The sequence below is a fragment of the Streptomyces sp. NPDC043738 genome, from assembly GCF_056436545.1.
Map to the genome: position 1 here is coordinate 57,672 of NZ_JBWKCJ010000006.1, position 57,671 is coordinate 115,342.

Consider the following 57,671-nt stretch of genomic DNA (forward strand, 5'->3'; position numbering starts at 1 on the left):
CGCGGCCGTCGTCACGTCCACGCCGTGGTCGAGGTCCTCCTCGACGGCCCGGCGGGCGAGGTCCTCGACCCCTGAGGGGTCCAGCCCGGCCTGGGTGAGCAGCGCCGCGAGATCCGGGTCGAGCCCGCTCTCCGGCCGGCTCGGCGCACAGGGAAGGATCAAGGTGCTCATGGCAGCGGCTCCGGGGTGAGACTGGTGGCCGGCGCCGGCACAGGGGCGTCTTGGGCACATCCGGCGCCACGGGACGCCCCGACGCTATCAACTCACCTCTCTCGCCAGCGGAATCGGCGAAATTTCGCCGGGAGATCAGATCGGTTATCAAGCCGATAGCCCACGTTATTTGACGGCTCTGACGGCCGGTTGCCACAGTTACGCCATCCGAACATCGACTCCGAATGCCGTCGAATGCACCGGAGGTATGTGCGGCGAGTGCCGCGGCGACGTGTGATCACCCCTTGGGTACCCCTTAGGGCGCGCCGCGCGGGGGGGTACGTCTTGGACACCTCGTCGCATCGCCCCTTGCCCATGCTGGCGCAATCTTTTCCTCAGGAGAGTTCCGTGGACTTCGGTCTGAACTTTTTCCCGGTTTTCACTCCCGATCACAAGCCCGCGTGGCAGTTCTATCGCGAGGCCATCGCGTTGAGCCAGATCGCGGAGGAGTACGGGTTCGAGCATGTGCAGACGGTGGAGCACTACGGCACACCGTACGGCGGGTACAGCCCCGACCCGGTGACCCTGCTCTCCGCGATCGCCGCGCGCACCAAGACCATCCGGGTCGCCAGCGGCGCCGTCATCCCCGCGTTCACCCACCCGCTGCAGCTCGCGAGCAAGCTGGCGATGCTGGACAACATCTCGGGCGGGCGGCTGGACGTCGGCTTCGGCCGCGCCTGGCTGCCCCAGGAGTTCGAGTGGCTGGGCGTGTCGATCGACGAGAGCCGCCGCCGCTTCAGCGAGGGCATCGAGGCCTGCCGCAGGCTGTGGAGCGAGGAGGACGTCGTCTTCGAGGGCGAGTTCCACTCCTTCGGGCCGGTGACGCTGTCGCCCCGCCCGGTGCAGCAGCCCGGCCCGCCGGTGTTCGTCGCCTCCGCGTCGAGCCCCGAGTCCTGTGCCGCCGCCGGTACGGCCGGCTACCACCTGCAGGTCGTGCCGACGATCGTCAGCCACGAGACGGTGGTGGAGATGCTCGCCGCCTACCGCAAGGCGTGGGCGGAGGCTGGCCACGCCCAGGGCGCGGCCCGTATCCAGCTCAAGTACAACTGCTACCTGTCCGAGGACCGCGACGAGGCGCTGCGGCGGGGCGAGGAGATGGAGAGCAACCACGTCGTGCTGATGTCCGAGGCGGCCGCGGGATGGCTGCGGACCAGCTCGGACCAGTACAAGGGGTACGACAAGCTCGTCGACAAGGCGCGCGAGTACGACTTCGGCAAGGCCCTGGACGCGGGCAAGATCCTGGCCGGCACACCGGACGACGTGATCGGGCAGCTGGACGCCTCCCGGGAGAGCTTCGGCGACGACCTGTGCGTCAGCATCCAGGTCAACCCGGGCTACACGGACTACCGCGACGCCGAGCGGACGCTGCGGCTGTTCGCCGAGAAGGTGGCCCCGCGGTTCAGGCCCCACGAGCGGTGAACCGTTGAGTCAGGGCCTGCCCGATCGGTCAGGCCCTGGCCGGCGCCGTTTCGCGTACGGCCGCCGCTGCCGGGCGAGTCGGTTTCCCCGCCCGGCAGCGGCGGCCGTCGGCAGCGCCTTTCGGTGAACGTTCCTTTCGGCGAACTGAACGTGCCTTCCGGTGGACTCGTCCCGGTGCGGTCGCCCTTTTCCTCCGGCACACGAAGTGGCGCCGCATGGTTTTCCCGCCGACGAAATGCGTGGTGGAAAATGCTTGATTCCCAGATGTCCGCGGTGGCACCCGAGACATTCCTCGACGCGATGAGCAGCCTCGCGTCCGGCGTCGCCGCGGTCACCGCCGCCGACCGCTCGGGCGCACCGTGCGGACTGCTGGTGTCCTCGCTGTGCTCCTACAGCGCCGCCCCGCCGTCGGTCATGCTCGCCGTCGACCAGCGGGCCCGCTCCTACGCCTCGCTCCTGGCCGCACCGGAGTTCGCGGTCCACCTGCTGCACTCGGCGCAGGGCGAGACCGCCTCGGTGTTCGCGGGCCGTGGCGACCACAAGTTCGCCGGGCAGGACTGGTCGTGGGACGGGCCGGTGCCCCGCCTGGAGGGCGCGCTGGTGTATCTGCGGTGCGTACGGGCCAAGGTCGTCGAGCACGGTGATCACGCCATCCTGGTCGGGAACGTCGCCGGCTGCGACGTCGGGCCGGGGGAGCCGCTGGTCTACTTCCGGCGCGCCCTCGACTGGCGGCTGACCGCCCCGTGAGGTCAGTTCCAGCTGCGGCCGCAGGCGATCAGCTTGCTGTGCGCGGCGGAGACCTGCGGACGGGAGACGTCCCCTTCGCGGGTGGCCAGGTAGGTGGTGGTGATCGGCGGTATCTCGGGTTTCAGCAGCGGGACGAGCGTGCCGCGGGCGAAGTCGTCGGCGCACAGGTACGTCGGGATCACGGTGATGCCGACCGACGCCCGGACGGCGGAGAGCACCGCCCGGTGGTCGGGCACCACCACGTCGGGTGCGGTGGACCGCGGGGCGTGGAAGACCGACCACCAGTAGTGGTCGATGAGCGGCACGGACTCGGCGAAGGCGACCAGGGGGTAGGCGGACAGCACGTGCGGCGCCTCGCCGGCGGTGAGGATCGGCGCCAGGTCCCGCGCCGTCTCGGGGGAGGCGACCAGGCTGCACTCCTCGTCGTACAAGGGCAGTGCGGTGATCCCCTTCAGACGGGGGCGCACCCGGGCGATGACGATGTCCAGCTCTCCCGCGGCCAGTTGGGACAGCAGGGCGTCGGAGAGCGCCAGCGTGGTGTGCAGCTGCACGCTGTCCCTGAGCATGTCGGCGAGGGCCGGCAGGATCCGGTCGCTGATCAGGTCGCTGGGGGCGCCCAGCCGCAGCGGACGGGCCGGACCGTCGGTGCCGAAGTAGCGCTGTAACACGAAGTCGAGGGCGTCCACCGCGCCCTCGGCGTCGCGGGCGAGGGACTCGGCTGCCGGTGTGGGCCGCGATCCGGTGGCGTGCCGGACGAACAGCGGCTGCCCCACCCGCTCCTCGAGCATGCGGATCTGCTGGGTGACGGCGGGCTGCGAGATGTGCAGCCGGTGGGCGGCCTTGCCGAAGGAACCGGTGCGGTAGACCTCGACGAAGGTACGCAGCAGGGCGGGGTTGAGCGGCCCCGACTCCTCCTTGCACACCGCGCCCTGCGGTGTGCGCGAGGCGTGCGAGGTGCGGCGGTTCGGTCCCGAGACGCGTACGGAGGGCATGAGGGGCTCCCTGTGTTCAGTCGGGCAGATGGGGGTCGTGGGGGGTTGGGGTCGAAGGGCGCGGGACGCCTCGCACGGCCGGTGCGACAGGTCGCGTAGCGCCCTAGCGTGCTGCCGCCGGGCCGGTCTCCAGCGCGCCGTCCACCAGGACGGCGGCCGCACCGGTGTAGGCGGTCGGGTCGGTGAGCGCGGTGAGCTCCGCACGGTCCAGATGGCCGGCGACCTGCGGGTACGTCATCAAGGCCGTGGCGAGCGAACAGCCGCGTTCGGCGGCCAGCCGCGAGGCGTCGGTCAGCACCCGCTTGGCCTCGGCCTTTCCGAGGTGGGGCGCGAGGACCGCCGCGACGCGTTCGGAGACGATCCGGCTGCCGGTCAGGCCGAGGTTGTGCAGCATCCGCTCCGGCTTGGCGCGCAGGCCCTCGGCCAGTTCGACGGCGGTGTGCGTGGCACCGCCGGTCAGCCGCAGGCACTCGCGCAGCAGCTCCCATTCGGCGTGCCAGGCGCCCGCGGAGCGCTCGTCCTCCGACAGCAGACCCTGCGTCAGCCCCAGCGCCATCGGCGGGACCTGCAGGGCCGCGGACCGCAGCAGCGTGGCGAGGACCGGATTGTGCTTGTGCGGCATGGCGGAGGAGGCGCCGCGGCCCGCCACCGGCGCCTCCTCGACCTCGGCGATCTCGGTCCGGGCGAGGGTCTGCACGTCGACGGCGAGCTTGCCCAGGGCCGCCGCGGTGAACGCCAGCGCCGCGCCGAGATCCGCGAGGGGGGTGCGCAGCGCGTGCCAGGGCAGCGCCGGCCGGGCCAGACCGGTCTCCCGCGCGAAGGCCTCGGTCAGCTCACCGGCGTACGACCGGACTCCCGGGCGCGCGTCCGCCTCGGCGGTGTCGATCCGCGCGTACTCCAGGTATCCGGCCAGGGTGCCCGCCGCGCCGCCGAGCGACACCGGCAGGCCGCCGTCCTCCACGAGCCGCCGCAGGCGTTCGTCGGCGTCCAGCAGCAACTGCCGCCAGCCGGCGGCCTTCAGGCCGAAGGTCGTGGGCACCGCGTGCAGCGCGAGGGTGCGGCCGGCCACCGGGGTGGCGCGGTGGTGCAGCGCGAGGCGGGCGAGCGCCGCGGCCGCGCGCCGCAGGTCCGCGCGCATCAGGCCGAGGGACCGGCGCGCCACCAGCATGCACGCGGTGTCGAGGATGTCCTGGCTGGTCGAGCCGCGGTGTACGTACTCGGCCGCCCGCGGGTCCCGGGCGGCGACCTCGCCGGTGAAGGCGGCGACCAGACCCACCACCGGATTGGCGGTCTCGCGCGCCGCGAGGGCGATGGCACGCGGATCCAGCAGCTCCGCCCGCGCGGTGTCGGTGATCGTGGCGGCGGCGCCGGCCGGCACCACGCCGAGGCTCGCCTGGGCCCTGGCGAGCGCCGCCTCCGCGTCCAGCATCGCCTGCAGCCAGGCCCGGTCGCCGACCACCCGCTCGATGGGGGTGCCGGCCCGCACCGGCGAGAGCAGCCCCGCGTCGGTCTCGCCGGGCGCCACCGCGGCGGCGCCCGCGGTGACGGATGTGGTGTCGGTCATGCGCCGCCCTCCCTGGGATCTGTGCACCGGTAGATCCCACTGTGCGTGCCGTGCGCGGTGTGATCGCCGTGGGCGGCAGCTTGTTGCCGGTTTCCGGTCAAACGTGGCTACTTGCTGTTGCACACCTCTCGCATTAGTCGAAGATCGGGCCGGCCTCCCGGGTCCGCTTGATCTCGTAGAAGCCCGGCACCGAGGTGACCAGCAGCGTTCCGTCCCACAGCCTGGCCGCCGCCTCGCCCTTGGGTGCCGGAGTGACCACCGGTCCGAAGAAGGCGATGCGCCCGCCGTCCGAGCCCGGCACCGCGATCACCGGGGTGCCCACCTCCTGGCCCACCAGTTCGATCCCCTCCCGGTGGGAGGCGCGCAGCGCGCCGTCGAAGGCGTCGGTGTCCGCCGCGTCCGCCAAGTCGGCGGGCAGGCCCGCCTCCTCCAGCGCCGCGGCGAGTGTCGCCCGGTCGCGCGGCATCCCCCCGGGGTGGAGCCGGGTGCCCAGCACGGTGTACAGGGGCCCGAGGACCTCGGCGCCGTGCTTCTGCTCGGCGGCGGTGCACACCCGCACCGGGCCCCAGCCCGTCCGTACGATCTCGCGGTAGCGCTCCGGGAGATCGTCGAGCCGGTGCTCGTTGAGCACCGACAGGCTCATCACCCGCCAGCGGACCCGCACCGGCCGCAGCCGCTCCACCTCCCGCATCCAGCGTGAGGTCATCCACGCCCACGGGCAGATGGGATCGAACCAGAAGTCCACGGCGGTGGTGCCGCTGTCAGACATGGGGTGTCCTCTCTGAAGCTCGGGGTCCGGTCAGGTCACCGCCCTGGTCCGGGTCGCGACGGTGACCGTGATGCTGAGGGCGGCGAGCAGGCTGATGATGACGGCGAAGACCACGGCCGCGGTGAGCATCGGCAGCTCCGTGACCATCACGCCGATGCCGAGGACCGGAAGGGTCAGGCCCAGGTACGCGGCGGCGAAGTAGCTGGAGACGACCTGGCCCACCCGGTCGGGCGGCGCCTGGTGGGACACCAGGGCCAGGCCCGCGCGGAAGGCCAGACCGCTGCCCGCACCGCCGATCACCGACCCGGCAAGGAACAGGGCGAGGGAGGCCGCCGGCAGCGCGGCCACGAACAGCCCGAGCCCGACCGGGACCGCCACCATGCCGAGCACGGAACCCACCCGCGGCGCCAGCCGGGCGCCCAGCAACTGGGCGAGCCCCGCGGAGCCGAACGCGCTGAAGGCGACCACGCCCACCATCAGATGGCTGGTGATGTGCAGCCCGCTGGTGAGGAACTTGCCGGCCAGCGCCGCGAGCAGCCCCAGCAGGGCGAAGGCCCCGAAGACCGCGACCGCCATGGCGGTGAACACCGACCGCATCTCCGCCGGAACCCCGAGCCGCTGCGGCCGGAAGCGCGCCCTGCCCTCCCGCCGTACGGTCTCGGGGAGCAGCAGCAGCGCGAAGCCGGGCAGCAGCAGGCCGCCCAGCACCAGGTAGGAGACGGTCAGCGGCGCGGGGACGTACTCCACCAGCGCCCCGGACAGCAGCGCCCCCACGCCCAGGCCCAGCATGTTGGCGGCCGACGACGTCAGCGCGGCCCGCCCGCGGTCCTGGAGGAGTTCGCCGAGGTAGGCGGTGGCCGCGCCGTTGGCCAGGCCCACCGACAGGCCGCACAGCAGGCGCCCGGCGATGATCCCGGGAAGCGTGGGGGACAGGGCGAAGGTCGCACAGCTGCACAGGGCCAGGCACAGCGCCGGAGCGATCGTCGCCCGCCGTCCGATCTGGTCGGACAGCGAGCCGAACAGCACCAGGGAGGACAGCGCGCCGACCGCGAAGGCGGCGAAGACGGCCGAGACCGTGACCGGCGACAGCTCGAGCCGCTGCGCGTACAGCGAGTACATCGGGGTGGGCACGGTCCCCCCGAGCAGCAAGGTGAACACGATGTACGTGACCGTCCAGGCCGCCGCCGTCCGGGGCCCGGGCCTGGCGTGCGTGCTGCCCACCCGGGTGCGCAGCGTGGGTGTCGGCATAGTGCTTCGTTCCTTACCTGGCTTACGGAAATGGCCCGGGCGCGCCGTTGGGGGGTGGGCGGCGCGCCCGGGCGGGCGGAGGTGTCACACGTTCTGGTAGGCGTCCCGCATGGTGCGCTTGAGGGCCTTGCCGGTCAGGCCGACGTGGTCGTCCGACTCCTTGACCACGAGCCGGTCGACGACCGGGAACCGTGCCTGGGACAGCGCCGCGTTGATCCGGGTGCGCAGCGCCTCCAGATCGGTGCCGGCCGAGGACAGGTCGACGGTGAGGACCAGGTGCCGCGGTGCGTCGGCGGTCGCCGAGGTGTGCACCAGGGAGCAGTCGAAGACCTCCGGAATCTGACGCAAAATCAACTCTTCGATTTGGCAGCTGTAGATCGTGCCCCGAGGAGTGGTGATGCTGTCGGAGGTGCGGTCGACGTGGTAGAAGCGGCCCTCCTCGTCGCGGTAGGCGAGGTCACCGGTGAGCCAGTAGCCCCGCACCCGGTTCTTCTCGCTCAGCAGCGAGTTGTTCCAGTAACCCGCGGTGACGGTGGGGGACTTCAGCGCGAGCCGTCCCACGGTGCCGTGCGCCGTCGGGGTGTCGGTGTCGTCGAAGACCTGGGCGTCGATCCAGTCGAAGGGCCGCCCTATGCACCGGCCGTAGCGGTCGGTGGCCGGGGAGTGGACCTGCCGGAACATCGCGAAGCCGAACTCCGAGGAGCCGAAGTTGTCGATGAACAGGGAGCCGGGGGTCATGGTCCCGCTGCGGTCGCGGTGGTTGCCCAGCCGGACGAGCCTTCGGATGTGCCGTTCGTGGTTGGCGTCACCGGTGGACATCCAGCGGGCGATCGAACCGAAGTCGTAGGCGTCCAGGTCGAGTCGGCACAGGTCGACGAAGACCTTCGGGAAGGCGGCGACCAGTTCGGGCCGGAACTCCTCGATGCGTGCCGCCAGGCCCTCCGGCTCGCGCCCGGTGCTCAGCAGCACCCGGCAGCCGCGGGCCACGCAGGACATCAGCACCGAGATCGCCGACGCATGACTCTGCGGGAGCGCGGACAGCACGCGCGCTCCGAGCTCCGCGCCGATCTGCTGCCTGATGCCGAAGAAGAAGCCCTGGTGGTTGAACTGGACGGCCTTCGGTACGCCGGTGGTTCCGGAGGTGTGCGCGATCAGGACGGGGTCGTTGTCGGTGTGGGTGAACACCCGGAAGGGTTCGGCGGAATACGGGTCGGCGTCGTAGAAGGGGAGGTCCAGCGCGCCCTTGTCGAGCCTGCCGTCGCAGACCACCGCCACCGCGCCGACCCGGGAGATGAACGTGGCCGCGATGTCCGGCGGAAGCAGGCTGTTGAGGAATACCGGAATGGCGCCGATCTTGGTGAGGGCGATGTAGTGGATCAGATAGCGCACGCTCTCGTCCAGAAACAGCGCCACCGGGTCCTTGGGCCCGATGCCGTCGCGCTGGAATCCGGCGGCCACCCGGTCGGTCAGCGCGTCGAGTTCGGCGAGCGTGAACGCCCGGACGGTGTGGCCTTCGGGGTGGTGGTAGTCCTTGTCCAGCTCGATGACGCTCTTGCCGGCGATCGTGCCGGCGGCGGCCGCGGTGCGGAAGAAGTTGCCCGCTCCCATGCCCTCGGTGAGCACCAGTTCGTCTGCCATCTCTCGCTTACGTCCTTCCCCTGTCACGTGGTCGACGCGTCGGCCGCCGGGGCCAGCCAGTCCCGCATCGCGGTACGGATGTCGTCGGGAATCGGCACCGGCCGGTGGGAATCGAGCGACATACACACCAGGACGGCCTTGATCCGCACGCGTACGTCGGCCGGGTCGGCGCCGGTGCACGAGAACGCGAGGTGGAACGAGCTGGTCTTGATCTGGTTCACCGCGAGGGTGAACCGCACGGTGTCACCCAGCCGGCTCGGCCCGAGGAAGTCGCATTCCAGCCGCACGGTCGGAATACCGAGCCGCCGCTTTTGGAAGAGCCCCGCGTAGTCGGTCCGCAGTCCGGCTTCGAACCATTCCTGGAGAATCTCGTTCATCAGCAGCAGGTACTGCGGATAGAACACGATGCCGGCCGGGTCGCAGTGGTGGAACCAGATGGTCTTGTCCCGCGCGAACATCGGCGTCGCGTCGTCGGCAGCTGTGGTGTGCACGGTCCCGGATCACTTCCGTCGCGTCGTCTGCGCCCTGCCCCGCAGGGGAAACCCCTCGGGGGAACACCTGGAGGGAAGCGTAGGCCGGGCCCGCCCCGCCCCCGCCCGCAAGGCAGCAAGCTGCCATCGCGGCGGGCGGGGGCGGGGCGGGATCACCTCGGGCACCAGCGGGCGGCCCAGGGAGCCGTCGGGCTGCCACCACGACGGGGCAGCCGCAGTGCCAGGGGCGCGCTGGCGCAGCCGAGCTGTTCGTCGGCCGGGTCGCGCTCGCCTGCGACCTCCGGGGCGGCACCGGAGCCGAGGCCGCTGCGCTGGCTGGGGACCACCGGCACGGCCCCGCGCCCCGGCGGCGCGGCGGGACGGGGAGTGCCACCGCGGATGTCGACGTCGACGAGCCCGAGCACCGCCGCCTTCACCCCCGCCTCGAACCGGGACTCGGCACCCAGCATCTCCATCAGGCTCGCGACATGCCGGCGGTAGGTCCGCACCGAGACGCCGAGCTGGCGGGCGGCGACCTCGTCCTTGCGCCCCGATCCGAGCAGCCGCAGTATCTGCGGGGTCTTCTCGTCCAGGATGTTCTGGTGGTAGCGGACGAACGTCTCCAGGTCGCAGGCGCTGTCCCAGCTCGCGTCGAGCAGCGTCAGCAGCGGTTCGATGATGACGGGGGAGTGCACCAGGAGGGAGTTGCGGCCGTGTCTGGCCGGCCACATCAGGGCGCGCCTGCGGTCGATGACCAGCATCCCGTGCAGGTCCACGGTGCTGATCCGGGTCTGCGCCCCGTGCTCCCGGCCGATCCGCTGCAGGAACTCCTGCCGCCCGTGCCCGTCGAGTTCGTCGGGGTGGCAGATCACGGACACGGCGATCGAGCGCTCGCCCAGGGCGGCGATGCTGCCCCGGAAGCGATCGATGTCCTCCCGGGGGAACCCGTTCATCTGGCCGTTGACCAGCAGCACTTCCTTGCGGGCGGTCCGGAACAGGCTCTCGGCCAGCTCGAAGTACTCGACACCGGGGTGCTGGTCGGCCAGTTCTCCTCTGGTGGGCGGTCCGGAGATGCTTTCGATCGTCGGGCCGACGCGGCGGTCGGCTCGGCGCAGCAATTCCTCGACCTGCTGTCTGCCAGTCACTGGATACCTCTCTTCAACGTGCGCAGAGCGACAGTTCCGGACCGTCCGTCAGCCGGCGGACGGGGGCCCGGCGGTCCTGTTCAGTTGAGCGGAAAGCAGTGGCTCACACGGGCGCGGCGGTGGGGGTGCGGAAGCGGTTGATGGCACCCAGGTGACGCGCGCGCGTCTTTGGGTCCCGCACCCCCAGTCCCTCCCTGGGGGCGAGGGCCAGGACGCCGACCTTGCCGTGGTGGAGGTTGCGGTGGACGTCGTAGGCGGCCTGCCCGGCCTCCTCGAGCGGATAGACCCGCGACAGGGTCGGATGGATCCGGCCCTTGCAGACCAGGCGGTTGGCCTGCCACGCCTCGCGGTAGTTGGCGAAGTGGGAACCGATGATCCGCTTCACCGACATCCACAGGTAGCGGTTGTCGAACTGGTGCTGGTAGCCCGAGGTCGACGCGCAGGTGACGATGGTGCCGCCCTTGCGGGCCGCGTAGACGGAGGCGCCGAAGGTCTCCCGGCCCGGGTGCTCGAAGACGATGTCGACGTCCTCCCCGCCGGTCAACTCGCGGATCTTCGAACCGAACCGGCGCCACTCCTTGGGGTCCTGGGTGTGCTCGTCCTTCCAGAACCGGTACTTCTCGGCGCCGCGGTCGATGATCGCCTCGGCCCCCATCGACCGGCACAGCTCCGCCTTCCGCGGGCTGGAGACCACGCAGATCGGGTGGGCGCCGCCGACGAGCGCCAGCTGGGTCGCGTAACTGCCCAGCCCGCCGCTCGCCCCCCAGATCAGGATGTTGTCGCCCTGCTTCATGTCGGCACCGTTGCGGGAGACCAGCTGCCGGTAGGCGGTGGAGTTCACCAGCCCCGGAGCTGCGGCCTCCTCCCAGGTCAGATGCCGGGGCTTGGGCATCAGCTGGTTGGACTTGACCAGGGCGAGCTCGGCGAGCCCGCCGAAATTGGTCTCGAACCCCCAGATGCGCTGTTCGGGGTCGAGCAGCGTGTCGTCGTGCCCGTCCGGCGATTCCAGCTCCACGGACAGGCAGTGCGCGACGACCTCGTCGCCCGGCTTCCAGGCGTTGACCCCCGGCCCGGTGCGCAGCACCACGCCGGCCAGGTCCGAGCCGAGCACGTGATACGGCAGGTCGTGCCGGCGGCCGAGCGGCGAGCTGCGCCCGTACCGCTCCAGGAAGGTGAACGTCGGCACCGGTTCGAAGATCGACGACCATACGGTGTTGTAGTTGACGGAACTGGCCATGACGGCCACCAGCGCCTCGCCCGGGCCGATTTCCGGAGTGGGCACCTCCCGCACGTGCAGCGACTTGCGCGGGTCCTTGCTCTCGCTGCTCATCCCGGCGAACATCTGCGCGTCCGACTTCAGGAGCGTCGCCGCACGGTAGGAGCCGGGCACCGGCAGCGCCGCCACGTCCCGCGCGGACAGCTCGGGGCCACCGGGCTCGCCGGCCTCCAGGAGAGCCGCCGCCAGCTGTTCCATCACCTGCCCCCGTCCGCGGCGCGGAAGGCCTGCAGGCGGTCCTCACCGATCCGGGCACGGGTGTCCGGGTCAGTGATCCCCAGTCCGGGCTCGGGAGCCAGGCACAGCACGCCCACCTTGCCGATGTGGCGGTTGGTCTGGATGCTGCGGGCGGCCTCGGCCACCTCGTCCAGCGGGTAGACCGCCGACAGCGCCGGAGTGATCTTCCCGCTGCTGAGCAGCCGGTTGGTCTCCCACTGCTCCTGGAGGTTGGCGCCGTGGCTGCCGATGATGCGCTTGAGCTTCATCCACAGGTAGCGGTTGTCGAACTGGTGCTGGTAGCCGGTGCTGGAGCCGCAGGTGACGACGGTCCCGCCGCGGCGGGCGAGGAAGACCGACGCCGCGAAGGTCGCCTGGCCGACGTGCTCGAAGACGATGTGCGGGTCCTCGCCCACCGCCTTGCGGATCGCCTTGCCCAGGCGCTTCCAGCCTTCGGGCCGCTGCAGGATGCCGGGGTCGCCCTGCTCGATCTCGGTGCGGTCGATGACGACGTCGCAGCCCAGGCGGCCCAGGATCTCGGCCTTCTCCGGGGAGCTGACCACTCCGATGGCGGTGCCGCCGCCGTTGCGGACGAACTGCACGGCGTAGGAGCCCAGGCCGCCGCTCGCGCCCCAGACGAGCACCACGTCGCCCTGCTTCATCCGGGCGCCCCGGTCGCTGACCAGCATGCGGTAGGCGGTGGCCGCGCACAGCGGATTGCAGGCGGCCTCCTCCCAGCTCAGATGCCGGGGCTTGGGCAGCAGCTGACTGGCGCGCACCACCGAATAGTCGGCGAGCCCGCCGAAGTTGGTCTCGAACCCCCAGGCGCGCTGGTCCTCGCCGAGCATGCTGTCCGCGTGGCTGGCCGCCTCCTGGTCGTTGACGTGCGCCGTGGCGACGACGACGTGGTCGCCGACCTTCCAGTGGCGTACCGCCGACCCGGTCCGCACCACGACACCGGAGGCGTCCGATCCGACCACGTGGTACGGCTGGTCGTGCCGGCTGCTCCAGCCGCCCTGCGCGGCGAGCTGCTTGAGGAAGCCGAACGTCGGCAGTGGCTCGAACGTCGCCGTCCACACCGTGTTGTAGTTCATGGCGCTGGCCATGACCGCCACCAGCACCTCGTCCGGCGCCAGTTCGGGCATGGGCACGTCGCCGACGTGCAGCGACTTGCGGACGTCCTTGTCCTCGACGCCGGCGAACAGCTCGGTGTCCTCGGCGCGCACGAACGCGGCCCGGTACCGGTCGGGCACCGGATGCCGCTGCAGGTCCTCGCCGCCGCTTCCCGTCAGCACGGCTTCGGTAAGGCTTGTCATGATCATCCTTCGACGCTCGGAGGGGGGTGGGGGATTACGGGTGCAGCAGGTGGGAGGACCCGCCGTTCATCCAGGCCCGGGAGAGCCGCGCGTGAGCCGCCGGCGGCACCTTCGCCAGCCGCGCCCACTCCGGCGTGAGCCGGTCCTGGGCGCCGTCGCAGTAGACGGCCGCCAGGTCCTGGGTGTTCGGCTCCTCGTCCCCGGCGGCCCGCGCCAGCACCACGGCCATCGTGAACAGCTCGGTGACGATCCGGTTGACGGCGATCAGGGTCTGCTGCCGCTCGAGCAGCTCGGCGGCCGGATGCCTGCCGGTCAGCTCGCGGCAGCTGTCGGCCAGCCGCTCGACGCCCTCCCGCACCGCCTCCAGATGACCGCGGTTGACCGGCGACAGGGCGCCCGCGTCGAGCGCGTTGCCGGCAGCGCCCGGGCCGGGCCCGACCTCCTCGCCCTGGTAGTAGGCGCCCAGCAGGCGTGCCGCCAGGACCCGGTCGAGGTTGAAGTCGACACCGCCGGCGATCCGCATACCGCGGATGTCGCGCTGCGCCTGCTCCGCGGGGTAGACCGGGGCGCCGCGGTCCGCCTTGCTGCGCGCGGTCTCGTACCCCTGCGCGCCCAGCAGCGACACCGTCCGGTCCGCCACCCGCCAGGCCGCCATCGAGGTGAGGTTCTTCAGGGCGTCCCGCTCCCAGTTCAGGGCCGTCTCCCCGGTGTGGAGCAGGGCGAAGCGCACCGCGCTGTCCATGGCGAAGACGTCCGCCACCGACGCGGCCGTCATGTGCGAGACCGCCTCGTACGAGGCCAGGGGCCGCCCGTCGACGGTCCGCTGCCCGACGAAGGAGCGCGACCACTCAAGGCAGCGCCGGGCGAGGGCCACCGAGGGGGCGCTGGTCACATAGACCCGGGCCAGCGCGTGGATCTCCGCGTACGGCGAGGCCTTGCGCCACTCGGCCTGCGCGGGCAGCGTGTGCCCGGCCGGGACGAACACCTCCCGCAGCCTGAGCTGCGCGGTGGGGCTGGCGTGCAGGCCCATGAACTCGTGGCGGGCGACCACCTCCAGGCCGGCGGCCGGCAACTCCACGAAGAACAGGCCCACCTGGTCGCCGTCCCCGCCCTCGACGGTCGCGGTCACCGCGAGCAGGTCGGCCACGGAGCCGTTGGTGATGAACACCTTCTCCCCGCTGAGCAGGTACCCCGAGCCGTCGGCGGTGGGCCGCGCGGTGGCCGACCGGCCCGTGTTGGCCGCGCCCTCGGGCTCGGTGCTGGCCAGCCCGCACAGGGAGCCGGCGGCCAGGTGCTTGGCGAGCAGGTCGCGCAGCTCGCCGTCGGGCAGCGCGGGCAGGTAGGCGATCGGGCCGAGGGCGTTGTGCGCGGTCAGCATCATGCTCAGGGCCGGGGCGCGGCCGGCGGCCGTCTCCATGAGCCGGAACACGTTGTACTCCGACATCGCCAGGCCGCCGTCCTCGCGGGGCAGCAGCATCGCCAGGAAGCCGGCCTCGGCGAGCCCGCCGACCAGCCCGGCGGGCAGCTCACGACTGCCGTCCAGGCCGTCGGGGCCGACGTAGGCGTCCAGCACCCGCTCCATCGAGCGGATCGCCTCGTCCCCGGCCCGCCGGTCCTCGGCGGACTGGTGGGGGACGGCGCGCAACCGGTCCCAGGGGAGCCGGCCGCGGCTCATCTCCATCAGGACACTCAAGGGCATATCAACTTCCTCATCGCGTTCAGGAATTCCTGCGGTTGGTCGCGAAGGTAGAAATGTCCGCCGGGGAACAGCTCCGCGGTGAAGTCCGCCGCGGTGTGCTCCCGCCACTGGGGCAGGAACGGCGACGTCAGGTCGCTCTCCCCGCCCAGGACGTGGATCGGGATGTCCAGCGGATCCTGACGGACGTGCTGGTAGGTCTCGAAGATGGTGAAGTCGGCGCGGTAGGCGGGCAGGACCAGCCGCACCAGCTCGGGGTCCTCCAGCAGGGCCGCCGGCAGTCCGCCGTAGCGCTTGTTGACGGCCGCGAGCAGCTCGTCGTCGCTCAGCTTGTGCAGCGGGCTGCGGGGGTGCGGCAGGTGCGGCGCGGGGTACGCGGACAGCACCAGGCGCTCGGGCAGCGGCCGGCCCGCGGCGCGCAGCGCGCGGGCGGTCTCGAAGGCGGTCAGCCCGCCGAGGCTGTGCCCGAAGAACACGAAGGGACCGGTGAAGTCGACGGACGCGATGAGCCCGTCGACGAACTCGGTGATCGAGGCCGGCGGCGGCTCCATCACCCGCATCCCGCGCCCCGGGGACTGGATGCCCCAGACCTCTGCCTCCGGCAGGTCGTCGGCCCAGCGCACGTACTCGCCCGGCGAGCCGCCGCTGTGCGGGAAGCAGTACAGGCGCAGGTACGCCTCCGGGCGCCGTCGCCGGCACACCAGCCAGGGTGAGGTGTCAGCCATCAGTGCTCGCTCTCCTTCAGTCGGCGGTCGGTCAGTTCGGCCAGCCCCGCCACGGTCGGAGCGGTGAAGACCTCCCGGGCCTCCAGCGGGATCCGATAGGTCTCCCGCAGCCACGCGGCGAGCCTGGTGACCAGGACGGAGTCGCCGCCCAGGTCGAAGAGGTTGTCGTCGGGCCGGACCTCCTGGAGTCCGAGGAGCTGGCGGAAGGTCTCCGCGATCCGCGCCTCGGTCCCGGTGAGGGGCTGGGAGCCGGTCGCACCGCTGCCGTCCGGCTGCCCCGAGGCGCCCGCGTCCCCGCCGCCCGAGGCGGTGCCCGCGTCCGGCGCGCGGCCCAGCCACTCCTGCGGTGTCGCCTGCGCCGCGCCGTGCGATCCGGGATCCGCCGGCTCGACGAGGAAGTGGCGCCGGTCCAGCGGGTGTCCGGGCAGCTTCGCCCGCCGCCGTCCCCGTCCGTCCTGCACCCGGGTCCAGTCGACCGGGGCACCGGTCAGCCAGAGCCTGCCCAGCGCCTCCAGGGCGACGGACAGCGCGGAGGTCGGATCGGTGGGGTGCGGCTGGGACTGCAGGACGAGCCGGTCCGCGGTCACCTCGGGGTGCTGGCGCGACAGCGTGGTCAGCGTCATGCCCGGTCCGACCTCCAGCAGGATCCGGTCCGGGTCCTGGAGCAGGGTGGACACCGCGTCCCCGAACCGGACCGCGTTGCGCATGTGCGCGGTCCAGTACGAGGGGTCGGTCAGCGCTCCCGGCTCGGCCCAGGTGCCCGTCATGTCGGACACGATCGGCACGCCGGGCTCGTGCAGCTCGATGGCGGCCACGGCGGCCCGGAACTTCTCCAGGATCGGCTCCACCAGCGGGGAGTGGCCGGCACCCGAGATACGCAGCTTGCGGAAGTCGATCTCCTTGTCGGCCAGTTGCGCGGCCAGCAGGTCGATGTCGGCCTCCCGGCCCGAGACGGTCACCTGCCCGGGGCCGTTCACCGCCGCCACCGTGATGGAGTCGGGCAGCAGCGGCAGCACCTCGTGCTCCGGGCGCTTGACGGCGAGCATGGCGCCGGCCTCGACCGTCTGCAACAGCTGTCCGCGCAGGCCGACCAGGCCGATCCCGTCGGCGAGCGAGAACACCCCCGCGGCGCAGGCCGCGGCGTAGGCGCCGAGGCTGTGGCCGACCATGGCGGCGGGCGTGATGCCCCAGTGCTGCCAGAGCCGGGCCAGCGCGTACTCCATGATGAACACCGCGGGCTGGGCGACGGTGATGGCGTTGATCCGGCGCCCGGCCTCCGCCACCGCCTCCGGATCGCTCGGATCGGGATAGACGATGGCGCGCAGGTCCAGGCCGAGACGGCTCTGCGCCGCCGCGAACGCCTCGTCGACATGCCGGCGGAACTCGGTGTGGTGCTCGTACAGGTCCCGCGCCATACCGACGTGCTGGCCGCCCTGCCCGGGGAACATGAAGGCCACCGGGCGGTCGGCGGGTTCGCCGGTGGACGACGGCACCCGGCGGGGGTTGGCCGACACCAGGGCCCGGGCGACCTCCGCGGTGTCCTGACCGATGACGAACCTGCGGACGGGGTACTCCCGCCGTCCCCGCTGCAGGGTGAACGCCACGTCCTGCAGCGGGAGTTCGGCGTCGTCGGAGAGGCGCTCGGCGACGGCGGCGGTCAGCTGGTCCAGCGCGCCGGGGGACTTGGCCGAGAGCGGGAGCAGCTGGGGGGTGCCGGTCGGCCGGGCGGGCTCGCGCACGGGCGGCTGCTCGACGACGACATGGACGTTGGTGCCGCCGATGCCCAGCGCGCTGACCCCCGCCCGGCGCGGGCCCGCGGGCTCCTCCCAGTCCCGCAGCCGGGAGTTGACCCGAAACGGGCTCGTCTCGAAGTCGATCTGCGGGTTCGGGCGCTCGAAGTTGAGGCTCGGCGGGATGACGCCCTTCTCGACGGCCAGCACCGCCTTGATGAACCCGACGACTCCGGCGGCCGCGTCGGTGTGCCCGATGTTGGTCTTGACCGAGCCGATCGAGCAGAAGTCCCGGCGGTCGGTTCCCGCCCGGAAGGCCTTGGTGAGCGCCGCGACCTCGATGGGGTCGCCGAGCACGGTGCCGGTGCCGTGGGTCTCGACGTAGCCGATCGAGTCGGGCTCGACGCCGGCGGCCAGGTGCGCGGCGCGGATGACCCGCGCCTGGCCCTCGATGCTCGGCGCGGTGAAGCCGATCTTCTGCCCGGCGTCGTTGTTGATGGCCGACCCGCGCAGCACGGCGTGGATGTGGTCGCCGGCGGCGACCGCGTCCGACAGCCGCTTGAGCACCACCACGGCCGCGGCGCTGCCGCCCACGATGCCGTCGGCGTCGGCGTCGAACGCCCGGACATGGCCGTCCACCGCGAACGGGCCGCCCTCGGTGTAGCGCACCGGCAGCAGCGGCACCCGCACGCCCGCACCGCCGGCCAGCGCGATGTCGCAGTCGCCGCTCGCCAGCGCCTGTGCGGCCAGGTGGATCGCGGTCAGCGAGGTGGAGCAGGCGGTCGCGACGGTCACCGCCGGGCCGTTCAGGCCCAGCTTGTGGGCGGCGCGGCTGGTCAGGTAGTCGGGCGCGGTGGCGACCCGGAACTGCCAGTCGTCGGCGAACGGCAGCCGGGCGCGCTGCGATTGGAGCGTGGCGTAGTACGTCGTCATGCTGCCGCCGGCGAAGATCCCCACGGAGGGGCCGTCCGGGTCGGGTACCAGGCCGGCGTTCTCCAGCGCGCCGTGCGCGACTTCGAGGAAGACGCGCTGCTGGGGGTCGAGCAGCAGGGCCTCGCGCGGTGAGTAGCCGAAGAACTCCGCGTCGAACTCCCCGGGGGAGTCCAGCAGGCCGTACGCGGTGAGCCCTTCGCCGTCGGGGTCGACCGTGCCCAGCTGGGTGATGGACTCGACCCCGGCGCACAGGTTGTCCCAGAACTCCTCGACATCCAACGCTCCGGGGAACCGTCCGGACATGCCGACCACCGCGAGCGGTTCCGGACCGCCGCCGTTGTCCTGGCGGGGCGCGGGAGCGTCGAGCCGCGCGGCCGGTGACCCGGCGAGGTGTGCGGCCAGGGAGTGCACCGTGGGGAACTCGAAGAGCGTCATCAGCGGTGCGGTGATGCCCAGATCGGCTTCGAGCCGGTGCTGCACCCGGGTCAGCAGCAGCGAGTGACCGCCCAGGTCGAAGAAGCTCTGGTGCGATCCGATGCTGTCGATCCCGAGCACCTGCCGCCAGACGTCGGCGATCTGCCGTTCGAGGTCGCCCGCGGGCAGCCGGCCGGCCGCCGGAGCCGGCCGCACGGGCGCCGGCAGCTGTTTGGCGTCCACCTTGCCGTTCGGGTTGAGCGGGAGCCGCGGCAGCGCGACGAACGAGGCGGGGACCATGTAGTCGGGCACCAGGCGGGACAGATGCTCCCGCAGGGCGTCGTCGGCGGGGGCGGTGTCCGCCTCCACCGGGACGACGTAGGCCACGAGTTGCCGGTCGGCGGACTCCGCGGTCTCCGCGGCCTGCGACGTGCGCACCAGCACATGGGCGTCGCGCACCAGGGGGTGGGCGCGCAGGCCGGCCGTGATCTCGCCCAGCTCGATGCGGTACCCCCGCAGCTTGACCTGTTCGTCGACCCGCCCGATGAACTCGACCTCGCCGTCGGCGCGGAAGCGGGCCAGGTCTCCGGTGCGGTACATGCGGGCGTCGCCACCGGCGGCGAACGGGTCGCGGACGAAGCGTTCCTCGGTCAGCTCGGGGCGGTTGCGGTAGCCCCCGGCCACGCCCACCCCACCGATGAACAGCTCGCCGATCACACCGGGCGGTACCGGGTTCAGCGCGCGGTCCAGCACATAGACCGTCCAGCCCGGCAGCGGTCGGCCGATCGGCGGGTCGCCCTGCTCGTCCTCGCGGGTGCGGACCGTCCCGGCGGTGGTCAACACGGTGGCCTCGGTCGGGCCGTAGGCGTTGACGAAGCGGAAGGGGGTGCCCGGACGGGGCCGTGCGGTCAGGCGCTCGCCGGCGACCAGCATCATCCGCAGGGTGGTGTCCGCGTCCCACTCCCGGTCCAGGAGCGGTGCGGACAGCGCGGTCGGCAGGACGGTGAGCGTGATCGAGTGCGCCCGCAGCCAGGCCTGGTAGTCGGCCGGCACGAGCAGGGTGGCCCGGTCGGGGCAGTGCAGCGTGGCACCGGCTGCCAGCGCCGGCCAGATCTCCAGTTGGGAGACGTCGAACCCGGGGGAGATCAGCAGGGTGGCCGCGTCGTCGGCGGTGACGTCGTACTCCCGGACGTACCAGGAGGCCAGATGGCCCAGTCCGCGGTGCGGGACCTCGACGCCCTTGGGCCGCCCGGTGGAGCCGGAGGTGAAGATGAGGTACGCGATGTCGTCGGCGGTGACGTCGTCGGTGAGGTCTTCGGACGCGTCGGCGTCGGCCGGGGCCGCTGCCGTGTCGTCGTCCTGAACCGTGAGGCACGGTCGGCCGGGGAACCGGTCCCTCAGCTCCCGGCTCGTGATCACGGCCAGCGTGTCGGCGTCCTGGAGCATGCCGTCCATCCGCGCCTGCGGCTGCCCGGGGTCGAGAGGCAGGAAGGTGGCTCCCGCCTTGAGGACCGCCAGTTCCGCGAGGACCAGGTCGGCTCCGGTCGGCAGGCAGATCGCGATCACCGTGCCGCGGCCGGCGCCCGACTCCCGCAGCCGGCGGGCGAGGCGGTCGGCACCGCGGTCCAGCTGGCCGTAGGTCAGGGTCCGGCCCGCCTGCACCACGGCGGCCTTGCCGGGGTTGGCCCGGGCCTGCTCCCGCACCCGGCGGTGGACCGGCGGCTCCGCGTCCTGCGGGCCGGCGGCCCGCGGGGCGCTCCACCGGTCGAGGATCTCCCCGGCCCGGTCCTCGTCCAGCAGCCGCAGCTCGCCGACGGGGGTTTCGGGGGCGGCCAGCGCATGGTCCAAAAGGCGGTGGAACGACGAGGCGATCGCCTGCACCGTCGCGGCGTCGAAGAGGTCCGCGTTGTACTCCCAGATCAGCGTGATGCCCTCGTCGGCGCTCCGCTCCGCGGCGGCCCGCCGCTTCTCCTGGGGCACCACGATCAGGTGCAGGTCCATCTTCACCGTGCCGTTGAACGGTTCGGCGATGACCGCGTCGCAGTCGCCGAACCGCGGTGCGCGTTCCGCGTAGTCATGCGCGGTGATCATGGTCTGGAACAGCGGCGGGTGGGCCGGCGTCCGGGGGACGCCGAGGTCGTCGATGACGACCGGCAGCGGGCAGGACTGGTGCGCGGCGGCGTCCAGGACCGTGTCGCGCACCTGCTCCAGCAGCCGGCGAAACGGCGTCTCGGCCGAGAGCCTGGTGCGCAGCGCGGTGCTGTTCATCACCAGCCCGACCATCTCCTCCTCGGCCGGGCTCTGGCGGTTGGCCAGGGGGGTGCCGACGCAGATGTCGGTGTCACCGCTGTAGCGGTGCAGGACGGCGGCGAAGCACGCGAACAGCGCCATGAAGCGGCTGACCCCGCCGCTGCGGCGCAGCCGGTCGAGGCCGTCCATCAGCCCGGCGGGCACCTCGCTGTACAGCCGGCCGCCCCGGGTCGAGTGGACCGGCGGCCGGGGCCGGTCGGTGGGCAGGCTCAGCACACCGGACGTCGCGGTCAACTGCTCGCGCCAGTAGGCGAGATGGCGTTGCATCGCGGGGGAGTCCTGCTCCTGGCGCTGGCGCCGGGTGTACTCGCCGTGCTGCATCGCCGGTGCCGGCAGGTCGAGTCGCCGGCCGTCCAGCCGGGCGTTGTACAGGGCCTCGACCTCGCGCAGCTCGACGGCGAACGACCAGCCGTCGTGCATGATGTGGTGCGCCACGACGAGCAGTTCGTGCTCGTCGGGGGCGAGGCGCACCGCCAGCCAGCGTTCCAGGGGGAACTCCGAGAGCGTGAAGGGCCGGACGAGCTCGGCCGCCACCCGCCGTTCGCGCTCGCGCTCGCGTTCCGCTTCCGGGAGACCGGACAGGTCCACCCGCTCGACGCGGACCGGGCGTGGCGGATGGACGACCGGGGAGGGCTCGCCGCCCTGGTCGCGGTAGGTGGTGCGCAGGACCTCGTGGCGCCGGTAGACCTCGGTGAGGGCCCACTCCAGGGCGTCGAGGTCGAGTTCGCCGCGTACCCGGATGCTCCGGGAGCCGTTGTAGACGGGGTCCTGCGGGGTGAGCTTGTGCAGGAACCACATCTGTTCCTGGTTGGCCGACATCACGTGGTGCTGCGGGTCGCCGTCGGCCGGCCCGCGCCGCGCCGTCTCCTGGTCCGCGGCGGCCGGTGCCGGCGCGGCGGCGGCCGGCGGCGCCGACGCCGCGGCGCGGACCGCTTCGGCCAGTTCGTCCAGCGTGGGGTGGACGAAGAGGTCGCGTACCGGAATCTCGACGCCGAGCCGCTCCTTGACGCGGACGACGATCTGCGCGGCGAGCAGGGAGTCGCCACCCAGCTCGAAGAAGCTGTCGTGCGCTTCGATCTGCTCGATCTGGAGCACTTCCCGCCAGATCGCGCCCAGCGATTCCTGGTCGAAGGCCGTGTCGTGGGGGTGGGAGGGAACGGCGGGCGGGTCTTGCCGGTTTCCAGCGCTTTCTTCGGCGGGATGCACAGATGTCTCCGGGATTCACGGTCGAACGTCAACAACGGATAACGCGTGTCTGGGCGGTGCGGCGTGCCGCCGCGGGAGCCGCCGGCCGGGCCGGGAGGGCGGCGGTCAGTTCGTGGCGGACACGTCCGGCCGCGCCGTCCGCGGGTCCGTGACGGCGGTCCGCCCACGGGCGACCAACGCCGCGGCCACGGCGAGGACGACGAGTGCCAGCACCTCGATGCCGGTGCCGGTCAGCGTCAGCGCGGTCATCGATCCGCCGCCCATCGCCACTCCGCCCAGGGCACCGCCGGCGGCGATCCCCAGGTAGGTCGAGGAGCTGTTGAGGGAGAGCGCGATGGTGGGCGCCGGGATGTCCAGGCTCGCGATGCGGTGGTTCTGCGTGGTGGGCAGCGCCCAGCAGGAGACGCTGATGACGGCGAGGATCAGCCCGAACAGCCCGCGGCCGAGCCAGGAGTCGCCCGGTGCGGGCAGGGTGAACACGACCATGGCCAGCAGTCCGACGGTCAACGCCGCGGCGGAGCCGAAGTAGGCGCGGTCCCCGCCGAACTTGTCGGCGGCCCGGCCGCCGACCGCGCTGCCGCCGACCGCCGCGACGCCCCACACCAGCAGGAAGACGCTGACTCCGGTGGCGTCGACGCCCGTGGTCCTCATCGCGAGGGGGGCGATGTAGGTGAAGACGGTGAACACACCCGCGCAGGCGAGCGCGTTGGACAGCAGGGCGGCCAGCACCCGCGGATGCGCGCCCACGCTGAGCCGCTGCCGCAGGGTCACCGAGGGCGGGGTCGGCACCTTGGGCAGGGCCACGGCCAGCACGATCGTCGCCAGCAGGGCCATGGCCGCCACCAGTACCAGGGTCGTCCGCCAGCTGCCCATCGCGCCGACCAGCGTGCCGATCGGGACGCCCAGCGCGGTGGCGGCGGACATTCCGCCGGCCACCAGGGCGATCGCCCGGCCGCGCCACTCCTCGGAGGTGACGCTGACCGTGACCGCGATCCCGCAGGGGATGTACAGGGCGGCGCCCAGGGCCGCCAGTACGCGTGCCGCCATCAGCACGGAGTAGTCGGGGGCGACGGCGCCCAGCACGTTGGACACCACGAAGACGACCAGCGCCGCCACCAGCAGCTGTTTGCGGCCCACCCTGGCGGTGAGGGCGGCGAGGATCGGCGCGCTGAGCGCGTAGAGCAGCGCGAAGACCGTGACCAGCTGTCCGGCGACGGTCGTGCTGACCTCGAAATCGGCCGCGATGCGGTTCAGCAGACCGCTGATGACGAAACCGTCGGTGCCGATGCTGAACGCACCGAGACTCAGCGCCAACAGAAGAATCCGGTTCGGCATGGGGCTACTTCCCTTCTTCTGTTAACGGGCGGCTGTGCGGGCGCGCGCTGGACAGCGTTCTGGCGGGCATGGTTTTCGGATCCCATCGGGTGGTGGCGAGTGGGGTGCAGAGGCGGAGTGACATGCGGGGCGGTAGGGGTGACCATGCTGCGGGGCAGTTCGGTTACCTCGCAGGGCAGCGCTTCTCGCAGGTGTCAGCAGTCGGCCGAGTTCATTTCAAGTCCCCCGTCGAGTCTGTGTGATCAGGTGCGCCGGCCACCGGCGGCGCGGCCAGGTGCAGAAAATGCGGCGACGGTCGAAAAGGCGGCCGCATCGGAGGCGGAAAAGAAATGTGTAACGTGCGGAAATTCATTGAGCGGAAAGCGGTTTCCGTAGTGGCGGACCGTGCCCTGCGGCACACACGCCAGCGGGGTGTCCACCCCGTCCCGCACCCCCGTCACGCCTTCCCCCAGAACCCCGTTGCCACGGACTCGCCGCTCGGGCCGCGCGGGCCGGCCCGAGCGCACGGCCCGGGCCGGCTCCACGTCAGCCACCCCCATCGGCCGCGCCGCCCCACAAGATCGTGCGGCTTTGCGGCAGCCCCGAAGCTATCTTCGGCTCAGTAATGTCGTCAAGATTATTCCGGCCCGATGCATTGTGAGTCGGAACGCCGCAGGTGGGAGCCGTGGTGAAGCCGCTCACCTGCAGAGAATTGCACTCCGGATGCAGCTGCAGAAAATTTCACCTCGCCCCTGCGGTGTTTATCCGGCAGGCGATGTGCAAAAAATTGCAGTCAAGTTTTCGGAAAGTGCCGGAGGGCCCGCGGACACCCCGTGCGATGCCCGATGCGGTGGGGGCGTCCGGCCGCGGCTTGTGCGGTTTCGATAAACGCGGCGCGCCGCTCATGCACGGAACGTACACTCCACGGCGCGGCCTTGTACGCAGCTCACCACCGCCTTCCGGGATCCCCCTCTAGGGTTTGACCCGTCGGACACCCCCCAGGCGCCCGGCGCACACGAAGTCCGCCGTGCGTCCTGTCGGCACCTGGCTGACCCGAGCAGTCCGAGCGAGCGAAGAATCAAAGGAGTTGCGGTCGATGAACACCACCGAGGACAACGGCCTGTGGGTGCGGCGCTTCCACCCGGCACCGGGAGCCGGCGCCCGCCTGGTCTGCCTCCCGCACGCCGGCGGGGCGGCCAGCTTCTACTTCCCGGTCTCGGCGGCCCTGGCCCCCCGTGTCGACGTCCTGGCCGTCCAGTACCCCGGCCGCCAGGACCGCCGCAAGGAGCCGTGCATCGACTCCCTCCCCGAGCTGGCCCGTCAGGTCGTCCCCCGGCTGCTCCCGTGGACCGACCGTCCGCTGGCCCTGTTCGGGCACAGCATGGGCGCCTCGCTCGCCTTCGAGGTCGCCCGGAGGCTGGAGCACGAACACGGCGTCGTCCCGGTCGTGTTGTTCGCCTCCGCGCGGCGGGCGCCGTCCGCGCACCGGGACGAGTCCGTGCACCGGCAGAGCGACGACCAGCTGATCCACGATGTCGAGGAGCTCAGCGGCACCGACTCGCAGCTGCTGCGGGACCCCGAGATGCGCAGCTTGGTCCTGCCGGCCCTCCGCGGCGACTACAAGGCCGCCGAGACCTACCGCTATGCGCCCGGCCCCGGCCTCAGCTGCCCGGTGACCGCCCTGATCGGTGACGCCGACCCCCGGGTGACGGTCGAGGAGGCCCGTGCGTGGGCAACCCACACCACCGGGGCGTTCGACCTCAAGATCTACAGCGGCGGCCACTTCTACCTCAACGAGCACAGCGACGTGGTCGTCCGCGAGATATCCGGCCAACTGATGTCCGCCACAGGCGTGTAGAGCGCCCTACCGGCTGCGGAACCGGCCCGGGAGGCGGGCGCGTCCGGCGCGCGCTCGCCGAACGTGGCTGCCCCCAGCGGGACTTCACCGACACGCCCTGGGGCGCGCCCTTACGCCGCGCAGCCTCAGGGCGCGCTGATGCGGGCGGCCACGCAGGGGTCCTCGTTGCGGTATCCGAGGCGGGTGTAGAGGCGTTCGGCCGGGGCGTTGTCGGCGAGCTGCCACAGGGTGCAGAACCCGTGCCGGCGTACCGCGAGCCGGGTCAGCCAGGCGGTCAGCGCGGCGCCGAGTCCCTGGCCGCGCAGCGCGGCGTCGGTGGCGACCGACGCCATCAGCGGGGCGCCGCTGTCCCGCAGACTGCTCAGGGCGCCGCAGGCCACCAGCCGCCCGTCGGCGTCGTCGCGGATGCCGGCCCACAGGCTGACCCCCGAGGAGCCGGGGCCGGTGGAGTGGGCCGGGCTGTGCTCGGCGAGGAAGGCGAAGAGCTCCTCGTGGTGGGTCTCGTCGAGCGCGGACACCCGCTCCTCGCCCCGCTGGACCTCCGGCTCCTCCAGCGTCCAGCGGAAGACCCACTCGACGGCGTCGGCCACCGCCAGGTGGCGGCCGACCAGGGCTTCGGTCCCGCGCGGGCCGGTGAACTCCCGCACCCCGCCGGCGAGCCCGTGTGCGGCGCGCAGGACGAGTCCGGCGGCGGCGTCCGGTGAGCCGACGCTCCATACGTGGCCGCGGGGGCCGTCGAGCCAGGCGGCGGCGCCGTCGCCGGACCAGCTGATCCGGTCGGCCGGGCGCTGCCGCGCGGCGCCGAAACGCAGCAGGGCGGAGCCGGCCTGGCGCTCCAGGCCCTGGTCGAACAGGTCGGCGGTCCGGGGGACGAGGGTCGTTGCCTGCATCGCTCTCTGGGAAGGACGTAAGGGACAGGTACGGGAGCCGGCGGCCCCGCGCGCGAGGCGCGCCGGAGCCGTCGGTATGCGGCAGGGGAGCCCGGCAGCGGCTGCGCGCGCGGCGGGCCCGGCCGACCGGGCCGACCACTGTCGCACACCGCCCCAGGTCCGGGGCAAATGCGCCGCTCGCGGGCCGGACGGTCACACGGCGGCACGGGCGGCCCGGCCCGCACCGCCGTCGGCCCCGGGGGATCTCAACGTGCCCCGGCGCAGGGCGGGTTGCCGCCCCGCGGACCCGGCCCCGGTCTGCCGGACGTGCCCTGGTCCGGTGGTTCGGCGACGGTCACCTGGGCGGGGCGCAGGAGCTGCCCGCCGACCCGGTAGCCCTGCCGGACGACCACGGAGCAGGTGGGGCCCCCGACCCGGTCGGTGCGGGCGCAGGTGATCGCCTCGTGGACGTGGGGGTCGAAGGGGGCGCCGGGCCGGGCGACGGGCTGCAGGCCCAGTGCCGCCAGCTCGGCCTCCAGGGCGTCGGCGACGCGCCGGAAGCCGCCGGTCACCTCGCCCCGCTCGGCGGCCTCGGCGAGCGCGTCGAGCACGGGCAGCAGCCGGCCCAGCACATTGGCCACGGCGATCTCGGCGACGGCCTGGCGGTCGCGGCGGACCCGCTTGCGGTAGTTGTCGTACTCGGCCTTGAGCCGTTGCAGGTCGGCCGTGCGCTCGCGCAGTTCGGCGCTCGCCGCGGCCTCGGACGTCGCCGGCGGCCCGGTGGCCGTCCGCTCCTTGCCGGTGGCGGTGCGCGAGGGGAGCACGGCGGGACCGTCCTGCGGCCCGCGTTCGACCAGTGCCAGCCGCGGGCGGACAGGGCCGTGGACGGGGGGCGGGTGGTTCATCGGGAGCCTCCCTCCTTCTTGTCGTCGTCGATGATCTCGGCGTCCACGACGTCGTCCTCGGCCCCGGCCTGCTGCCCGCCGGCGGCAGCACCCCCGGTGCCGCCCGCGGCGGCCTGCGCGGCCTGGCTGTCGGCGTACATGGCCTGGCCGAGCTTCTGGGAGACGGTCGCGAGCCTCTCGGTGGCGGTGCGGATCTCCGCGGTGTCCTCGCCCTTGAGCTTCTCCTTCAGCTCGGCGACGGCGGTCTCGACCTCGGTCCTGATGTCGCCGGGGACCTTGTCCTCGTTGTCCTTGAGGAACTTCTCGGTCTGGTAGACCAGCTGCTCGGCCTGGTTGCGGGTCTCGGCGGCCTCCCGCCTGCGGCGGTCCTCCTCCGCGTACTGCTCGGCGTCGCGGACCATCCGGTCGATGTCGTCCTTCGGCAGCGAGGAGCCGCCGGTGACGGTCATCTTCTGCTCCTTGCCGGTGCCCAGGTCCTTCGCGGTCACGTGCATGATGCCGTTGGCGTCGATGTCGAAGGAGACCTCGATCTGCGGGACGCCGCGCGGGGCCGGCGGCAGGCCCGTCAGCTGGAACATCCCGAGCTTCTTGTTGTAGACCGCGATCTCGCGCTCACCTTGGAAGACCTGGATCTGCACGGAGGGCTGGTTGTCCTCGGCGGTGGTGAAGATCTCCGAGCGCTTGGTCGGGATCGTGGTGTTCCGCTCGATGAGCTTGGTCATGATGCCGCCCTTGGTCTCGATGCCGAGGGACAGCGGGGTGACGTCCAGCAGCAGGACGTCCTTGACCTCGCCCTTGAGGACACCGGCCTGGAGGGTGGCGCCGATGGCGACGACCTCGTCGGGGTTGACGCCCTTGTGCGGGTCCTTGCCGGTCAGCTCCTTGACCAGCTCGGTCACCGCCGGCATCCGCGTCGAGCCGCCGACCAGGATCACATGATGGACGTCGGAGACCTTGATCCCGGCATCGTCGACCGCGTTGTGGAACGGCGTCTTGCAGCGCTCCAGAAGGTCCGCGGTCAGCTGCTCGAACTGCGAGCGGGTGAGCTTCTCGTCCAGGTGCAGCGGGCCCTCGGCCGACGCGCTCAGGTACGGCAGGTTGATCGTCGTCTCGGTGGCGGCGGACAGCTCGATCTTGGCCTTCTCGGCCGCCTCCCGCAGCCGCTGGGTGGCCATCTTGTCCTGGGACAGATCGATGCCGTACGCGTTCTTGAACTGCTTGGTCAGGTGATCGACGATCCGCTGGTCCCAGTCGTCGCCCCCCAGATGCGTGTCACCGTTGGTGGCCTTCACCTCGACCACGCCCTCGCCGATCTCCAGCAGCGACACGTCGAAGGTGCCGCCGCCGAGGTCGAAGACCAGGATCGTCTGGTCGTTCTCCTTGTCCAGGCCGTAGGCCAGGGCGGCCGCGGTGGGCTCGTTGACGATCCGCAGCACCCTCAGCCCGGCGATCTCGCCCGCTTCCTTGGTGGCGGTGCGCTGCGCGTCGTTGAAGTACGCCGGAACCGTGACCACGGCGTCCGTCACGTCCTCGCCCAGGTACTGCTCGGCATCGCGCTTGAGCTTCTGCAGCACCCGTGCGGAGATCTCCTGGGCGGTGAAGCGCCGGCCGTCGATCTCCCCGCCTCCTTCGGGGAAGCGCCACTCGGCGTCGCCCATGTGGCGCTTGACCGACCGCGCGGTGCGCTCGATGTTGGTCACGGCCTGCCGCTTGGCGATCTCCCCCACGAGCACGTCGCCGCCCTTGGAGAACCCGACCACCGACGGGGTGGTGCGGGCTCCCTCGGCATTGGCGATGACCGTGGGCTCACCGCCCTCCAGCACGCTGACCACCGAGTTCGTCGTCCCGAGGTCGATACCCACTGCACGTGTCATGGTCCTCTCCTTACCTGGCCGCAGGCCCTCTCACCTGCTGGTATGGAGAGAGCACCGCCTCCACCCTCTGGATAGATCGCGCCGTGCCGCGTGTCAAGATGCCCTGGTTTGCGGCATCTGGACACGCGGCCGACGGCGGATTTCGCGGTGTGCGCGGTGACCGGCCGTGACGGTCACTCCGACGCTTCCGGAGTCGAGGTCCAGGTGCCCAGCGACATCTCCGCGGTGATACCGGGACCGAAGCCGGCCAGCAGGCCGCGGTGGCCCTCACGGGAGGACTCCTCGTCGAACATCCGGCCCAGGGCGTCGAGGATCACCGCGCTGGCGATGTTGCCGTACTCGGTCAGCGTCGCCCGGCTGAAGCGGAACGCCTCCGGCGGCACCTCCAGGAAGCGGCTGAGGTCGTCCAGGATGCGCGGGCCGCCGGCGTGGACGAGGTAGAAGTCCAGGTTGCCCGCGTCCCACTGCTGCTCCTGCGCGACCGCGCGCAGGGCCGGGGCGAGCGGCTCCATGGTGCCCGGCACCCGCTTGTCCAGCAGGAAGTGGAATCCGGTGGACCGCACCGCGTAGGAGATCCAGTCCTCGGTGTGCGGGATGAGGTACGAGCCGTTGCGCTCCAGGCGGACGCCCTTGCCGCCCTTGCCGCGGACCACGGTGGCGGCCACCGCGTCGCCGAAGAGACCGTTCGACAGCAGCGATCCCACGCCCAGGTCGGTGGGCTGGTAGCACAGCGAGCAGAACTCGCAGGCCACGATGAGCACATTGGCGTCCGGGTACGCCGTGCAGAAGTCGTGCGCCCGGTTGATCGCGGCGCCGCCCGCCGCGCAGCCGAGCTGCGCGATCGGCATCTGGCGGGTCTCCGACCTGAAGCCCAGCGTGTTGATGAGCCAGGCGGTCAGCGCCGGCATCATGAAGCCGGTGCAGGAGACGTAGACGATCAGGTCGATCTGCCGTGCTTCCAGCTCGGCCTGGTCCAGTGCCTGGCGCACCACGGCGGGGACGCGGGCCTTGGACTCCTCCTCGTAGACCTCGCTGCGGGCGTCGAGACCCGGGTGCTTGAGGACCTTGTCGATCGGCTGGATCAGATGCCGGGTGCGGACGCCGGTGTGCTCGATCAGTCGGAGCACCAGTTTCAGCTGCGTGTGGTCCTTGTGCAGCCGCCGCGCCAGTTCGAGGGTGTCTTCCTGGGTGATGACGTATTCGGGGACGGCTATCGCTGGTTTGCACAGAACTGCCATGGGATTCCACTCCTTGCAGACCGTGGTCCGCCAGTGCACATCCCTGTGCTCAATTCGATTCGGCGGGCCTGCCTTCGAAGAAGGAACTCTCCCCGAGGGATGAACTCTCCTTGTCCAGATGGGCCAACTGGTCGAACACCAACGGTAAGCCAGGCGGGCAAAAACCGCATGCCCGCCTGTGGCACACCGTCACCAGGTGACCGGCAGCTCCACCGGATAGCGCCAGATCGAGGTCTTGTTCCAGGGCACTTCGTCGGCCGGCTTGGCCAGCCGCAGCTCCGGAAAACGCTCCAGGAGGGCGCTGAGGGCGACTTCGAGCTCGGTGACGGCCAGCGGGGCACCCAGGCAGTGGTGCCCGCCCCAGCCGAACGTCATATGGGACGGTCCCTGGCGTTCCATATCCAGCTCGTCGGGCCGCTCGAATTTCGCGCCGTCCCGATTTGCCGTCAGATACGAAACGTGCACGATGTCCCCGGCCCGGATCGTCACCCCGCTCAATTCCACGTCCTCCAGGGCGACCCGGGGGATGCCGACGCCCTTGCGGAAGGGGATGAACCGCAGCATCTCCTCCATGGCCTGCGGGAGCGTCTCGGGGCGCGAGCGCACCATCTGCAGCTCCGCGGGCCGGGTGAGCAGCGTGTAGGCGAGGTTGCCGATCTCGTAGGTGGTGGTGTCCTGGCCGGTGATGAGCAGCACCATGGCCATCACGGTCAGTTCCCGCTCGTCGAGGAGCTCGTCGCCGTCCCGCGCCGTGGCCAGGGCGCTGATCAGGTCGTCACCCGGGTTCCGGCGCCGTTGCGCGGTCAGCTCCGCGAAGTACGCCCGCATCTCGGCCTTGGCCCGTACGGCGTTGTCCTTGTTGTCCAGGCCGACGTCCATCATCGTCCGGGCGTGGGCGCGCAGCTGGGCGCGGTCGGCCTCGGGGATGTCGAGGACCTCGCAGATCGTCGTCAGGGGCAGCGGGGAGGCCAGGGACTCCATCAGGTCGGCCGGCGACCCGTGCCGCTCCATCTCGTCCAGCAGCTCGTCCACGACCCGCTTCGTACGAGCCCGCATGCGCTCCACCTGGCGCGGGGCGAACGCCTTGGACACCAGGCTGCGCAGACGGCTGCTGGCGGGCGGGTCCATCACGTTGATCGCCTCGTCCTGGACGATCGGCTCGGGCGTCATGCGGGGGAAGTCGTGGCCGATGATGGCGTGGCGGCTGAAGCGCCGGTCGGTCGTCACGGTGCGGACGTCGTCGTACCGCGTGACGAGCCAGGCCTCGCCCTCCCCGTACGGCAGCTTGATGCGTGCGACGGGTTCTTCGGTCAGCAGACGCTTGAGCGTCGGATCGAATTCAAGGGCCTCGGCGTAGTCGAAGGGACAGTTCCAGACCTTGGATCCGGATTCCATGATGAACTCCCGACGTCAGAGGTTTTGACACCAGTTTTTTTTGACACCACTTGCGATCTCATTATCGTGAAGCGTGAGATGCCGGGGCGGCCCGGCGTCGGTTCCGTTGCGCCGAACGGGTGGTGGGCCCTTTTTCCCGTCGGCACCGGGTCCCGGCCGAAAACGAAACCCGCCGCGCTCCCCTTTTTCGCATTCTTTGCCGAGTTGCCGGCCGCGCTGATTTCTGCATTGCCGGGCCGCCGGTTACCGAGAGGCGCCGATGCGCTCTGGGCGCCCAGGGACCCGATACCTGGAGAGAGGTTCCGATACGGCCTCCCGACGCAGGTGCTCCACTAATGTGGAGCGACTTCACGTCGCAGCGGGACAGGACACATGACCACCACCCCCACCGCCGAGTTCGCCGTCATCGGCGGCAGCGGCTTCTACGAGCTGCTCGCGGACGCCGAACGCGTCACCGTCGACACCCCCTACGGCGCGCCGTCCGACGCGATCACCGTGAGCCCGGCCGGCGGCCGCCGGGTCGCCTTCCTGCCCCGCCACGGAAGCGGTCACGCCCTGCCCCCGCACCGCATCAACTACCGCGCGAACCTGTGGGCGCTGCGCTCGCTGGGCGTCCGCCAGATCCTCGCCCCGTGCGCGGTCGGCTCGCTCCGTCCCGAACTGGGCTGCGGCTGCGTCGTCGTCCCCGACCAACTGGTGGACCGCACGAGCGGCCGCGCGCAGACCTTCTACGAGCAGGGCGCGGTGCACGTCTCGTTCGCCGACCCCTACTGCGCGCACGGCCGGCGGGCGGTGCTGGCGGCGGCCGCCGCGACCGGCACCGAGGCGACCGACGGCGGCACCATGGTCGTGGTCCAGGGGCCGCGGTTCTCCACCCGGGCCGAGTCGCAGTGGTACGCCGCCGCGGGGTGGTCGCTGGTCAACATGACGGGGCACCCCGAAGCCGTGCTCGCCCGTGAACTCGCGCTCTGCTACACCGCGGTGGCCCTGGTCACCGACCTCGACGCGGGCATCGACGCCCGCCAGAGCGTCTCCCAGGAGGAGGTCTTCACCGTCTTCGCCCAGAACACCGGGCGCCTGCGCGGCCTCGTCCTCGAAGCCCTGGGCCGCCTCCCCGAGGAGCGCTCCTGCGCCTGCCCCGGCACGCTCACCGACATGACCCTGCCCTTCCCGCTGCCCTGACGGGACCCGCCGCAGGACATGCCGCCGACGGCGTAATGGCCGGGCGGGGCCGTTCGGGCGCGCGAGGCTGTGGCCCTTGTGCACGGTCGTACCGGGAGTCCGTGAGTGAACAGATCGGGTGAGACGGTCTTCGAACGGATACACCGCGACCGCCGGCCGGACCGCGACCGGCCGGCCGACAGTTGCGCGCGGACGGTGGAGAACAGCGGCTTCGAGGTGCCCCGCCCGCCCGCGTGGATGCGCTGGCTGCCGCTCGCCTACGTCGTGTTCGTCATGCTCCTCGAAACGGTGACCCCCACGCCGTGGGCGGTGAGCTTCCTGCTGATCGCGCTGCCGGTGGTCGCCGCCTACACCCTCGGTCCCCTCGGCGTCGGCCTGGTCACGGTCTTCGCCGTCGTGCTGCTGGGCGTGGTGGCCGGCACCCCGTGCTGCACGGGCCACAACCTCCACCAGCTGTGGGAGAACCACCACGTCGCCGCGTATGTCGCCACCGGCCTGGTCGGCGCCCTCGGCATGGCGCTGGCCGCCCACCGCCAACGACAGGAGCGGTATCTGGTCCGCGCCAACTCGGTGGCCGAAGCCCTGATGCGCACCCTGCTGCGGCCGGTGCCGCACCGGGTGGGCAACGTCCTCGCGGCCGGTCTCTACCGGTCCGGTGAGGTCGGCACCATGGTCGGCGGCGACCTCTACGACATCCTCGCCACCGAGGCCGGCGAGCGCGCGATCATCGGGGACGTCCGCGGCAAGGGGCTCAAGGCCGTACGCACCGTCGCCGACACCCTCGGCAGCTTCCGCGAGGCCGCCTACGACCAGGGGGACCTGCTGTCCGTAGCGGCCTGTCTGGAACGGCGACTCGCCCGCGAGGCCCAGGAGATCCGCGACGACGAACTCTTCGTCACCGCCGCCCTGGTCGAGTACGACGCGCCCGCCGGCCTGGTGACGATCGTCAACCACGGGCACATCGAACCGGTCCTGATCTCCGGCGGCGAGGTGACGGCCCTCACCGGACCGCCCGCCCTGCCACTGGGACTGGCCACCCTCGCCGACGAAGCCCCCGTCGCCTACACCCATCCCTTCGTCCCCGGTGACGTCCTTCTGCTGTGCACCGACGGCCTGATCGAGGCCCGCGACCACACCGGCGCCTTCTACCCCCTCCTCGACCGCCTCCGCCACGGCTTCGCCGACCGGCCCGCGCCCGGCCCGGGCGACGTGGTCGACTTCCTCAACACCGATCTGCCGCTGCACACCCGCGTGTTCCACGACGACGTCGCCATCCTGGCGATCGCACCGCACGCCACCGGGAGCGAGGGCCCACCGCACTGATTTCGTACGCCACGTAGTTTGGCGGCGAAACGGCGATCAGTCCGACATCTGGGAGGGGCACTCATGCGCGCCATGCGGTTCGAGCGGTTCGGCGGTCCGGAGGTGCTGGCGCAGGCCGAGGTACCGGACCCGGTGGCGGGTCCGGGCCAGACACTGGTCGAAGTGGCCGCCGCGGGCGTCAACTTCGGAGACATCAAGCAGATCGCGGGCGAGCACACCGACGGCCCGTACGCGCCGAAGGGGCCGCTCCCGCGCATTCCCGGTCTGGAGGTCGTCGGCCGGACCCCGGACGGCCGGCGGGTGCTGGGCTATCTGCCGCAGGGGGGATACGCCGAGAAGGCGGTGGTCGCCGACCGCGACCTGGTCGAGGTGCCGGAGGGGGTGCCCGCGGGCGAGGCGCTGGCCCTGCTCGTACAGGGTCTGACGGCATGGCACCTGCTGCGGTCGGCCGCCCGTATGACGCCCGGCGAGAGCGTGGTGGTCCACGCCGCCGCGGGCGGGACGGGCAGCCTCGCCGTCCAACTGGCCCGGGAGTTCGGGGCGGGGCGGATCATCGCCACGGCGTCGTCCGAGGACAAGCGCGCCTTCGCCCTGGAGCTCGGCGCGGACGTGGCGATCGACGGCGCGGCGGAGGGCTACCGCGAGCGGGTCCTGGACGCCAATCGCGGCCGCCCGGTCGACGTCGTCCTCGACGCCGTCGGCGGCCCGGTCCTCGACTCCGCCCTGGGCGCGCTCGGGTACCTCGGACGGCTGGTCACCTACGGCTCCTCGTCGCGGCGGGCCGCCTCCGCCATCGCGCCGGGCCGCCTCGCGCTGGAGAGCCTCACCGTCGCCGGCTTCTGGCTCATCCCGCTCATCGCCCGCGACGGGGCCGGCGGCCCGGCACTCGAGGAACTGCTCGACCTCACGGCGCGGGGTCGGCTGCGGCCGCTGGTCGGCGCGGAGTACGACCTCGCGAGGGCCCGTGACGCGCATGAGGACCTGCTCGCCCGCCGGACGAAGGGGAAGTCGGTCCTCCGTCCTCGCAGCTGAGTCGCGGCCGTGCGGGGGTGAGGAACGGCACACGATCAAGAAAGAGGTGTATCGCTTATGCTTCTGTCGAGACGATGAGTTGCCGCACCTGAGGAGCGCGCCATGGCGATGACGACGTACGAGGACTCGCGAGCCGCACGGCTGCTGGGACGGCCGTTCACCATCGGGAGCCTCACCCTCCGAAACCGGATCGCCATGGCGCCCGTCACCCGGTGCTTCTCACCGGGCGGGGTGCCCGGCGAGAACGTGGCGGCCTACTACGCGCGCCGGGCGGCCGGCGGGGCGGGGCTGATCATCACCGAGGGCACCTTCATCGGCCGCGACGCCGCGGCCGCCTACCACGACGTACCGCACTTCTACGGCGAGGAGGCGCTGGCGGGCTGGGCCCGGGTGGTCGACGAGGTCCACCGCGCGGGCGGCCGCATCATGCCGCAGCTGTGGCACACGGGGGTGTCGCGCGGCCCCGGGAGCCTGCCGGCCGGCGTCCCCGCCGAGGGCCCGTCCGCGGTGGGCCTCGACGGCCGTCCCCACGGCACCGCGATGACGCCGCGGGACATCGACGCGGTGATCCGGGCCTTCGCCGGGGCGGCCGCGGCCGCCGAGCGCACCGGCTTCGACGGCATCGAACTCCACGGCGCCCACGGCTACTTGATAGACAACTTCCTGTGGCCGCGCACCAACCGCCGTACCGACGGCTACGGCGGCGCCCCGGCCTCCCGCGCCCGCTTCGCCGCCGAGGTCGTCGCCGCGGTGCGCGCGGCCGTTACGCCCGGCTTCCCGGTGGTCCTCCGGCTCTCCCAGTGGAAGACCGGCCACTATCAGGCCCGGATCGCCGAGACCCCCGAAGAGCTGGAGCAGTTGGTCGCCCCGCTCGCCGCGGCCGGGGTGGACGCCTTCCACGCCTCCACCCGCCGCTACTGGCTGCCGGAGTTCGCCGGCAGCGAGCTGAACCTGGCGGGGTGGGTCAAGAAGCTGACCGGCCGGGCCGTGCTGACCGTGGGATCCGTCGGCCTCGACAAGGAGTTCTCCGACCCGCGGAGCCGGACCCAGCGGTCCGGGGCCACCGGGATCGACCTCCTGCTGGACCGTCTGGAGCGCGACGAGTTCGACCTGGTCGCCGTCGCCCGCGCCCTGGTCGCCGACCCCGACTGGCCGGCCAAGGCCCTCGGCGGCCGGCTCGACGAGGCGATTCCGTACGACGCGGCCCTGCTCGACACGCTGCGGTGAGTCGCGCGGCGGCGGCCGGGAGCCGGTAGCCGGGGGAGGCCTCCACGGGCACGGACGGGCCCGTCCCACCTGGGGCGGTGATGTAATGGGCGCTCGGCTTACGGCTATGTTCTCAGCGGAGGGGCGCGCGCCCGCCGCCCCTGTGAAAAGATGGACCGCCCGTCCGACGTCCAGCCAGGAGGTGTGACGCGATGACCTGGCCCGCAACCACCCGCTACCGCCTGGACCCCGCGCCCGGTGGGCTGGGCCTCGTCCAGGACCTGCTCAACACCGTCGCCGCGGGCGCCCCGCGCAAGCCGGACTTCCTCGCCACCGCGCAGGACGCGCAGGCCTGGGCGGACCAGGCGATCGCCCAGTGGTCGGCGGTCACGGGGCAGCCCGCTCCCCATGTGGCACTGGACGCCGACGGTCTCGACGGGCTCCGGGCCTTCCGGGACGACCTGCACGAACTGACCGCCACGGCGCAGGACACCGGAGCCGGGGCGGCCGCCGCCGTCGCACCCGTGCTGCACAGTGCCAGTGCCGCGCTCCAGATCGGGGAGGACGGACTGGTCCGCCTCGAGCCGCGCGGCAGCGGCTGGCGCCGGCTGGTCTCGCTGATCCTGACCGCCGCCTTCGAGGCGCAGCAGGCCGACACCCGCCGTCGCCTCAAGACCTGCCGCAACCCCCGCTGCCGGGTGGCCTTCTACGACCGTTCCCGCAACAACAGCGGCGTCTGGCACGACGTCAGGATCTGCGGCAACGCCGCCAATCTGCGCGCCTACCGTGCCCGCCGGAAGGCCGAGAACGGCTGACGGCCGTGCGGGCGGCGCACTCAGTCCGTCTGATGTGCGTCCCGAGCCGCGTCCACGAAGCGCTCCAGCGCTGCCCAGAAGGGGCGGTAGGCGGCGTCGAACGCACCGCGGTGGTCGGTGTCACCGCCCAGTTCGGCCTTGACGGCCGAGTAGAAGGGGCCGGTCGCCTTTTGGAGGGCGAGCGCCGCGGCCGCGGCCGACGGCGGGCCCTCCAGTTCGACGACGCGTGCGCAGCGGCGGATCTTCGCGTACTCGGCGACCTCCCGGTCGTGCAGCTCGCCGAGTGAAGCCGTACGGGCAGCCGAGCCGGGCAGCCGCAGCGCAGCGGAGATCTCCCAGTACAACTCGCCCATCCGGTGGGTCTGTTCGATCAGATCCAGATAGGCGGTGCGCCGGCTCTCCCGCAGTCGCTCGGCGCGCTGCGAGCGCGCGGCGATCTCGGCCTGGATCCTTGCGGCCTGCGTGCTGCCGCGGCTGGTGACCCAACTGGCGAGCACGGCCGTGCCACCGGTCACCGCCGCGATCGCCAGAGTCCACCATGTGCTGTCACCCACGTGGCGCCACGATACCGAGCCGCTGCGGTGTACCCGACGCCGAGCCGGGGCGGTCCGCCCACGCACCCCACGGCCCCCGCTACGACGGGAACTCGCCCGGCGGCACCGTGCTCGTGCTCGCATTGCCGCCGAGCACCCTGTTCAGCGTGAACGTCAGCACGGTGTACTGCGTCCCACCGGCCACCCGGACGGTCCGGAAGTTCGCCTTGTCGTCGAACTTCTCGAAGCTGCACTCCCGGGTGAAGGAACTCCTCGCGCCGTTCCAGTCCTCTCCCGTCGTGAAGTACACCGTGTACGCACCGCTGTCGACGCTGCGTATGGTGGTGTTCGAGCCGTGGCGCACATACACGGAGAACGCCGTCCGCCGGCCGCGGGTCAGCGTCACCACCGCATCCGTGCCGGTGCCGTTGTCGACCGTCAGCCGCCCCAGCCCGCCCCGGCCGCCGTCGCGGACGAATGCGCCGTTGGCGAGCCTGCGGTGCCTGGCCTGCTCCGTGCGCGGCAGCCGCAGCGCGGCGTCATAGCCGATGGCGCGGAGCGCGCGAGCGGCCGCTTCGATGCTCTTCGGGCTCTGGGCCGTGCCGAGTTCGACCCGCGGTGAGGTGGCGCAGCGGCCGCCGTCGCTGCGGGCGCTCCTGAGATCCTGCCCCAACGCCCGCAGGGCGGTGGCGAGTTGCCCGTTGCCCGAGCCGGCGTTGTCCGGTGTGCGGGTGGTCTGCAGCGCGTCCGCGGCGGCGTCGGCCTTGGTGGCGGCGGCGCCCAGCGCCTTGTCCAGCGAGCCGCCCTCGTGCGCCCGGTCCACCGCGCGCAGCGCTTCGTCGAGCGGCGCGAGGGCGTTGGCGAGAGCGTGGCGGTAGGCGTCGGGGGCGACGGAGGGCGTCGGGGGCGGCGTCGACGACGTCGCGGTGCCCGGCGAGCTGCCGGGTCCGCCCGCCCGGTCCGCGCCACCGCCTTGCGACGCACAGGCCGCCAGCGCGCAGCAGAGCGCGAGGGCCGTCGCGCCCAGGCCGGCGGTCCGGCGCGCCCGCCGCCCCGGCCTCCGCCCTGTGCCCGCGGCGCGCGTCCCGTCCTCGTACGTCGATGTCCCGTCCTCGTGCGTCGTCGTCCCGCCCGTCGGGCGCACAGACGTGTATCCCGGCATGAGCCCCCCGATTCCCCCGATACCTCAGGTACTCCCGCTACCTTCGGATTCCACCCGACTTCCGGCAATCGTCGGAACAACCAGACTTCTGCGCATCCAACATGACTGTCAAGGCCGGCGGTTGGGGCTGTGGACAACGTGCGGCCGCCCGGTCTCCGGCTCCGACACCAGCGCGTCGCCGACACCGGCCGGGCCCCGGGAGCCCGCCGCGACGCCCTCCCGTCGTCTGCGCCCGGCGCGACGCAGTCCGACGGCGCGGCCACTGCCACGGCCACGGCTGCGGTGGGCAGGGGCCGGGGCCACGCGGAGATCGCGCCGCCACCGGGGGCCCCGGCGCCACCGCCGCCCCCGGAAGCGGGGGAGCGGGGCGAACCCCCTGGCCGGGCCATGGGCGTGCTGCTCGTCCGTGCTCCCGCGCGCTTCCTGGCCGCCGCCTCGCAGCCAGAACTAAAATCGGGGCATGGCTGCAGGGGAGTGCCCCGACTCGCTCGCCGACGTCCTGGCCGATGGCCCGGCCGGCGCCCGGCGGCCGATCCGGTGCCGGTCGCGGCCCGGTCACCTGCTGCGCGAGGAGCTGGCGGGCACATGACCACCGACGACGGGCGCAGTCCGGGACCGGCCGCCGCAGCGGCGCCCGCCACCCCCACTCCCGACGCCGTGACCTGCCGCGCCCTGCACTACGCCTTCGGCGAGACCAGGGCCGTGGACGGGGTGGACCTCTCCGTACGCGCCGGTGAGGTCTTCGGCCTGCTCGGGCCGAACGGCGCGGGCAAGACCACCACCATCCGCTGCATCACCACGCTCCTGCCCGTCCCGGCCGGCATGGTGCGGGTATTCGGTCACGACGCGGCGAGGGAGCGGATGGCGGTCCGCCGGCTGCTGGGCTACGTACCGCAGCAGCTCTCCGCCGACGCCGGACTGACCGGCCGCGAGAACGTCGCCCTGTTCGCCCGCGTCTTCGACATCCCCCGCCGCGAACGCGCCGCACGCGTCACCCAGGCGCTCGCGGCGGTCGGCCTCACCGACGCCGCCGGCCGGCTCGCCAAGACGTACTCCGGCGGCATGATCCGCCGCCTCGAACTGGCCCAGGCGCTGGTCAGCGCGCCGCGTCTGCTGATGCTCGACGAGCCGACGGTCGGCCTGGACCCGGTCGCCCGCACCAGCGTCTGGGAGCACATCAACGCGGTACGCGCGGCCACCGGCATGACCGTGCTGGTGACCACGCACTACATGGACGAGGCCGACCAGTACTGCGACCGCGTGGCTCTGATGCACCACGGCCGCATCCGCGCCCTCGGCACACCGGACGCCCTCAAGTGCGCCCTGCGCGCCCGCCGCCGCACGGCCCGCGCCGCGCGCACCTCCACCGCACCCGGCCCTCCCACCGCATCGCGCTCGTCGGACGCCGCGCCGACGCTGGAGGACGTCTTCCGGGACGTCGCCGGCAGCGGCCTGGACGAGCAGTCAGGAGACTTCCGCGATGTCCGAAGCACCCGCCGCACGGCCAACCGAGTCGGCTGACACCGCCACCGGCGCCGACGGGCTGGATCTGCTGCTGGTCCCGCCGCGCTCCCGCACCGGCTGGCGGGTGCTGCCCGCCCGGGTGGTCGCCATGTGCGTGGTCGAGGTGCAGAAGCTGCGCCACGACCGCACCGAGCTGTACACCCGCGCCGTCCAGCCGGCCCTGTGGCTGCTGGTCTTCGGTGAGACCTTCACCCGCATCAACGCCATCCCCACCGGCGGCACCCCGTACATCGACTATCTGGCGCCCGGCATCATCGCGCAGTCGGCCATGTTCATCGCGATCTTCTACGGCATCATGATCATCTGGGAGCGGGACGCCGGCATCCTCACCAAGCTGCTGGTCACGCCCACCCCACGCGCCGCCCTGATCGCCGGCAAGGCCTTCGCCGCCGGGGTGAAGGCGCTGATCCAGGCCGTGGTGGTGATCGTCATCGCGGCGCTGCTCGGCGTGGCCATGACCGGGAACCCGCTGCGGCTGATCGGTGTGGCCGTCGCCGTGGTCCTCGGTTCGGCCTTCTTCTCCTGCCTGTCCATGACGATCGCCGGGATCGTGCTCACCCGCGACCGTCTGATGGGCATCGGCCAGGCCATCACCATGCCGCTCTTCTTCGCCTCCAACGCCCTGTATCCGGTGGCGGTCATGCCCGGCTGGCTCCAGACGGTCAGCAAGGTCAATCCCCTGAGCTACCAGATCGACGCCCTGCGCGGTCTCCTGCTCGGCACCCACGCCCATCTGGCCCTGGATTACGCCGTCCTCGTGGTGGCCGCGGCCCTCGGCATCGCCGCCGCGTCCTCCCTCCTGGGCCGGCTGGCCCGCTGACCGCGTCGGCCCGCCCCGGCCGCTCGCACCGGGTGGTCCACGGGTACCGCTTCCACGGCAGCGCCCGGTTCTGGCCGACGACGCCCCGGAGTTGGCGGTGCCGGCGGCCCGGAGAATTCCCGTCCTCACAGGTCACAAGGCACGTCTTCGGCGTCACGGCCCCCATGGGTGTCACCGGTCGATGAATCCGGCCTCAAAGCTTGGGCACAAGTTGCACACATCCCCTCTACATACTGGTCTCGATGGTCTAGATTGACCGTGCTTCGGCCGGTCGGTCACGTGGCGACCAAAATGATCTATAGGTCCGCCGCCACGGACAGCCGTCAGTCGCGTCCCGGCGTCAGACGTGGGGGTGATCAGTTCTTGGGGCCCGCGAGGGGGCCTCGGGTGCGGGGAGCGCCCGAGGTTTTCGACGGGTTCCCGTGTACCTCGAAGGTCTGGCAGGACAGCAAGTCCGCTGCCGCCAGGGTGGGTTGTTCACGTAGCGCTGCGGTTGGCCGGGATGTCATGCGCGGGAGGCGGGGCCTCCCGAGGGGAGGAACGGCGCGGCGCGGGGGGCGGGGGCCTCCCGAGGGGTGGAACAGTGCGGGGGGCGGGGGCCTCCCGGGGGGAGGAACCGTGTTGAGCGAACACGTCGAGCCCGCTGGAGACCTGGGGGGGTCTGTACAGCAGGGGGAATTAACCAGCCCGTTTCCATCGGCGCGCGGGCGTCTGGAGAACGGGCCGATCAGCCCGCCCGCGATCGACTGGGAGCAGCGGTACCGCCGTACCGTGATCACCAGCGACACGGTGGCCACCGCCTTCGTGGTGGCGGCGATCGGCGGCTTCTTCGGGGTCCGGGACGCAGCCAACTGGCATGAGAAATGGAGAATTCTGGCCTTCGGCACCGAGCTGCTGGTGCTGGGGGCGCTCGCGGTGAGCCGGGCGTGGGCTCCGGCCGTGCTCGGCCAGGGCGCCGAGGAATTCCGCCGGCTGGGACGCTCACTGTTCACGGCGGTCGTCGTACTGGCGCTCGGCGGGATCGCCCTCACCTCGCGCAACATCAAGCTCTGGATCTTCGTCGCGATCCCGGCGATCGCGCTCATCACCATGACCGAGAGGTATCTGCTGCGCCTCTGGCTGCACAAACAGCGGAAGGAAGGACGGTGCCTGCGCCCGGTGGTCGCTGCCGGGAGCCTGGCGACCGTACGCGACCTGATCACCCGAACCCGCAAGTTCCCGCATCTGGGCTGGCGGGTGGAGGCGGTGTGCACGCCGGACGGTCTCGGGCCCGACGGTGACCGACTGGACGGAGTGCCGGTCGTCGGCCGACTGGCGGACGTCGCGGGCCACGTCCACCGCGACGGCTACCGTGTCGTCGCGGTCACACCGGACCCGCACTGGTCACCGGACCGGCTGCAGCGGCTGGCCTGGAACCTCGAAGGCAGCGATGCCGAGATGGTCGTGGCCCCCGTGCTGATGGAGGTGGCCGGCCCGCGGCTGCACGTCGACGCGGTGCTCGGGATACCGCTGCTGAGGGTCAGCATGCCGATCTTCACCGGGGGCCGCCGGGCGGTCAAAGAGGTCGTCGACCGGACGGGCGCGGCGATCCTGCTGATGCTGTTCGCGCCGCTGATGGTGGTCGTCGGGCTGCTGGTGCTGGTGGACAGCCGGGGCGGGGCGTTCTACTGCCAGCGCAGGGTCGGCAAGGACGGCCGCGAGTTCACCATTTTCAAGTTCCGCACCATGGTCGCCGGGGCGGACACGGCACGTGCCGGGCTGGCCGAGCGCAACGAGGGCGCCGGCCTGCTGTTCAAGCTCCGCCGGGATCCGCGGGTGACCCGGGTGGGAGCGGTGCTGCGCCGGTACTCGATCGACGAGCTCCCGCAGCTCTTCAACGTGCTCACCGGCTCGATGTCGCTCGTCGGCCCGCGGCCTCCGCTGCCGGAGGAGTCCGCCGCGTACGGCCCGGACATCCGGCGGCGGCTGCTCGTCAAGCCCGGGCTCACCGGCCTGTGGCAGATCAGCGGACGCAGCGACCTGCCGTGGGAGGAGGCGGTCCGCCTGGACCTGCGGTACGTGGAGGACTGGTCGCTCGCGCTGGACACGGTGATCTTGTGGAAGACGCTGCGTGCGGTGCTCCACGGGCAGGGGGCCTACTGATGCGCGGGAGTCGTCGTACGGCCGGGGTGCGGAGCGCAGGCCACAAGGGCCTGCCTGGGGGGAGGGACGGGTCATGAGGATCAGCGTCTTAGGGCTCGGCTACGTGGGCTGCGTGTCGGCCGCGTGCCTGGCCAGCATGGGCCACGAGGTCATCGGGGTGGATGTGAACCAGGTGAAGGTCGACCTGGTCAACGACGGCAAGGCCCCGGTGGTCGAGGAGCGGATCGGCGAGCTCATCGCCGAGGTCGTGCGGACCGGAGCGTTGCGCGCCACCGGCGACGTCCGCGAGGCGGTCATGGCCAGCGAGGTGTCGCTGGTCTGCGTGGGCACGCCGTCGGAGCCCAACGGCAGTCTGTGCACCACGTACCTGGAGCGGGTCACCGAGCAGATCGGCGCCGCGGTGGCCGAGCGGGGCGGGCGGCAGACCGTCGTCTTCCGCAGCACCATGCTCCCGGGCACCTGCCTGAACCTGCTGGTACCGATCCTGGAGAAGTACGCCGGCGGTACGGCCGGGGTGGACTTCGGGGTCGCGGTCAACCCGGAGTTCCTGCGCGAGGGCACGAGCGTGCGGGACTTCTTCGACCCGCCCAAGACCGTCATCGGCGAGCTCGACCCGGCGAGCGGCGACGTGGTGGCGGCGCTGTACGACGGCCTGCCCGGCGAGGTGTTCCGGGTGCCGGTCCCGACGGCCGAGGCGATCAAGTACGCGGACAACGCGTTCCACGGCCTCAAGATCGGCTTCGCGAACGAGCTGGGCGCGGTGTGCCGGGCGCTCGGGGTGGACTCCCACCAGGTCATCGACGTGTTCCTGGCCGACCGCAAGCTGAACATCAGCCCCGCCTACCTGCGGCCCGGCTTCGCCTTCGGCGGCTCCTGCCTGCCCAAGGACCTGCGCAGCCTGGTCCATGCGGCACGGCGGGCCGACGTCTCGGTGCCCATCCTGTCCCATGTCCTGCCCTCCAACGCCGACCATCTGCAGCGCGCCGTGGAGCTGGTCGAGCGCACCGGCAGGCGCCGGGTGGGCCTGTTCGGGTTGTCCTTCAAACCCGGCACCGACGACCTCCGCGAGAGCCCGCTCGTCGAGCTGGCGGAGAGGCTCTTCGGCAAGGGCTACGACCTGCGGATCTACGACGCCAACGTGAGCCTCTCCCGGCTGATGGGCGCGAACCGCGAGTACATCGAGACCCGGCTGCCGCACCTCGCGCAGCTGCTCGCGGAGTCCGTCGACGACGTGCTCGAGCATGCCGAGGTGTGCCTGGTCGGGACCAGGGATCCGGCCGTGCTGTCGGCGCTGCCCCATGGCGACGGCCCGGTGATCGTCGACCTCATCCACCTTCCCGACGCCGACGTGCGCCGGGCCGAACCTGGGTACGTGGGCCTTGCTTGGTGACACATCGTTTGGTGAGACGGTCAGCGGCGACGGGCCGGCCCGTCGCGCGCTGATTCTGGTGGAGAACCTGTCGGTGCCGTTCGACCGGCGGGTGTGGCAGGAGTGCACGACGCTGCGCGACGCGGGCTGGACGGTGCACGTCATCTGCCCGCAGGGGAGCAAGCGCGACACGGAGCCGGAGGCGGTGATCGACGGGGTGCGGATCCACCGCTACCCGTTGCGCGCGGCCACCGGAGGGCCGGCCGGCTACCTGCGGGAGTACGGGTCGGCGTTGTGGCACACCGTCCGGCTGGCCCGCAAGGTCGGCCCGGTCGACGTGGTCCACGCCTGCAACCCGCCCGACCTGCTGTTCCTGCCGGCACTGTGGCTGAAGCGGCGCGGCGCGCGGTTCGTCTTCGACCAGCACGACCTGGTGCCCGAGCTGTACCTCTCCCGGTTCGACCGCGGCAAGGACCTGCTCTACCGGGCCGTGTGCGCGCTGGAACGGCGGACCTACCGGGCCGCGGACATCGTGCTCGCCACGAACGAGAGCTACCGGGACGTCGCGATACGCCGTGGCGGCAAGCGGCCGGAGGACGTCTTCGTGGTGCGCAGCGCCCCCCAGACCGACCGGTTCCAACCGGTGCCACCTGAGGCGGAGTTGAAGCACGGCAAGCCTCATCTGCTGTGCTACCTGGGCGTCATGGGCCCGCAGGACGGCGTCGACTACGCCTTGCGGGCCCTTGCGAGACTGCGCGACGAGCTCGGGCGGACCGACTGGCACGCGGTGTTCGTCGGCTCCGGCGACGCCTTCGAGGCGATGGTGGAACTGTCCCGGCAGCTCGGGCTCACGGAGCAGGTGCAGTTCACCGGGCGCATACCGGACGCCGACCTGGTGCGCTACCTGTCCACCGCGGACGTGTGCCTGTCCCCCGACCCGCGCAATCCGCTCAACGACGTGTCGACGATGAACAAGGTCCTGGAGTACATGGCGATGGGCCGGCCGATCGTCTCGTTCGACCTGACGGAGGCGCGCGTCTCCGCCGGTGACGCCGCCCGCTACGCGCCCGCCAACGACGAAGCCGAGTTCGCCGGGCTCATCGCGCGGTTACTGGACGATCCGGAGCAGCGGGCCCGGATGGGCAAGATCGGCCAGGAGCGGATCAGCGGGCAGCTCTCCTGGCGGAACTCGCAAGCGTCGCTGCTCGCCGCCTACGCCGCCGCCTGCCGTGACCGCGCTCCGGTGTCGCCGAGCGCCCCGGTCCGGGCACAGAGGAGGCAGCGGCGTTGAGCGATGATGCGATACGCCTGGTCACGATCGGGCGGATCTTCCGTCGGCGCTGGCGGCTGCTCGCCGTCGTCGCCGTGCTGGGCGCGCTCGTCGGCTACGGCGCCTCCCTGCTGTTCCCGCCGAGCTACACGACGTCGACATCGGTACTGCTGGCGGGGCAGTGGGAGGAGCGCGAGCTGCTGACCCAGGCGGAGATCGCGGCCAGTTCGGCGGTGGTCGACCGCGCGGCCGCCACGCTCGGCCGGACCGGCGTCAGCGGCAGCGAGCTGCGGGATCGGGTGAGCGCCAAGGCCGCCGACGGGAACATCATCAAGATCTCGGGTACGGCCGACACCCCGGAGCAGGCGCAGCGGCTCTCCGACCAGGTGGCCCAGCAGTTCGTCGCCTTCGCCGCGCGGATCGCGGGCGACGACACCGACCCCGACGCGGCGGCGGAGCCCGAGGCGCTGCGGCAGAAAGTGGTGCAGACCAACCGCCGCATCACCGACCTGGCCAATGCGGCCGATCCGGGGCGGACCGTGGAGGGCGTGCAGGCCCGCACCGAGCTCGAGAAGCTGCGCACCGCGCTGCAGGCGGCCATGAAGAAGCTGGACGAGGCCGACCCGGCGACCAACAAGGCCAACATGGTCGTCATGGGGCCGGCGGCCCGGCCGACCGGCGAGGCACCGCCGACGAGGGTGCAACTCATCGCCACCGGGGCGCTGTTGTTCTTCCTGCTCGCGGTCATCGGCCATCTCACCGCCGCACGGATGAGCCGCCGTCTGCGCACCGAACCGGAGATCGCCGCGGCGCTGGGGTCGGCGCTGCTGGGTACCGTCGACGTGCCGGGAGAACGGCCCGCGCACCGGCCCGAAGGCCGCGGCCCGCGGGCCTGGATCCGCCGGCTGCTGGGCGTCGACACCCGCTGGGACGTGCCGGCCCCGCGGATGTCCGGCGACGAGGCCAGCCGGCGGACCCGCTACCGGCGGGTGTGCGCCCGCCTCCGGGAGAACCTACCCGCCCCCCGGCGGCTGCTGGTCGTCGTACCGGACGGCGACGAGATCGCCCGCCGGGCCGCCGGGCAGCTCGTCGCCGAGGCCGAGCGCGATCCTTCCCCGAGCTCTTCGAGCGGGGCAGACCCCGTTCTGCGCGTGGTGGGGGTCTCGGTGTCCCAGCCGATGGTGCCGGACCGCGACGCCGAGTCCGGTGCCCTGGTCGTGCTCAGCGCGGGCAGCTGGACCGCAGCGGAACTCGCCGGCATCGCCGAGGCGTGTGCGGACGGCGGACACGAGGTCGTCGGCGTCGTCGTCGCGGGCACGGACCGGGCCCGTCCGGAGCGCTCTGCCGGCCGTCCCGCGAACGACGCCCCTTTGGTGCTCGCGGTTCGCGGCCACGCGACGGGAGGTTCGGTGTGACGACGAGCACGAACGCGGAGTCGCCGGCCGCCGCTCCGCTGCTGGACCTGCAGGCGCTGGTGGTGGCGGTGCGCAGGCGCCGCCGCCTGTGGTGCTCCGTGGCGCTGCTGGGGCTGCTGGTCGGCGCGGCGATGGCGGTCGTGCTGCTGCCGCCGCCGACCGCCGCGACCAAGGTGCTGGTCGCGCATCAGGAGGACCAGCCGAACGACACCGGAACGCTGATCCGCACCGACGTCGAGCTGCTGGGGACCACACGGATCGCCGCGCGGGCCCTCGAGTCCCTCAAGTCCCCGGAGAAACCGGAAGACTTCATGCGGGAATACCGGGGTACCGGCTTGACCAACAACCTGCTGCAGATCGATGTGACAGGTGACAGCGAAGCGCAAGCGGTGGCCCGGGCCCAGGCGCTGGCCGACGCGTTCGTCGCGGACCATGTGAAGCGGATGCGGGAGGCCGCGAACGCCGAGGCCAAGGCCCTGCTCGACCAGCGTGACCGCATGCGGAAGGAACTCACCGAGGTCAACAAGGCCATCGGAGACCGATCGCCGGAGCGCGACCCGAAGGCGTCGGCGGGCATCGAGTCGCTCTTCGCCCGCCGGGCCGAGCTCAACTCGCGGATCGCCGACTTCGCCCAGCGCGCCGAGGAGGCGCGCATCGGCACGCCCCAGCTCATCGCCGGCACGCAGATCGTGGACGCCCCGCGCCTGGTGCGGCACTCCCTGCCCAAGGCCGCTGTCACCAACGCCGGGATCGGGCTCCTCCTCGGGCTCGTCCTCGGGCTCGCGGTGGCCGCGGTCGGCGCGGTGGTGGCGGACCGCCCCGTGCTGCGCCGGGAGATCGCGGCGAACCTGGGCGCCTCGGTCATCGCCGAGCTGCGCGGTGCGTCCCGCCGGCCGTCCGGGCTGTGGCAGCGCCGGCGCAACCGCGCGGCACGCGAACGGCTCACCACGACCCTGGCCCGCACCGTGCGCGGCTCCACGGAACCGGTGTCGCTGCTCGAACTGGGCTGTGCGCGCAGCACGAGCGCGATCGCCCTGAACGTCGCCAGGGCACTGGCGGCGGTGGGGCCGGTGGTCGTCGTCGACGGACTGCCCGGCCCACAGCTCGCCAACAGCGGCCGGAAGCCGGGGGACCCGGACGTGGTCAGCGGCGAGCGTGCCGCGGCCGTGCCCCATCAGGTGCGCCGGCTCGGCGTCGGCTCGGTCGCGCCCGGCACGGCGTGGACCGACCTGCGGTACCTCGGCAGCCGGACCGTGCTCGTCGTGCGTGCCGGGCACGGCAGCGCCACATGGCTGCACACCGTGGCGCGGCAGCTCGCGGACCAGCGCATCGTGGTGATCGGTGTGGTGCTGATCGACCCCGATCCGCGTGACCGGACCGACGGCACGCTGTGGGACGGGCTGCACATCGCGCTGCGGGGCCGCAGCGAGCTCCTTGCCCGGAAGAACGATGGGGGTACCTCCCACGCCGTTGAGGCAGTGGGGGAGGGCCAGCTGAGGACGGAGCGGCCGACCTGGGCCGTTCGGGTCCCGGACACCGACCAGGAGGCGCGGTAAGACGTGTGTGGCATCGCAGGCAGCTACCGGTGGCCGGACGGGAAGGCCGTGACCGACCGGCTCACCGATACCCTCGCCCACCGCGGTCCCGACGGGGCCGGCCGGTACAGCCACCCCGCCGGTGACGGCGAAGTGCACCTCGGGCACCGGCGGCTGGCCATCATCGACCTGTCCGGGACCGGCGCCCAGCCGATGGTCTCGGGCGGCCTCGCCCTGACCTACAACGGCGAGCTGTACAACGCGCCCGAACTGCGCGCCGAGCTGGCGGCCGCCGGGGTGCGCTTCCGCGGCACCTCCGACACCGAGGTGCTGCTGGAGGCCTGGCGGCGCTGGGGCACCGACTGCCTGCCCCGGCTGCGCGGCATGTTCGCGTTCGGGATCTTCGACGAGCGGACCGGTGAACTGGTCCTGGCCCGCGACCAGTTGGGCATCAAGCCGCTGTTCCTGCTCCGGCGCGGCGAGGGCCTGGTGTTCGCCTCCGAGCTCAAGGCGCTCGCCGCCGCCACCGGCGGGTCGCTGGAGGTGGACCATGCGGCGCTGGTGGCCTCGCTCCTCTACTACTGGGTGCCGGACTCGCGCTGCGCGTTCCGCGAGGCGGAGAAGCTGCCGCCGGGCAGCTGGCTGCGGATCCGGCCCGACGGCCGGGTGGAGCACGGCAGTTACTGGAACCTGAAGGACGTCGCCGCCGAAGGCCGGGAGCGGGCCCGAAGCGGCGAGCGGCCGGACCTGGCCGCCGTCGTCGAGGAGTCGACCCGGCGGCACCTGCTCTCCGACGTACCCGTGGCGACCTTCCTCTCCGGCGGACTGGACTCCAGCTACCTGACCGCGCTCGCGGCTCGCCACCAGCCCGGTATCTCCGCGTACACGATCGGATTCCGCGCCGAGGACGCGAAGTTCGAGGCGATGCCGGACGACCTGCGCTACGCCCGGCAGGTGGCCGAGCGGTTCGGCGTCGACCTGCACGAGATCGAGATCGCCCCGAACGTGCTCGACCTGCTGCCCCAGATGACGTACCACCTGGACGAGCCGATCGGCGACCCCGCCGCCATCAACACCTTCCTGATCTGCTCGGCCGCCCGGGAGGCCGGGGTCAAGGTGATGCTCTCGGGCATGGGCGCCGACGAGCTGTTCGCCGGGTACCGCAAGCACCTGGCCAACCTGCTCGCGCTGCGCTACCAGCGCGTCCCGCGGCCCCTGCGGCGCGGGGTGTCCGGGGTCGTGGACCGGCTGCCGGTCGCCACGGCCCGCCGGGGGTACCGGTCGGTGCGCTTCGCGAAGCGGTTCTTGTCCTTCGCCGATCTGCCGGAGGAGACCGCGTTCCGGCGCAGCTACACCATGTACGACCGGGACGAGCTGCTCGCCCTGGTCGATCCGGACCTGGCCCAGGCGGTCGAGGACGTGCTGACCGAGCACGCCGACGTCTACCAGGACAACGACCTCGACGACTTCGTCAACCGGATGTGCCTGGGCGACGCCCGGATGTTCCTGCCGGGCCTGAACCTCGCGTACACGGACCGCTCCAGCATGGCCGCGTCGACCGAGGTGCGGGTGCCGTACGTGGACGTCGAGGTGGTCGAGGCGGCGTTCGCCGTGCCCGGTGACCGCAAGATCGTCGGACGGCAGGGCAAGGCCGTCCTCAAGGAGGCGGCCACCTCGATCCTGCCGAAGGAGATCGTCTACCGGCCCAAGGGCCTGTTCAGCGCCCCGCTGCGGGCCTGGATGAGCCGGGACCTGGCACCGCTGGTGCGCGAGGTGGTCAACGACGGCGTGCTCGTCGGCTCCGGGCTGCTGCGCCGCGACGCGCTGGCGCGCATGGTCGCCGAGGACGCCGCCGGACAGCGGGACTTCTCCAAGCATCTGTGGCATGTGCTGACCCTCGAGTACTGGTATCGCGGCGCGACCTCCGGGTCCGGCCAGAACGCTCACGTGACGGCTTAGAAACAAGGGGACTTCGGTGAAACAGGTTGTGCAGAACTACAAGAGCGGTGAGCTGGCGGTGCTCGACGTGCCGGTGCCGGGGTGCAAGCCGGGCGGTGTGCTGGTCCGCAGCGCCTACTCGCTGATCTCCACCGGGACCGAGCTCATGAAGGTCTCCGAGGCCGGTATGTCGATGCTGGGCAAGGCCCGCTCCCGGCCCGACCAGGTGGCCAAGGTCATGCAGAGCGTGGCCACCAACGGGGTGCCCGCCACCTACCGCAAGGTGATGGGCAAGCTGGACTCCTACACGCCGCTGGGCTACTCGCTGTGCGGGGTGGTCGAGCAGGTCGGCGCCGGCATCGACGACGTGAAGGTCGGCGACCTCGTGGCCTGTGCCGGCAACGAGCACGCGCTGCACGCCGAGCTGAACTGGGTGCCGAAGAACCTCTACGCCCCGGTCCCCGACGGCCTCGCGCCGCGGCACGCGGCCTTCGGCACCGTCGGGTCGATCGCGATGCAGGGCGTCCGCCGCGGCGAGCCGCAACTCGGCGACGTGGCGCTGGTCATCGGCCTCGGGCTGATCGGGCAGCTGGTGGTGCAGCTCCTCGCCGCCTCGGGGGTCCGCGTCGTCGGGGCCGACCCCGACCCGGTGCGCTGCGAGCTCGCCGAGCGGCTGGGCGCCGCGGCCTGCGGCGATCCCGCGTCCGCGGCCGTGGAGGCCGCCGTCGCCGAACTCACCGGCGGTCACGGCGTGGACCAGGTGTACCTGGCCGCGGGCGGCGGCAGCAATCAGCCCGTCGAGCTGGCCGCCCGGCTCTGCCGGGACCGCGGCCGGGTCGTCGACATCGGCAAGTGCCGCCTGGACCTGCCGTGGAACGCGTACTACGAGAAGGAACTCGACGTCCGGTTCTCCCGCTCCTACGGTCCCGGCCGCTACGACCCGGAGTACGAGATCGAGGGGCGGGACTACCCGATCGGCTATGTGCGCTGGACCGAGCGCCGCAACCTGGCGTGCTTCCTCGACCTCGTCGCCCGCGGCCGCGTCGACGTGGAGCCCTTGGTGTCCCACATCGCCGACTTCGACGACGCCGTCGAGACCTACCGGCGCCTGAAGGACGGCGAACTCAAGGCCGTGGCCGTGCTGTTCCGGTACCCCGAGCACGCTGAGGAAGGGGAAGCGAAGGCCCCGGCGGTGGCCGTGCCCGCGGTGCAGCGATCCGGCGGCAAAGCGCCCACGCCGGCCCGGGCCGCCAAGACGCCGGTGCGCCTCGCGTTCGTCGGCGCGGGGAACTACGCGACGTCGATGCTGCTGCCGCATCTGGCACGGCGCGACGGCGTCGAGTTGTCGACCGTCGTCACCACGACGGCGCTGTCCGCGGCCAACGCGCAGCGGAAGTTCGGCTTCGCCGAGGCGACCACCGATCTCGACGCCGTGCTCGGCGACGAGTCCATCGACGCGGTGTTCGTCGTCACCCGGCACAGCTCGCACGCCGACCTGACCCGGAAGGCGCTGCTCGCCGGCAAGACGGTGTTCGTGGAGAAGCCCCTGGCCCTCACCGAGGACGAGCTGGCCGGCGTGCTCGCGGCGGTGGAGGAGTCCGGCAACGACCGGCTGCAGGTGGGCTTCAACCGCCGGTTCGCGCCGCTGCTGCAGGAGGCCAGGAAGCGGTTCGGCGCCCGGACCGGTCCGGCGAGCCTGCGCTACCTGGTCAACGCGGGCCGCCTCGCGCACGGCAGCTGGTACCTCCAGCAGGGCGCCGAGGGCTCGCGGTTCGCCGGCGAGGGCGGACACTTCATCGACACGGCGAGCTGGCTGCTCGACGCCGACCCGGTGTCGGTGTACGCGGTCGCCACGTCCGGCAACGAGGACCTCCAGGTCGTCATGCGCTATCCGGACGGGTCCACCGCCACCATCAGCTATGTGACGACCGGCGCGCCCGGTTTCCCCAAGGAGACGCTGGACCTCGTCGCGGACGGCAAGGTGCTGCGGCTCGACGACTTCGTCCGTGCCTCGGTGTACAGCAGCAAGCGGTGGGTCAGTTCGCGGCTGCCCAAGGCCCGGGACAAGGGCCAGGAGGCCGAACTGGCCGCGTTCGTCAAGGCCGTGCGGACCGGCGGGCCGATGCCGGTGCCGCTTCAGTCGCTGGTCGCCACCACGGCGGCCACCCTCGCCGTGCAGGTCGGCCTGGCCGGCGGCGCGCCGGTGACGTTGGCGAGGACGCGATGACCATGAGCGCGGGCTGGTACTTGCGGCGGCTGTCCCGGATGGGGCCGCGGGAGGTCGGCGGCCGGCTGGGCGACGCGGTGCGCAGGCGGCGGTGGCGGTCGGCGCTGCCGGACTGCCCGAGCGTGACCGGCGCCCGGTTCACCGCGGTACTGCCCGCCGGGACGATCGACGCGGTGCCACCGGACGCCGCGAAGCGCCTCATCGCCGAGGCGGACCGGCTGATGGCCGGGCACGCCGAGTTCTTCGGGGTGGTCCGAGACGACCTGGCCGACCCGGACTGGTGGTACGACCCGAAGACCGGGCGCCGGGCTCCGTGGGGCTACGCCTTCGACGTGCCGTACCGCGAGGAGGACGCGGTCGGGGACATCAAGCAGATCTGGGAGCCGTCCCGGCATCAGTACCTCACCGTGCTCGCCGCCGCCTACGCGATCACCGGGGACGAGCGGTACGCCGAGCGCGTGGCCGAGCACCTGCGGACGTGGTGGGCGGCCAACGCGCCGCTGCGCGGAGTGCACTGGATCAGCGGCATCGAGCTGGGGATCCGGCTGCTGTCCTGGGTGTGGATCCGCCGGCTGCTCGACGGCTGGCCGGGCGTGGCCGGGCTGTTCGAGGACAACCCGGTGGCGCACAACCAGATCTGGCACCACCAGCGCTGGCTGGTCGCCTTCCCCAGCCGGGGGTCCTCGGCGAACAACCACGTCATCGCCGAGGCCGCCGGGCAGTTCGCCGCGGCCTGCGCGTTCGACTGGTTCCCCTCCTCGGCGCGTTGGCGAGCCGGCGCGCTGCGGTCGCTGGAGCGGCATCTGCGCGGCAACACCTTCGACTCCGGCCTCAACCGCGAGCTGGCCACCGAGTACCACGGACTGGTGCTGGAGCTCGGCCTGGCCGCGGTGGCCGAGGCCGATGCCGCCGGTGTGCCGGTACCCGAGTCGATCCGGCTGGTGCTGCTGCGGATGACCGACGCGCTCGCGGCCGTCGTGGACGGCCGGCTGCGGCCGCCGCGCCAGGGGGACGCGGACGACGGGCACGGTCTGGTCGTGGACGGCGCGGGCACCGACCGCTGGGCCTCGCTGCTGGCCACCGGGGACGCCGTGTTCGGCCGGCTCGCCTGGTGGCCCGCGGCGGGTGGCACCGATGTGCGCACCCCGCTCCTTGCCGCGCTCATCCGGCCGTACGCGAAGCAGGCAACCGCACCGGCCGTGACCCGCCCGGCGAGCCGACCGGGCCACTTCGCCGACGCAGGCATGACCATCCTGCGCGGTCGGGGACGGACGGCGGAGATCTGGTGCCGCTGCGACGGCGGTCCGCACGGGTTCTTGTCCATCGCCGCGCACGCCCACGCCGACGCGCTGTCCGTGGAGGTCCGGCACGACGGGGTCGACGTGCTCGCCGACCCGGGGACGTTCTGCTACCACGGGCAGCCCGAATGGCGGCAGTACTTCCGGTCGACCCTCGGCCACAACACCCTGCAGTTCGACGGCCGTGACCAGTCCGTCTCCGGCGGCCCGTTCCTGTGGACCCGGCATGCCCGCAGCCGCGTCCTAATCGCGGACACCTCCGGCGCCTCCGACGGGGGGACGGCGCGCTGGTGTGCCGAGCACGACGGTTACCAGCGCTCCGTGCACCGCCGCCGGGTGGAGCTGACCGCCCAGAGCCAGGAGCTGCGGGTGGTCGACGAGGTGCGCGGCGATCGCGGGGCCGTGCGCCTGGCGTTCCACCTCGGCCCGGCGATCACCGCGGACCTGGTGGACAACCGGGCGGCGCTCACCTGGACCCGGGACGGCGAGGACCGCTCCGCGGTGCTCGACCTGCCCGGGGAGCTGTCCTGGCGGGCGCACCGCGGCGAGAGCGACCCGCCGCTGGGCTGGTACTCCGCCGGCTTCGGGCGCAAGGAACCCGCCACCACGCTGGTCGGCACCGCCCTCCTCGGACAGCACAGCGCCGACGGCGTGCAGGGGTTCACCACCGTCCTCAGGTTCCGCGGCTAGGGGGGACGCGTGGTGATCAAGAGACGGCACTGGGCGTTGCCGGTGGCACCGCTGGCGCTCGCCCTGCTGGCGACCGGCTGTGTGAGCACGCCGGGCACCCCGGCGGCGGAGCCGACCGTTGCACCCTCCGTGTCCGTGGCCCGGTCCGTGGCCCGGGTGTGCGCCAAGCCGGCAGCCGGGCCGGCGAAGGCGCCGGCGGGTGCGGTGACGGTCGACCCCGCGGTGGTCGGTGACCTGGCCGCGAAGACCCGGAGCAGCCCCCCGAACACCACGTTCTGGCTTCGACCGGGCAGGCACAGGCTCGAGCCGGACCGCTACTCCCAGGTCGTCCCCAAGAAGGGGGACCGCTACCTCGGCGCGCCGGGCGCGGTGCTCGACGGCGGGAAGACCAACCAGTACGCGTTCGGCGGCACCGCCCGCGACGTCACCATCCGCTACCTGACCGTGCAGCGTTTCGTCGCGCCGCACAACGAGGGCGTGGTCAACCACGACTCGGCCGACGGGTGGGTGATCGAGCACGCGACGATCCAGTACAACTCCGGCGCCGGGCTGATGGCCGGTGCCCGCCAACGGGTCCGCGCCAGCTGCCTGCGCGGCAACGGGCAGTACGGAATGAACGCGTACAAGGCCGGTGGCCCCCTCAGCCACCTGGTGGTCGAGGGCAACGAGATCGTGGCCAACAACACCGCCGACTGGGAGCGGCGGCGGCCGGGCTGCGGCTGCACCGCGGGCGTGAAGTTCTGGGCCGTCAACGGCGCCGACGTACGCGGCAACTGGGTGCACGACAACCGCGGCGCCGGGTTGTGGGCGGACACCAACAACAACGACTTCCGCATCGAGAACAACGTGCTGGAGGCCAACGACGGTGCCGCACTGATCTATGAGACCAGCTACAACGCGGTCGTCCGGAAGAACACGATCCGGCGGAACAACTGGGTCGAGGGCCGCGGGTCCGCCGACCGCGGCGACAGCTTCCCCTTCGCGACCGTCTACCTGTCCGAGGCCGGCGGCGAACCACGGATCAAGGCCCGCACGGACAAGATCGAGATCTACCGCAACGTGCTGGAGAACAACTGGTCCGGAATCACCCTGTGGGAGAACGCCGACCGGTTCTGCAACAGCCCGGCCAACACCTCGTCCGGCGACTGCACGTTGCTGGTGCGGCACTCCGACCGCTGCACGCGGCCGGCGATCGCCACCGCACCGCGCTACGCCGACTGCCGGTGGAAGACCCAGCGGGTGGACATCCACGACAACCGCTTCGTGCTGGACAAGTCCGTCGTCGAGTGCACGGTGAAGTGCGACCGCATGGCGGTGCTGGCCAACTACGGCACCTATCCGGACTGGTCGCCGTACCAGGGCGAGCGGGTGGCCGAGGCGATCACCCACGAGCAGCACAACCGCTGGCACGACAACGTCTACCTCGGGCCGTGGAAGTTCGTCGCCCACGACCCGAGCCGGGTGCTGGACTTCGGGCAGTGGCAGGCCACGCCCTACCGGCAGGACGCGGGCAGCACCCTCGACCCACGGGCCGGTGGTTGAGATGGGCGGGGACCTGCGGCGCGGTGGGCTGCCGGGCGGACCGGACACGACGGGCACGCGGTCCGGCGGCGAACCGCGCCTTGCCGCCACACCGAAGACCGTCGGAGTCGTCTGGGGGCTGCTGGTCCTCAACACGCTCGGCTCCGCCGGGGCGAAGACCATCATCCCGCTGCCCCGCTCCCTCATCCAGTTGGTCACCATGGGCGCGCTGGTCGCCGCGTTCGCGCTGGCGCTCGCGCTCAATGCCCGGCTGCGCATCCGGGCCAGCGCCTTCGTCTTCCTGCTCACCCTGCTGCTGGTGCCGAGCGTGATCTCCAGCGTGCACCTGGAGTCCGGGTTCGGCGCGCTGTTCCGCTGCGCCCGGCTGGCTCTCTTCATCGGCACGCTGTGGCTGCTCAGCCGCTGGTGGGACGGCAGCCCGACGTTCGTCCGGCACCACATCCGGATGTACTTCGCGGTGCTCGGGTCGGTCGCCGCCGGCGCGGTCGTCTCACCGGGCGCGGCCATGCCCGAGCTCTACGGCGGGCGGCTGGTCGGCGCGTTGTGGCCGCTCACCCCGCCGCAGATCGGACAGTACGCGGCGGTGATCAGCGGGCTCACCGTGCTGCTCGTACTGGGCCGCCGGACCGACAGGGCCGGCGCGGCGGTCGTCATCGTGCCCTCGCTCGTCCTGCTCGCGTTGACCCATACCCGCACGGCCACGCTCGGCCTGCTCATCGGGCTGGCGTTGGCGATCGGCTCGCTCGTTCTGACCAGCGCCGCCGCCCGCCGGTTCTTCACCTGGGCGGTGCTGTGCGCCGCCGTGGCCGCGGTGGGGTTCGGCTCCGCGCTACGGGCGTGGTTCCTGCGCGGGCAGAGCCAGGAGTACCTGACCAGCCTCACCGGTCGGCAAAAGGTCTGGGACGCCCTGCTGGCCGCCCCCCGGACGACCTCGGAGCAACTGTTCGGCGTGGGCCTGGGCGACAAGTCGTTCGGCGGGCTGCCGATCGACAACAGCTGGCTGGCCGTCTACCAGGAGCAGGGCCTGATCGGCATCGCCCTGGTGGCGGCGATCATCATCGTCCTCGGCGGTGTCGCGTTGCTGCGGCCACCGTCGCTGCCGAGGGCCTGTGCGATCTTCCTGATCAGCTACTGCGCGATCGCGTCGTACACCGAGGCCGGGCTGGGCGAC

43 protein-coding genes (2 of these 43 cut by a window edge) are annotated in these 57,671 nt (G+C 72.2%); 21 read left to right on the forward strand and 22 right to left on the reverse strand.

Going from position 1 to position 57,671, the window contains the following annotated elements; translation table 11 throughout:
• On the reverse strand, window positions 1-171 hold the 5' portion of the coding sequence (nadC, locus tag AC0680_RS10850; protein WP_478626773.1) for a carboxylating nicotinate-nucleotide diphosphorylase. Its footprint begins 759 nt before the window's first position; only the first 171 of its 930 coding nucleotides appear in the window; its start codon is at window positions 169-171; its stop codon lies beyond the left edge, outside the window.
• 387 nt (window positions 172-558) lie between these two features.
• Here nadC and AC0680_RS10855 point away from each other — a divergent pair, with 387 nt between their 5' ends.
• Both AC0680_RS10855 and AC0680_RS10860 read left to right on the forward strand, forming a co-directional pair.
• The gene (locus AC0680_RS10855) at window positions 559-1,629 is read left to right on the forward strand and encodes an LLM class flavin-dependent oxidoreductase (RefSeq protein ID WP_478626776.1); all 1,071 of its coding nucleotides are present in this window, start codon (window positions 559-561) and stop codon (window positions 1,627-1,629) included.
• 273 nt (window positions 1,630-1,902) lie between these two features.
• Window positions 1,903-2,376, forward strand: a complete 474-nt coding sequence (locus AC0680_RS10860) for a flavin reductase family protein (protein WP_478626779.1) — start codon at window positions 1,903-1,905, stop codon at window positions 2,374-2,376.
• A 2-nt stretch (window positions 2,377-2,378) separates the two neighbouring features.
• Here AC0680_RS10860 and AC0680_RS10865 read toward each other — a convergent pair whose 3' ends face one another.
• From AC0680_RS10865 to AC0680_RS10930, 14 genes are all read right to left on the reverse strand, one after another.
• Window positions 2,379-3,368 carry a LysR family transcriptional regulator gene (locus tag AC0680_RS10865; protein ID WP_478626782.1) on the reverse strand — a complete coding sequence of 330 codons (990 nt, stop codon included), beginning with the start codon at window positions 3,366-3,368 and terminating at the stop codon, window positions 2,379-2,381.
• A 103-nt stretch (window positions 3,369-3,471) separates the two neighbouring features.
• The gene (locus tag AC0680_RS10870; protein WP_478626785.1) at window positions 3,472-4,932 is read right to left on the reverse strand and encodes a nitrosuccinate lyase; all 1,461 of its coding nucleotides are present in this window, start codon (window positions 4,930-4,932) and stop codon (window positions 3,472-3,474) included.
• Between the two features lie 133 nt (window positions 4,933-5,065).
• Window positions 5,066-5,701: a mycothiol-dependent nitroreductase Rv2466c family protein gene (locus AC0680_RS10875; protein ID WP_478626788.1), complete on the reverse strand. Its 636-nt coding sequence runs from the start codon at window positions 5,699-5,701 to the stop codon at window positions 5,066-5,068.
• Window positions 5,702-5,731: 30 nt separating this feature from the next.
• Window positions 5,732-6,949, reverse strand: coding sequence for an MFS transporter (locus AC0680_RS10880; protein ID WP_478626791.1), 1,218 nt, complete (start codon window positions 6,947-6,949; stop codon window positions 5,732-5,734).
• Window positions 6,950-7,033: 84 nt separating this feature from the next.
• On the reverse strand, window positions 7,034-8,587 hold the full coding sequence (locus AC0680_RS10885; protein ID WP_478626794.1) for a class I adenylate-forming enzyme family protein: 1,554 nt from the start codon (window positions 8,585-8,587) through the stop codon (window positions 7,034-7,036).
• A 23-nt stretch (window positions 8,588-8,610) separates the two neighbouring features.
• The gene (locus AC0680_RS10890; protein WP_478626797.1) at window positions 8,611-9,078 is read right to left on the reverse strand and encodes an acyl-CoA thioesterase; all 468 of its coding nucleotides are present in this window, start codon (window positions 9,076-9,078) and stop codon (window positions 8,611-8,613) included.
• Between the two features lie 152 nt (window positions 9,079-9,230).
• On the reverse strand, window positions 9,231-10,202 hold the full coding sequence (locus AC0680_RS10895; protein ID WP_478626800.1) for a helix-turn-helix transcriptional regulator: 972 nt from the start codon (window positions 10,200-10,202) through the stop codon (window positions 9,231-9,233).
• A 103-nt stretch (window positions 10,203-10,305) separates the two neighbouring features.
• The gene (gene ccrA, locus AC0680_RS10900; RefSeq protein WP_478626803.1) at window positions 10,306-11,676 is read right to left on the reverse strand and encodes a crotonyl-CoA carboxylase/reductase; all 1,371 of its coding nucleotides are present in this window, start codon (window positions 11,674-11,676) and stop codon (window positions 10,306-10,308) included.
• Window positions 11,676-13,010: a crotonyl-CoA carboxylase/reductase gene (gene ccrA / locus AC0680_RS10905; protein WP_478626806.1), complete on the reverse strand. Its 1,335-nt coding sequence runs from the start codon at window positions 13,008-13,010 to the stop codon at window positions 11,676-11,678. Before ccrA (AC0680_RS10905) ends, ccrA (AC0680_RS10900) begins: the two co-directional genes overlap by 1 nt.
• A gap of 34 nt (window positions 13,011-13,044) precedes the next feature.
• The gene (locus tag AC0680_RS10910; RefSeq protein ID WP_478626809.1) at window positions 13,045-14,709 is read right to left on the reverse strand and encodes an acyl-CoA dehydrogenase family protein; all 1,665 of its coding nucleotides are present in this window, start codon (window positions 14,707-14,709) and stop codon (window positions 13,045-13,047) included.
• A complete protein-coding gene (locus tag AC0680_RS10915; protein ID WP_478626812.1) occupies window positions 14,700-15,431 on the reverse strand; it encodes a thioesterase II family protein in 732 nt (243 codons plus the stop codon). The genes AC0680_RS10910 and AC0680_RS10915 overlap by 10 nt, the downstream gene beginning before the upstream one ends.
• Window positions 15,431-22,024 (reverse strand): amino acid adenylation domain-containing protein, encoded by a 6,594-nt coding sequence (locus tag AC0680_RS10920; RefSeq protein ID WP_478626815.1) that lies wholly within the window; start codon window positions 22,022-22,024, stop codon window positions 15,431-15,433. The genes AC0680_RS10915 and AC0680_RS10920 overlap by 1 nt, the downstream gene beginning before the upstream one ends.
• Before the next feature lie 105 nt (window positions 22,025-22,129).
• Window positions 22,130-23,359, reverse strand: coding sequence for an MFS transporter (locus tag AC0680_RS10925; protein WP_478626818.1), 1,230 nt, complete (start codon window positions 23,357-23,359; stop codon window positions 22,130-22,132).
• Window positions 23,360-23,601: 242 nt separating this feature from the next.
• Window positions 23,602-23,778 (reverse strand): hypothetical protein, encoded by a 177-nt coding sequence (locus tag AC0680_RS10930; RefSeq protein WP_478626820.1) that lies wholly within the window; start codon window positions 23,776-23,778, stop codon window positions 23,602-23,604.
• A 656-nt stretch (window positions 23,779-24,434) separates the two neighbouring features.
• Here AC0680_RS10930 and AC0680_RS10935 point away from each other — a divergent pair.
• A complete protein-coding gene (locus AC0680_RS10935) occupies window positions 24,435-25,196 on the forward strand; it encodes a thioesterase II family protein (protein ID WP_478626822.1) in 762 nt (253 codons plus the stop codon).
• A gap of 125 nt (window positions 25,197-25,321) precedes the next feature.
• Here the strand turns inward: AC0680_RS10935 and AC0680_RS10940 are convergent, their stop codons facing one another.
• From AC0680_RS10940 to AC0680_RS10960, 5 genes are all read right to left on the reverse strand, one after another.
• Window positions 25,322-26,086, reverse strand: a complete 765-nt coding sequence (locus AC0680_RS10940; protein ID WP_478626825.1) for a GNAT family N-acetyltransferase — start codon at window positions 26,084-26,086, stop codon at window positions 25,322-25,324.
• 245 nt (window positions 26,087-26,331) lie between these two features.
• Window positions 26,332-26,970, reverse strand: coding sequence for a nucleotide exchange factor GrpE (gene grpE, locus AC0680_RS10945; RefSeq protein ID WP_478626827.1), 639 nt, complete (start codon window positions 26,968-26,970; stop codon window positions 26,332-26,334).
• Entirely contained in the window at window positions 26,967-28,844 is a 1,878-nt protein-coding gene (gene dnaK, locus AC0680_RS10950) for a molecular chaperone DnaK (RefSeq protein ID WP_478626828.1), read from the reverse strand. The genes grpE and dnaK overlap by 4 nt, the downstream gene beginning before the upstream one ends.
• A 173-nt stretch (window positions 28,845-29,017) precedes the next feature.
• Window positions 29,018-30,082, reverse strand: coding sequence for a type III polyketide synthase (locus AC0680_RS10955; RefSeq protein WP_478626829.1), 1,065 nt, complete (start codon window positions 30,080-30,082; stop codon window positions 29,018-29,020).
• 189 nt (window positions 30,083-30,271) lie between these two features.
• The gene (locus tag AC0680_RS10960; RefSeq protein WP_478626830.1) at window positions 30,272-31,477 is read right to left on the reverse strand and encodes a cytochrome P450; all 1,206 of its coding nucleotides are present in this window, start codon (window positions 31,475-31,477) and stop codon (window positions 30,272-30,274) included.
• Window positions 31,478-31,849: 372 nt separating this feature from the next.
• Here AC0680_RS10960 and AC0680_RS10965 point away from each other — a divergent pair, with 372 nt between their 5' ends.
• The 5 genes from AC0680_RS10965 (at window position 31,850) to AC0680_RS10985 (ending at window position 37,035) form a co-directional block, all read left to right on the forward strand.
• A complete protein-coding gene (locus tag AC0680_RS10965) occupies window positions 31,850-32,659 on the forward strand; it encodes an S-methyl-5'-thioadenosine phosphorylase (protein WP_478626832.1) in 810 nt (269 codons plus the stop codon).
• 105 nt (window positions 32,660-32,764) lie between these two features.
• Window positions 32,765-33,982, forward strand: coding sequence for a PP2C family protein-serine/threonine phosphatase (locus AC0680_RS10970; protein WP_478626833.1), 1,218 nt, complete (start codon window positions 32,765-32,767; stop codon window positions 33,980-33,982).
• Window positions 33,983-34,045: 63 nt separating this feature from the next.
• Window positions 34,046-35,014 (forward strand): quinone oxidoreductase family protein, encoded by a 969-nt coding sequence (locus tag AC0680_RS10975; RefSeq protein ID WP_478626834.1) that lies wholly within the window; start codon window positions 34,046-34,048, stop codon window positions 35,012-35,014.
• Between the two features lie 102 nt (window positions 35,015-35,116).
• Complete coding sequence (locus AC0680_RS10980; RefSeq protein ID WP_478626836.1) at window positions 35,117-36,241, forward strand: oxidoreductase; 1,125 nt, start codon at window positions 35,117-35,119, stop codon at window positions 36,239-36,241.
• Between the two features lie 191 nt (window positions 36,242-36,432).
• The gene (locus AC0680_RS10985; RefSeq protein WP_478626838.1) at window positions 36,433-37,035 is read left to right on the forward strand and encodes a CGNR zinc finger domain-containing protein; all 603 of its coding nucleotides are present in this window, start codon (window positions 36,433-36,435) and stop codon (window positions 37,033-37,035) included.
• Window positions 37,036-37,055: 20 nt separating this feature from the next.
• Here the strand turns inward: AC0680_RS10985 and AC0680_RS10990 are convergent, their stop codons facing one another.
• On the reverse strand, window positions 37,056-37,589 hold the full coding sequence (locus AC0680_RS10990; RefSeq protein ID WP_478626840.1) for a hypothetical protein: 534 nt from the start codon (window positions 37,587-37,589) through the stop codon (window positions 37,056-37,058).
• Window positions 37,590-37,668: 79 nt separating this feature from the next.
• On the reverse strand, window positions 37,669-38,730 hold the full coding sequence (locus AC0680_RS10995) for a hypothetical protein (protein WP_478626842.1): 1,062 nt from the start codon (window positions 38,728-38,730) through the stop codon (window positions 37,669-37,671).
• 460 nt (window positions 38,731-39,190) lie between these two features.
• Here AC0680_RS10995 and AC0680_RS11000 point away from each other — a divergent pair, with 460 nt between their 5' ends.
• The 13 genes from AC0680_RS11000 to AC0680_RS11060 all read left to right on the forward strand — a co-directional run.
• Window positions 39,191-39,319 carry a hypothetical protein gene (locus AC0680_RS11000; RefSeq protein WP_478626845.1) on the forward strand — a complete coding sequence of 43 codons (129 nt, stop codon included), beginning with the start codon at window positions 39,191-39,193 and terminating at the stop codon, window positions 39,317-39,319.
• Entirely contained in the window at window positions 39,316-40,251 is a 936-nt protein-coding gene (locus AC0680_RS11005) for an ABC transporter ATP-binding protein (protein ID WP_478626847.1), read from the forward strand. Before AC0680_RS11000 ends, AC0680_RS11005 begins: the two co-directional genes overlap by 4 nt.
• Window positions 40,211-41,074 carry an ABC transporter permease gene (locus tag AC0680_RS11010; protein ID WP_468982670.1) on the forward strand — a complete coding sequence of 288 codons (864 nt, stop codon included), beginning with the start codon at window positions 40,211-40,213 and terminating at the stop codon, window positions 41,072-41,074. The genes AC0680_RS11005 and AC0680_RS11010 overlap by 41 nt, the downstream gene beginning before the upstream one ends.
• 651 nt (window positions 41,075-41,725) lie before the next feature.
• Complete coding sequence (locus AC0680_RS11015) at window positions 41,726-43,216, forward strand: sugar transferase (protein WP_478627115.1); 1,491 nt, start codon at window positions 41,726-41,728, stop codon at window positions 43,214-43,216.
• Window positions 43,217-43,289: 73 nt separating this feature from the next.
• Entirely contained in the window at window positions 43,290-44,606 is a 1,317-nt protein-coding gene (locus tag AC0680_RS11020; protein WP_478626848.1) for a nucleotide sugar dehydrogenase, read from the forward strand.
• Window positions 44,596-45,876 carry a glycosyltransferase family 4 protein gene (locus AC0680_RS11025; RefSeq protein WP_478626851.1) on the forward strand — a complete coding sequence of 427 codons (1,281 nt, stop codon included), beginning with the start codon at window positions 44,596-44,598 and terminating at the stop codon, window positions 45,874-45,876. The genes AC0680_RS11020 and AC0680_RS11025 overlap by 11 nt, the downstream gene beginning before the upstream one ends.
• Window positions 45,873-47,270, forward strand: coding sequence for a Wzz/FepE/Etk N-terminal domain-containing protein (locus AC0680_RS11030; protein ID WP_478626853.1), 1,398 nt, complete (start codon window positions 45,873-45,875; stop codon window positions 47,268-47,270). The genes AC0680_RS11025 and AC0680_RS11030 overlap by 4 nt, the downstream gene beginning before the upstream one ends.
• Entirely contained in the window at window positions 47,267-48,826 is a 1,560-nt protein-coding gene (locus AC0680_RS11035) for a Wzz/FepE/Etk N-terminal domain-containing protein (RefSeq protein WP_478626856.1), read from the forward strand. Before AC0680_RS11030 ends, AC0680_RS11035 begins: the two co-directional genes overlap by 4 nt.
• Before the next feature lie 3 nt (window positions 48,827-48,829).
• Window positions 48,830-50,764 (forward strand): asparagine synthase (glutamine-hydrolyzing), encoded by a 1,935-nt coding sequence (gene asnB / locus AC0680_RS11040; RefSeq protein ID WP_478626858.1) that lies wholly within the window; start codon window positions 48,830-48,832, stop codon window positions 50,762-50,764.
• Window positions 50,765-50,780: 16 nt separating this feature from the next.
• Window positions 50,781-52,970 (forward strand): bi-domain-containing oxidoreductase, encoded by a 2,190-nt coding sequence (locus tag AC0680_RS11045; RefSeq protein ID WP_478626860.1) that lies wholly within the window; start codon window positions 50,781-50,783, stop codon window positions 52,968-52,970.
• Window positions 52,967-54,958, forward strand: coding sequence for a heparinase II/III family protein (locus AC0680_RS11050; protein ID WP_478626862.1), 1,992 nt, complete (start codon window positions 52,967-52,969; stop codon window positions 54,956-54,958). Before AC0680_RS11045 ends, AC0680_RS11050 begins: the two co-directional genes overlap by 4 nt.
• A 9-nt stretch (window positions 54,959-54,967) precedes the next feature.
• Entirely contained in the window at window positions 54,968-56,500 is a 1,533-nt protein-coding gene (locus AC0680_RS11055; RefSeq protein ID WP_478626863.1) for a right-handed parallel beta-helix repeat-containing protein, read from the forward strand.
• Window position 56,501: 1 nt separating this feature from the next.
• Window positions 56,502-57,671 carry the 5' portion of an O-antigen ligase domain-containing protein gene (locus AC0680_RS11060; protein WP_478627117.1) on the forward strand. The gene runs 159 nt beyond the window's last position, so 1,170 of the gene's 1,329 nt are visible here — the first part of the coding sequence; its start codon is at window positions 56,502-56,504; its stop codon lies beyond the right edge, outside the window.

Bases quoted from the DNA above. Each gene is read 5' to 3' on its own strand.
- AC0680_RS10910 (WP_478626809.1), bottom strand. From the start codon at position 14,709: ATGCCCTTGAGTGTCCTGATGGAGATGAGCCGCGGCCGGCTCCCCTGG.
- AC0680_RS10915 (WP_478626812.1), bottom strand. From the start codon at position 15,431: ATGGCTGACACCTCACCCTGGCTGGTGTGCCGGCGACGGCGCCCGGAG.
- AC0680_RS10975 (WP_478626834.1), top strand. From the start codon at position 34,046: ATGCGCGCCATGCGGTTCGAGCGGTTCGGCGGTCCGGAGGTGCTGGCG.
- AC0680_RS10925 (WP_478626818.1), bottom strand. From the start codon at position 23,359: ATGCCGAACCGGATTCTTCTGTTGGCGCTGAGTCTCGGTGCGTTCAGC.
- AC0680_RS11010 (WP_468982670.1), top strand. From the start codon at position 40,211: ATGTCCGAAGCACCCGCCGCACGGCCAACCGAGTCGGCTGACACCGCC.
- AC0680_RS10865 (WP_478626782.1), bottom strand. From the start codon at position 3,368: ATGCCCTCCGTACGCGTCTCGGGACCGAACCGCCGCACCTCGCACGCC.
- AC0680_RS10935 (WP_478626822.1), top strand. From the start codon at position 24,435: ATGAACACCACCGAGGACAACGGCCTGTGGGTGCGGCGCTTCCACCCG.
- AC0680_RS11020 (WP_478626848.1), top strand. From the start codon at position 43,290: ATGAGGATCAGCGTCTTAGGGCTCGGCTACGTGGGCTGCGTGTCGGCC.
- AC0680_RS10980 (WP_478626836.1), top strand. From the start codon at position 35,117: ATGGCGATGACGACGTACGAGGACTCGCGAGCCGCACGGCTGCTGGGA.
- ccrA (WP_478626803.1), bottom strand. From the start codon at position 11,676: ATGGAACAGCTGGCGGCGGCTCTCCTGGAGGCCGGCGAGCCCGGTGGC.
- AC0680_RS10985 (WP_478626838.1), top strand. From the start codon at position 36,433: ATGACCTGGCCCGCAACCACCCGCTACCGCCTGGACCCCGCGCCCGGT.
- grpE (WP_478626827.1), bottom strand. From the start codon at position 26,970: ATGAACCACCCGCCCCCCGTCCACGGCCCTGTCCGCCCGCGGCTGGCA.
- dnaK (WP_478626828.1), bottom strand. From the start codon at position 28,844: ATGACACGTGCAGTGGGTATCGACCTCGGGACGACGAACTCGGTGGTC.
- AC0680_RS10885 (WP_478626794.1), bottom strand. From the start codon at position 8,587: ATGGCAGACGAACTGGTGCTCACCGAGGGCATGGGAGCGGGCAACTTC.
- AC0680_RS10940 (WP_478626825.1), bottom strand. From the start codon at position 26,086: ATGCAGGCAACGACCCTCGTCCCCCGGACCGCCGACCTGTTCGACCAG.
- AC0680_RS11000 (WP_478626845.1), top strand. From the start codon at position 39,191: ATGGCTGCAGGGGAGTGCCCCGACTCGCTCGCCGACGTCCTGGCCGAT.
- AC0680_RS10995 (WP_478626842.1), bottom strand. From the start codon at position 38,730: ATGCCGGGATACACGTCTGTGCGCCCGACGGGCGGGACGACGACGCAC.
- AC0680_RS10870 (WP_478626785.1), bottom strand. From the start codon at position 4,932: ATGACCGACACCACATCCGTCACCGCGGGCGCCGCCGCGGTGGCGCCC.
- AC0680_RS10965 (WP_478626832.1), top strand. From the start codon at position 31,850: ATGACCACCACCCCCACCGCCGAGTTCGCCGTCATCGGCGGCAGCGGC.
- AC0680_RS10875 (WP_478626788.1), bottom strand. From the start codon at position 5,701: ATGTCTGACAGCGGCACCACCGCCGTGGACTTCTGGTTCGATCCCATC.
- AC0680_RS10955 (WP_478626829.1), bottom strand. From the start codon at position 30,082: ATGGCAGTTCTGTGCAAACCAGCGATAGCCGTCCCCGAATACGTCATC.
- AC0680_RS10880 (WP_478626791.1), bottom strand. From the start codon at position 6,949: ATGCCGACACCCACGCTGCGCACCCGGGTGGGCAGCACGCACGCCAGG.
- AC0680_RS11005 (WP_478626847.1), top strand. From the start codon at position 39,316: ATGACCACCGACGACGGGCGCAGTCCGGGACCGGCCGCCGCAGCGGCG.
- AC0680_RS10960 (WP_478626830.1), bottom strand. From the start codon at position 31,477: ATGGAATCCGGATCCAAGGTCTGGAACTGTCCCTTCGACTACGCCGAG.
- ccrA (WP_478626806.1), bottom strand. From the start codon at position 13,010: ATGACAAGCCTTACCGAAGCCGTGCTGACGGGAAGCGGCGGCGAGGAC.
- AC0680_RS11050 (WP_478626862.1), top strand. From the start codon at position 52,967: ATGACCATGAGCGCGGGCTGGTACTTGCGGCGGCTGTCCCGGATGGGG.